General features: G+C 71.1%; 52 protein-coding genes, 1 tRNA gene and 1 pseudogene. 24 read left to right on the forward strand and 30 right to left on the reverse strand.

Going from position 1 to position 42,532, the window contains the following annotated elements; genetic code table 11:
* Positions 1 to 442: hypothetical protein (locus tag FV233_RS11685; RefSeq protein ID WP_246689964.1), on the forward strand; the 442-nt coding region annotated here is incomplete at its 5' end.
* 21 nt (positions 443 to 463) lie between these two features.
* Here FV233_RS11685 and FV233_RS11690 read toward each other — a convergent pair.
* The 6 genes from FV233_RS11690 to FV233_RS11715 form a co-directional block, all read right to left on the reverse strand.
* Positions 464 to 1,903 (reverse strand): TAXI family TRAP transporter solute-binding subunit, encoded by a 1,440-nt coding sequence (locus tag FV233_RS11690; RefSeq protein ID WP_147897574.1) that lies wholly within the window; start codon positions 1,901 to 1,903, stop codon positions 464 to 466.
* A gap of 137 nt (positions 1,904 to 2,040) precedes the next feature.
* Positions 2,041 to 2,424, reverse strand: a complete 384-nt coding sequence (locus FV233_RS11695) for a CsbD family protein (RefSeq protein WP_147897575.1) — start codon at positions 2,422 to 2,424, stop codon at positions 2,041 to 2,043.
* Between the two features lie 64 nt (positions 2,425 to 2,488).
* Positions 2,489 to 2,692: a CsbD family protein gene (locus tag FV233_RS11700; protein WP_147858018.1), complete on the reverse strand. Its 204-nt coding sequence runs from the start codon at positions 2,690 to 2,692 to the stop codon at positions 2,489 to 2,491.
* Positions 2,693 to 2,779: 87 nt separating this feature from the next.
* Entirely contained in the window at positions 2,780 to 3,703 is a 924-nt protein-coding gene (locus FV233_RS11705) for a PhnA-like protein (RefSeq protein ID WP_147897576.1), read from the reverse strand.
* 46 nt (positions 3,704 to 3,749) lie between these two features.
* Entirely contained in the window at positions 3,750 to 4,118 is a 369-nt protein-coding gene (locus FV233_RS11710; protein ID WP_147857365.1) for a CsbD family protein, read from the reverse strand.
* A gap of 71 nt (positions 4,119 to 4,189) precedes the next feature.
* Positions 4,190 to 4,348 (reverse strand): CsbD family protein, encoded by a 159-nt coding sequence (locus FV233_RS11715; RefSeq protein WP_147857364.1) that lies wholly within the window; start codon positions 4,346 to 4,348, stop codon positions 4,190 to 4,192.
* A gap of 547 nt (positions 4,349 to 4,895) precedes the next feature.
* On the opposite strand from FV233_RS11715, the gene FV233_RS11720 reads away from it, so the two are divergent.
* The 5 genes from FV233_RS11720 to FV233_RS11740 all read left to right on the forward strand — a co-directional run bounded on the left by FV233_RS11720 (position 4,896) and on the right by FV233_RS11740 (position 7,291).
* Positions 4,896 to 5,189, forward strand: coding sequence for a hypothetical protein (locus FV233_RS11720; protein WP_147857363.1), 294 nt, complete (start codon positions 4,896 to 4,898; stop codon positions 5,187 to 5,189).
* The gene (locus tag FV233_RS11725) at positions 5,186 to 5,416 is read left to right on the forward strand and encodes a hypothetical protein (RefSeq protein ID WP_147857362.1); all 231 of its coding nucleotides are present in this window, start codon (positions 5,186 to 5,188) and stop codon (positions 5,414 to 5,416) included. Before FV233_RS11720 ends, FV233_RS11725 begins: the two co-directional genes overlap by 4 nt.
* A 152-nt stretch (positions 5,417 to 5,568) precedes the next feature.
* Positions 5,569 to 6,531, forward strand: coding sequence for a transaldolase (gene tal / locus FV233_RS11730; protein WP_147856403.1), 963 nt, complete (start codon positions 5,569 to 5,571; stop codon positions 6,529 to 6,531).
* Between the two features lie 134 nt (positions 6,532 to 6,665).
* Positions 6,666 to 6,914, forward strand: coding sequence for a hypothetical protein (locus FV233_RS11735; RefSeq protein ID WP_147856404.1), 249 nt, complete (start codon positions 6,666 to 6,668; stop codon positions 6,912 to 6,914).
* A gap of 140 nt (positions 6,915 to 7,054) precedes the next feature.
* Positions 7,055 to 7,291: a hypothetical protein gene (locus FV233_RS11740; RefSeq protein WP_147856405.1), complete on the forward strand. Its 237-nt coding sequence runs from the start codon at positions 7,055 to 7,057 to the stop codon at positions 7,289 to 7,291.
* 126 nt (positions 7,292 to 7,417) lie between these two features.
* Here FV233_RS11740 and FV233_RS30250 read toward each other — a convergent pair whose 3' ends face one another.
* From FV233_RS30250 to FV233_RS11750, 4 genes are all read right to left on the reverse strand, one after another.
* Positions 7,418 to 7,558 carry a hypothetical protein gene (locus FV233_RS30250; RefSeq protein ID WP_187277845.1) on the reverse strand — a complete coding sequence of 47 codons (141 nt, stop codon included), beginning with the start codon at positions 7,556 to 7,558 and terminating at the stop codon, positions 7,418 to 7,420.
* Entirely contained in the window at positions 7,558 to 7,791 is a 234-nt protein-coding gene (locus tag FV233_RS11745; protein WP_147856408.1) for a hypothetical protein, read from the reverse strand. The genes FV233_RS30250 and FV233_RS11745 overlap by 1 nt, the downstream gene beginning before the upstream one ends.
* A 121-nt stretch (positions 7,792 to 7,912) precedes the next feature.
* Positions 7,913 to 8,071: a hypothetical protein gene (locus FV233_RS30255; protein ID WP_187278092.1), complete on the reverse strand. Its 159-nt coding sequence runs from the start codon at positions 8,069 to 8,071 to the stop codon at positions 7,913 to 7,915.
* Positions 8,072 to 8,246: 175 nt separating this feature from the next.
* The gene (locus FV233_RS11750) at positions 8,247 to 9,110 is read right to left on the reverse strand and encodes a class II aldolase/adducin family protein (RefSeq protein ID WP_147897577.1); all 864 of its coding nucleotides are present in this window, start codon (positions 9,108 to 9,110) and stop codon (positions 8,247 to 8,249) included.
* A gap of 212 nt (positions 9,111 to 9,322) precedes the next feature.
* Here FV233_RS11750 and FV233_RS11755 point away from each other — a divergent pair, with 212 nt between their 5' ends.
* Entirely contained in the window at positions 9,323 to 10,228 is a 906-nt protein-coding gene (locus FV233_RS11755; RefSeq protein ID WP_147897578.1) for a LysR substrate-binding domain-containing protein, read from the forward strand.
* Between the two features lie 207 nt (positions 10,229 to 10,435).
* Entirely contained in the window at positions 10,436 to 11,812 is a 1,377-nt protein-coding gene (locus tag FV233_RS11760) for an SAF domain-containing protein (RefSeq protein ID WP_147897579.1), read from the forward strand.
* 167 nt (positions 11,813 to 11,979) lie between these two features.
* On the opposite strand, the gene FV233_RS11765 is transcribed toward FV233_RS11760, so the two are convergent.
* From FV233_RS11765 to tsaE, 3 genes are all read right to left on the reverse strand, one after another.
* Positions 11,980 to 12,056 (reverse strand) — tRNA-Arg (locus FV233_RS11765).
* 114 nt (positions 12,057 to 12,170) lie between these two features.
* Complete coding sequence (locus tag FV233_RS11770; RefSeq protein WP_147856962.1) at positions 12,171 to 12,911, reverse strand: nucleotidyltransferase family protein; 741 nt, start codon at positions 12,909 to 12,911, stop codon at positions 12,171 to 12,173.
* A gap of 193 nt (positions 12,912 to 13,104) precedes the next feature.
* Entirely contained in the window at positions 13,105 to 14,682 is a 1,578-nt protein-coding gene (gene tsaE / locus FV233_RS11775; RefSeq protein ID WP_147897580.1) for a tRNA (adenosine(37)-N6)-threonylcarbamoyltransferase complex ATPase subunit type 1 TsaE, read from the reverse strand.
* A gap of 382 nt (positions 14,683 to 15,064) precedes the next feature.
* Between tsaE and cynS the strand changes: the two genes are divergently transcribed.
* Positions 15,065 to 15,553 (forward strand): cyanase, encoded by a 489-nt coding sequence (cynS, locus tag FV233_RS11780; RefSeq protein WP_147856983.1) that lies wholly within the window; start codon positions 15,065 to 15,067, stop codon positions 15,551 to 15,553.
* A gap of 162 nt (positions 15,554 to 15,715) precedes the next feature.
* Here the strand turns inward: cynS and FV233_RS11785 are convergent, their stop codons facing one another.
* Entirely contained in the window at positions 15,716 to 16,489 is a 774-nt protein-coding gene (locus FV233_RS11785; RefSeq protein WP_147856984.1) for a Crp/Fnr family transcriptional regulator, read from the reverse strand.
* A 143-nt stretch (positions 16,490 to 16,632) separates the two neighbouring features.
* On the opposite strand from FV233_RS11785, the gene FV233_RS30260 reads away from it, so the two are divergent.
* The 3 genes from FV233_RS30260 (at position 16,633) to FV233_RS30265 (ending at position 19,986) form a co-directional block, all read left to right on the forward strand.
* Positions 16,633 to 17,010: a hypothetical protein gene (locus tag FV233_RS30260; protein WP_187278093.1), complete on the forward strand. Its 378-nt coding sequence runs from the start codon at positions 16,633 to 16,635 to the stop codon at positions 17,008 to 17,010.
* 147 nt (positions 17,011 to 17,157) lie between these two features.
* Entirely contained in the window at positions 17,158 to 19,695 is a 2,538-nt protein-coding gene (locus FV233_RS11795) for a CheR family methyltransferase (protein ID WP_147897581.1), read from the forward strand.
* Between the two features lie 144 nt (positions 19,696 to 19,839).
* Entirely contained in the window at positions 19,840 to 19,986 is a 147-nt protein-coding gene (locus FV233_RS30265; protein WP_187277684.1) for a hypothetical protein, read from the forward strand.
* Between the two features lie 82 nt (positions 19,987 to 20,068).
* Here FV233_RS30265 and FV233_RS11800 read toward each other — a convergent pair whose 3' ends face one another.
* The 6 genes from FV233_RS11800 to FV233_RS11825 all read right to left on the reverse strand — a co-directional run bounded on the left by FV233_RS11800 (position 20,069) and on the right by FV233_RS11825 (position 27,203).
* Positions 20,069 to 23,338, reverse strand: a complete 3,270-nt coding sequence (locus FV233_RS11800; RefSeq protein ID WP_147854392.1) for an efflux RND transporter permease subunit — start codon at positions 23,336 to 23,338, stop codon at positions 20,069 to 20,071.
* A gap of 337 nt (positions 23,339 to 23,675) precedes the next feature.
* The gene (locus tag FV233_RS11805; RefSeq protein ID WP_147854393.1) at positions 23,676 to 24,110 is read right to left on the reverse strand and encodes a tellurite resistance TerB family protein; all 435 of its coding nucleotides are present in this window, start codon (positions 24,108 to 24,110) and stop codon (positions 23,676 to 23,678) included.
* A gap of 117 nt (positions 24,111 to 24,227) precedes the next feature.
* Positions 24,228 to 24,542 (reverse strand): BrnA antitoxin family protein, encoded by a 315-nt coding sequence (locus FV233_RS11810; protein WP_147897582.1) that lies wholly within the window; start codon positions 24,540 to 24,542, stop codon positions 24,228 to 24,230.
* Entirely contained in the window at positions 24,535 to 24,807 is a 273-nt protein-coding gene (locus FV233_RS11815) for a BrnT family toxin (protein WP_147897583.1), read from the reverse strand. The genes FV233_RS11810 and FV233_RS11815 overlap by 8 nt, the downstream gene beginning before the upstream one ends.
* Positions 24,808 to 24,900: 93 nt before the next feature.
* Positions 24,901 to 25,122 carry a YbdD/YjiX family protein gene (locus FV233_RS11820; protein ID WP_147897584.1) on the reverse strand — a complete coding sequence of 74 codons (222 nt, stop codon included), beginning with the start codon at positions 25,120 to 25,122 and terminating at the stop codon, positions 24,901 to 24,903.
* Between the two features lie 8 nt (positions 25,123 to 25,130).
* Positions 25,131 to 27,203, reverse strand: a complete 2,073-nt coding sequence (locus tag FV233_RS11825) for a carbon starvation CstA family protein (protein ID WP_147897585.1) — start codon at positions 27,201 to 27,203, stop codon at positions 25,131 to 25,133.
* A 284-nt stretch (positions 27,204 to 27,487) separates the two neighbouring features.
* Between FV233_RS11825 and FV233_RS11830 the strand changes: the two genes are divergently transcribed.
* Positions 27,488 to 28,354: an NAD(P)-dependent oxidoreductase gene (locus FV233_RS11830; RefSeq protein ID WP_147854398.1), complete on the forward strand. Its 867-nt coding sequence runs from the start codon at positions 27,488 to 27,490 to the stop codon at positions 28,352 to 28,354.
* 93 nt (positions 28,355 to 28,447) lie between these two features.
* On the opposite strand, the gene FV233_RS11835 is transcribed toward FV233_RS11830, so the two are convergent.
* The gene (locus FV233_RS11835) at positions 28,448 to 28,852 is read right to left on the reverse strand and encodes a PRC-barrel domain-containing protein (RefSeq protein WP_147854399.1); all 405 of its coding nucleotides are present in this window, start codon (positions 28,850 to 28,852) and stop codon (positions 28,448 to 28,450) included.
* Between the two features lie 134 nt (positions 28,853 to 28,986).
* On the opposite strand from FV233_RS11835, the gene mepA reads away from it, so the two are divergent.
* The gene (gene mepA, locus FV233_RS11840) at positions 28,987 to 29,928 is read left to right on the forward strand and encodes a penicillin-insensitive murein endopeptidase (RefSeq protein ID WP_147897586.1); all 942 of its coding nucleotides are present in this window, start codon (positions 28,987 to 28,989) and stop codon (positions 29,926 to 29,928) included.
* 27 nt (positions 29,929 to 29,955) lie between these two features.
* Here mepA and FV233_RS11845 read toward each other — a convergent pair whose 3' ends face one another.
* Positions 29,956 to 30,345 carry a hypothetical protein gene (locus FV233_RS11845; protein WP_147897587.1) on the reverse strand — a complete coding sequence of 130 codons (390 nt, stop codon included), beginning with the start codon at positions 30,343 to 30,345 and terminating at the stop codon, positions 29,956 to 29,958.
* A gap of 357 nt (positions 30,346 to 30,702) precedes the next feature.
* Between FV233_RS11845 and FV233_RS11850 the strand changes: the two genes are divergently transcribed.
* The 4 genes from FV233_RS11850 to FV233_RS30270 all read left to right on the forward strand — a co-directional run bounded on the left by FV233_RS11850 (position 30,703) and on the right by FV233_RS30270 (position 32,125).
* Positions 30,703 to 31,005, forward strand: coding sequence for a hypothetical protein (locus FV233_RS11850; protein ID WP_238262850.1), 303 nt, complete (start codon positions 30,703 to 30,705; stop codon positions 31,003 to 31,005).
* A 7-nt stretch (positions 31,006 to 31,012) separates the two neighbouring features.
* Positions 31,013 to 31,444 (forward strand): hypothetical protein, encoded by a 432-nt coding sequence (locus FV233_RS11855; RefSeq protein WP_147897588.1) that lies wholly within the window; start codon positions 31,013 to 31,015, stop codon positions 31,442 to 31,444.
* Between the two features lie 97 nt (positions 31,445 to 31,541).
* The gene (locus FV233_RS11860; RefSeq protein ID WP_147897589.1) at positions 31,542 to 31,922 is read left to right on the forward strand and encodes a hypothetical protein; all 381 of its coding nucleotides are present in this window, start codon (positions 31,542 to 31,544) and stop codon (positions 31,920 to 31,922) included.
* A 35-nt stretch (positions 31,923 to 31,957) separates the two neighbouring features.
* Entirely contained in the window at positions 31,958 to 32,125 is a 168-nt protein-coding gene (locus FV233_RS30270) for a hypothetical protein (protein ID WP_187277823.1), read from the forward strand.
* A 4-nt stretch (positions 32,126 to 32,129) separates the two neighbouring features.
* Here FV233_RS30270 and msrA read toward each other — a convergent pair whose 3' ends face one another.
* Entirely contained in the window at positions 32,130 to 32,786 is a 657-nt protein-coding gene (gene msrA / locus FV233_RS11865; RefSeq protein ID WP_147897590.1) for a peptide-methionine (S)-S-oxide reductase MsrA, read from the reverse strand.
* A 252-nt stretch (positions 32,787 to 33,038) separates the two neighbouring features.
* On the opposite strand from msrA, the pseudogene FV233_RS11870 reads away from it, so the two are divergent.
* Positions 33,039 to 33,485 (forward strand): annotated as a pseudogene (locus FV233_RS11870) (PAS domain-containing protein); the annotation flags it as partial.
* A 57-nt stretch (positions 33,486 to 33,542) separates the two neighbouring features.
* On the opposite strand, the gene FV233_RS11875 reads toward FV233_RS11870, so the two are convergent.
* On the reverse strand, positions 33,543 to 33,863 hold the full coding sequence (locus tag FV233_RS11875) for a PetM family of cytochrome b6f complex subunit 7 (RefSeq protein WP_147856128.1): 321 nt from the start codon (positions 33,861 to 33,863) through the stop codon (positions 33,543 to 33,545).
* A 206-nt stretch (positions 33,864 to 34,069) separates the two neighbouring features.
* On the opposite strand from FV233_RS11875, the gene FV233_RS11880 reads away from it, so the two are divergent.
* Together FV233_RS11880 and FV233_RS31745 are read left to right on the forward strand one after the other, a co-directional pair.
* Complete coding sequence (locus FV233_RS11880) at positions 34,070 to 34,747, forward strand: HAD family hydrolase (RefSeq protein ID WP_147856129.1); 678 nt, start codon at positions 34,070 to 34,072, stop codon at positions 34,745 to 34,747.
* Positions 34,748 to 35,277: 530 nt separating this feature from the next.
* A complete protein-coding gene (locus FV233_RS31745) occupies positions 35,278 to 35,622 on the forward strand; it encodes a hypothetical protein (RefSeq protein ID WP_187278094.1) in 345 nt (114 codons plus the stop codon).
* A gap of 21 nt (positions 35,623 to 35,643) precedes the next feature.
* Here FV233_RS31745 and FV233_RS11890 read toward each other — a convergent pair whose 3' ends face one another.
* The 3 genes from FV233_RS11890 to FV233_RS11900 all read right to left on the reverse strand — a co-directional run bounded on the left by FV233_RS11890 (position 35,644) and on the right by FV233_RS11900 (position 37,532).
* On the reverse strand, positions 35,644 to 36,366 hold the full coding sequence (locus FV233_RS11890; RefSeq protein WP_147857858.1) for an invasion associated locus b family protein: 723 nt from the start codon (positions 36,364 to 36,366) through the stop codon (positions 35,644 to 35,646).
* Positions 36,367 to 36,547: 181 nt separating this feature from the next.
* On the reverse strand, positions 36,548 to 36,838 hold the full coding sequence (locus FV233_RS11895) for a hypothetical protein (protein WP_246689965.1): 291 nt from the start codon (positions 36,836 to 36,838) through the stop codon (positions 36,548 to 36,550).
* 202 nt (positions 36,839 to 37,040) lie between these two features.
* Entirely contained in the window at positions 37,041 to 37,532 is a 492-nt protein-coding gene (locus FV233_RS11900) for an ATP-binding protein (protein ID WP_147897593.1), read from the reverse strand.
* 521 nt (positions 37,533 to 38,053) lie between these two features.
* On the opposite strand from FV233_RS11900, the gene FV233_RS30280 reads away from it, so the two are divergent.
* Together FV233_RS30280 and FV233_RS11910 are read left to right on the forward strand one after the other, a co-directional pair.
* Positions 38,054 to 38,935, forward strand: coding sequence for a hypothetical protein (locus FV233_RS30280; protein WP_187278095.1), 882 nt, complete (start codon positions 38,054 to 38,056; stop codon positions 38,933 to 38,935).
* 31 nt (positions 38,936 to 38,966) lie between these two features.
* Positions 38,967 to 39,221 (forward strand): hypothetical protein, encoded by a 255-nt coding sequence (locus FV233_RS11910; protein ID WP_147897594.1) that lies wholly within the window; start codon positions 38,967 to 38,969, stop codon positions 39,219 to 39,221.
* A 200-nt stretch (positions 39,222 to 39,421) separates the two neighbouring features.
* Here the strand turns inward: FV233_RS11910 and argH are convergent, their stop codons facing one another.
* Positions 39,422 to 40,801, reverse strand: a complete 1,380-nt coding sequence (gene argH, locus FV233_RS11915) for an argininosuccinate lyase (RefSeq protein WP_147857318.1) — start codon at positions 40,799 to 40,801, stop codon at positions 39,422 to 39,424.
* 42 nt (positions 40,802 to 40,843) lie between these two features.
* On the opposite strand from argH, the gene FV233_RS11920 reads away from it, so the two are divergent.
* Positions 40,844 to 41,485, forward strand: coding sequence for a TlpA disulfide reductase family protein (locus tag FV233_RS11920; RefSeq protein WP_147897595.1), 642 nt, complete (start codon positions 40,844 to 40,846; stop codon positions 41,483 to 41,485).
* 52 nt (positions 41,486 to 41,537) lie between these two features.
* On the opposite strand, the gene FV233_RS11925 is transcribed toward FV233_RS11920, so the two are convergent.
* Both FV233_RS11925 and FV233_RS11930 read right to left on the reverse strand, forming a co-directional pair.
* On the reverse strand, positions 41,538 to 42,101 hold the full coding sequence (locus tag FV233_RS11925; RefSeq protein ID WP_246689966.1) for a PIN domain-containing protein: 564 nt from the start codon (positions 42,099 to 42,101) through the stop codon (positions 41,538 to 41,540).
* Positions 42,102 to 42,103: 2 nt separating this feature from the next.
* Positions 42,104 to 42,532 (reverse strand): hypothetical protein (locus FV233_RS11930; RefSeq protein WP_348642237.1); only part of this gene is annotated, 429 nt, incomplete at its 5' end.

The following is a 42,532-nucleotide window of genomic DNA, read 5'->3' on the forward strand; positions in this document are numbered from 1 at the left end:
CCCCGGGCCGGCGGGCGCCCGTCCCGCCAGGGCCCCCCCCGGGGGGCCCGGGGGCGCCCGGGGGGGGGTGGGGGGGGGGGGGGGGGCCCCCGCCGAGCGGATCGCGGCCGGCGCCGGCCTGACGCTGGCCGAGGCGGCCGCGGCCCTGCGCGGGTCCCAGCCCTCGGCGCCCCGGGAGGCGCCGCACCGGCCGCCGCCCTCTCCGCGGCGGCCCTTCGCGTGGGCGCAGCCGAAGGAGCCGGTCAAGCCGATCACGGTCGAGGAGTTGCGGCGCCAGAAGGCCGAGACGGAAGCATGGAAGAAGCGGGCGGCCGCCTCGGCCGAACTCAAGCGGAAACGGGAACGGGCCGAGCAGGAGGCCTACGCCGACCTTCAGCGCGCCGAGCAGGCCGAGCGCGACCGGGAATGGGCCGCCGCGCGGGCCCGCCGGACCGCGCCCTGAAGCCCGCAATCCCCCGGGGGATCAGGACGTCCCGGGGCCCGAGGCCAAGGTCTGGCAAATGAGGGTTTGGCCTGCGAGGTCGGAGGCGTCGTCCGATTGGCGGCCGGCCGCGAGGGCGCGCTTGACCGTGGAGCGGGCCGCGTCGATCGCGATGGCGGCCGCCGACAGGGTCCTGGCCTCGGTCGGCCGCTCCAGGGCGTGCTTGGCGATGTCGCCGGCGAGGTCGTCGATCTCGCGGGCCAGAGCGGCGAGGCGCTCGGGCTCGGTACGGCCGCTCCCCTCCGTGTCCTGGACCTCCTGCCGGATCGCCAGGAGCCGGTCGGTCGCCTCCTCGATCCGCTCGCGCCGCAGGCGGGACAGGCGCTGCCCGACCCACGCGAAGGCCGATCCGATGCCGCCGCCCAGGAAGGCGACGAGGTAGATCCAGGTCTCGTAGCGCTCGATGAAACTCTGCTGCTCGCGCTCGAAATAGTCGACCGCGCCCGGATGGATCGGCAGCCGCGCGCTGGTGGCCCCGGCCGTGCTCTCGTAGGCGGGAGCCTGGACGTAGTCGGCGGCGGGCGCGACGTTCGCCATGCCGCTGCGCAACTCGAACAGATGCTGGGTCACGTCCGCCGCCACGGAGCGGGGCAGGCTGGAGCGCGCCATCAGCCGGTAGGACGCCCCGACCGTGTGGACGTCCGCCTCGGGCACCTTGGGGCTGCCCCCGAAGGTCTCGGCCGGCATGCTGACCATCTGGAGGCGCGGCATCCGGGCCACGATGGCGTCGGCATTCTCCACGTCCACGAACGCGACCTTGCGGCTGCGGCTCGCCGCCTGGACGCGCTCCACGATGCGCTGCGCCGTCGGGGCCGTGGGGGCGATCACCGAGACGACGGCGTCGACCTGCTTGCCGGTCAGGGCATTGGTGAGGTCGGCCTCGCCGACTTCCACGAGGGCGACCTGCCGAGGCGGCGGCGGTCCCGTGATGTCCCGGCCGGCCAGCGTCAGGCCGTAATGGGCCAGCATCGACCGGATCAGCGTCTCGTCGGCATCCCGGTGGGCGAGGATCGCGAGGCGCTTGCGGTCGAGATCGGGGAACTTGGTGATGCCGGACGCCTCGGGCGAGGCGATGATCATCGCCTGATCGCGCAGGATGGCGAGGGTCAGGCCGTTATCCGGCAGCGCGACGTCGGGGCGGACCACCGCCAGGTCGGCGCGGCCGTCGCGGAGCGCCTCGGCGCTGTCGCGCACGTCGTCGAAGGGCAGGATCTTGAGGCGGATCTCCTTGTGCCGCTTCGCAAGGGCGTCGGCATAGGCCTGGATCACCGCCGGCTCGGTGCCGTCGCTCGGGGCGACCGCGACCGTCAGCACCGTGGCGCGCGAGGCCCAGTAGGCCACCGCGGCGGCGAGCCCGAGCCCGATGGCGAGCGCCAGGAAGACGACCTCCGGGCGCAGGAGAAGCTTTCCGAACCGCCTCATCGGCCGCGCCCTCCCGGGGCCTCAACAGGACGGCGCCCGGCCCCTCGGGGAGGCCGGGCGATGTCAGGGGCCGAGTCTCTCCGAACGCCCAACGGGTGCGGAAGGACGCGTCCCACGTGTCCGGATCGGGCGCGCCGTCAGCGGCCGCGGCGGGTGAGCCAGCCGGCCGCGAAGGCCAGGGCTGCGAGGCCGAGCAGCGTGCTGGTGCGGTTGCCGTCGGCGTAGCGGACCGCCTGGCGGCCGTAGACTTCCCCGCGGCGGCGGGCTTCGCGGGCGAGGTGGCGGCCGTCGTCGATCAGGCCGTCGGCCCGCTCGTAGGCGGCATGCGCCAGGTCGCGGCCGTCCTCGGCGAGATCCTCGGCCCGGTCGCGGGCGCGGCCGTAGGCGTATTGCGCCCCGCCGGCCACCTGGTTCACGGCGCCGCGCACCTGGCGGGCCGGATCGCCGGTGATGCCGCCGAGGGTGGACTGGGCCCGGCCCTTGACGTGGCGGGAGGCGCCACGGATCTGGTCGCGGTTCATGCTGCTCTCCTGGTTTCGCGGTTGATCGGGGCGGGACCGGGCTGGCCGGCCCCGCCGCCCGGGCTCAGTGCTTGCCGGTGATCTTGTCGGCGAGGGTCTTGGCGCCGTCCTTGGCGTCGCCGACGGTCTTCTGCGCTTCGCCCTTGAGCTCCTGGGCCTTGCCCTCGGCCACGAGCTTGTCGTTGCCGGTCACGTTGCCGGCGGCCTGCTTGACGTTGCCGACGGCCTCGTTGGCCAGGCCCTTGATCTTGTCGGTGGTGCTGCTCATCGAACGTCTCCTTGCGGGTTGCTGCGCGGATGGCCGGCTCGTGCCGGTCGGGGGAGGTCCCCGCCGCGTGGCGGGGACCGATGGGGATCAGGCGCGGCGGGCGTCGTAGGCGCCGACCAGGGTCTCGGCCTTCGGGGCGCCGAGGCGGCCGCCGAAGAAGGCGGCCAGCGCGCCGAGGATCAGCGCCAGGGCGGCGTAGAAGGCGCCCTGCGTGGCGGCGGACTTGGCCGCGACGGCCGCGGCCTCGGCCTTCTGCTTGGCGGTGGCGACCGCCTGGTCGTACTGCTTCTCGTAGTCCTGGATCTGCTGCTTGGCCTGGTCGACCGGGATGTTCTGGGCCTTGGCCAGCGCCTCGGCGGCGCGGGCCTCGGCCTGGGCCTTCTGGCTCGGGTCGCCGGTGAACAGCGCCTTCACGGCGGCGACGGCGGCGTCACGGGCGGCCTGCGGATCCTGGCCGGCGGCCTGCTGGCGGACCGTGCTCTCGATCCCGTCGAGCGGGTTCGTGATCTTGGACAGCGACGGCGCGGCGGCCTGGGCGGCCGTCTGCACGGTGCCGCCGACGAGCGAGCCGGCCCCGCCCAGGGTGCTGGTCACGCCGCTGAACGCGCCGCCGACGAGGCCGCCCACCGCCGAGGTCAGCAGGTACAGCACCACCAGGGTGGTCACCGCCCAGGACACCAGGCCGTGCAGGCCCGCCGTCCCGGCGAGCGGCTTGCCGGACAGGCGCCCGGCGATGGCGCCGCCGATCAGCGAGGCGACGATGCCCGAGGCGACGAACCAGACGCCCGCGCCGATCGAGGCGGTCGAGGCGGCCGGGTTGTCGGCGGCCACGGGGCCGAAGGACGAGAGCCCCACGCCGGCGCCGACCAGGTTGAGGATCACCTGGGTGACCAGGGCCGTGGTGGCGCCGGCGAAGATGGCGCCCCAGGACACCTGGTTGAGCAGGACGGCGCGGCTGTCGGCCTGTGCCTGGCTGGCGAGGGGTGGGACGGTGGTCTGGATCGTGGTCACGCTGCTACTCCGGGTCGTCGGTCGTCGTGGAAGTGAGATCTGCGGGTCAGTCGCGGCTGGCGCTGACGAGGAGGCCGAGGCCGAAGCCGACCAGGCCGGCCACCAGCAGGGAGGCGAGCGGGTACTCGGCGACCTGATGGCTCACCTCGCGGGTGCCCCGGCGCAGGTAGTGCCCGCCGCGCTCGTAGGCGTCCTCGGCGTAGTCGGCGGCGTCATCGGCGTAGCTGGAGGCCTGGCCGGCCGCGTGCCGCACCGTGTCCTTGGCCTGGCCGTAGAGGTTCTCGGCCTGCCCGCTCGCTTCGCGGAACCGGCCCTCGACCGAGTCGCTCTTCGAGCCGGTGAGGTCGCCGACGGCGCCCTGCACCTTGCCGCCGAGGTCCTTGGCGGCGCCCGTGATCCTGTCGATGTCGACCATGTCGTTCTCCGGTGATGGTGGGTGTGTTTCGGGGGATGGCGCCCGGGAGGGTCGCCGGTTGGAAACCTGTGTCAGTCGGTACCCGGCTCGGCCTGTTTCGGAGGCCGGGCCGCACGCTTCTGCCGGCGGCCCTCGGCCTCGACCTGGGCATCGCCGGCGAGCTTGCCGATGGCCTCCTTGACCGAGGCCTTGAGATGCCCGGGGGACAGTATTTTCTCTCGGTCGGCCATGGGCGCCCTGCCGCGTTCGAGGAAACCCGGGACCGACCACCAGTTGCGCTCCGTAACCGCGCAATCAATGGTATAAATATACTGCTCCTGCGAAAGTATTGACTGGGATTTTCGCGACGTCCGGCTAAGCCGGTCCTACGAAATGGTGCGGCACCACGATCGGTTGCCCGGCGATGTCTGTTCCGCGATCCGTTCCGCTCCCGCTCGCTCGTCCCTGCCCTGTCGGCAGCGGGGCACAAACGGGTTGCGCACAAGCAGGTTCCCTCACCTGCGTTGTTTTTACTGGTATGCCTGCATCACTGACGCGGTTGTTATCGACCAGGGGCAATGTCCGGCGCGCCGCATTCCAATGCATCGGATCGGCTCCGAGGCCGGCCCGCCCCCGTGACACGGCGTGCCGCGGCCCTCCGCCACCGGCCGTCACCGCGGGACGGCTCGAACCGGCCGGACCACCCCGGGCGGCGCATAAAGCCACAGGGGCGGACCCATCCGGCGGGCGGCCTGTTGCTCCCCGATAGCCGCATCGGCGGCGCAACGAGGTTCAGAGATGGCAGAACAACTCTCCGGTCAGGACGGCCGGCAGGGCAAGCGCGGCAAGCCCGCGCTGTATGTCTTGATCGTCAGCGTGGCCCTCATGGCCGCGGCGCTTGCCGGGCTGATGACCTGGCAGGGCGCCAACTCCCCGCCGGATTACGCCAGCAAGAGCCAGGACGCCTCGCGCAAGCAGATCACCGGCAGCGAGAACGGCACGGGCGGCACGACCTCACCGTCCAACAGCAGCGCGGTCCCGGGCGGCAACCCCTCCTATCCGCAGCCGGCGACCCGCAGCGCCAATCCGTGACCCGTCACGACCACCGGTGCGCGGCGGAGATCTGCCGCGAGCAGGGTTGGGGCGTCGGGACCTGCCTGGTCGGCGACGCCGGCTACGGCCCGACGGTGATCCGGATCACGGCGCTGGGCGACACGGTCATGCTGGCCAAGATCGTCAGTCACGGCCGCATGGCCGTGGCCTACCACGAGGCACAGGCGTGGTCCCTGTCACTGCGCGACTGGCGGGCGGTCGGCTGATCCCGGACCGGTGTGGTACGAAGCCGGCCGGGACGGGACCGGACTCGCACCGGCGGCGTCGACGCGGCCCCCGCCGGACGATGCGCGCCACGGCCCTTCGGCCGCGAGCCCCGGCCCGGGACCGTCGGCCGTGCCAAACGACGAGGTGAACGATGACATCGCTGCTCGATCAACTCCGCACCATGACCGTGGTGGTCGCCGATACCGGCGACATCGGCGCCATCGAGACGCTCAAGCCGATCGACTGCACCACCAATCCGTCGCTGCTGCTGAAGGCCGCCGGGATGGAGGGCCTCGCCCCGATCGTTGACGAGGCGGTGGCCTGGGGCAGGAAGCAGGGCGGCGAGACCGAGGATGTCGTCCAGGCGGTGGCCGACCGGCTCGCCGTATCGGTGGGCGTCGAGCTGACCAAGCTGGTGCCGGGGCGCGTCTCCACCGAGGTCGACGCCAATCTCTCCTTCAACACCGAGCGGACGCTGGAGAAGGCCCGGGCGATCATCCGCGCCTACGACGAGCGCGGCGTCTCGCGCGACCGGGTGCTGATCAAGATCGCCTCGACCTGGGAGGGCATCCAGGCGGCCCGCGTGCTCCAGCGCGAGGGCGTCGACTGCAACCTGACCCTGCTGTTCTCCCTGGTCCAGGCCATGGCCTGCGCGGATGCCGGGGTGTTCCTGATCTCGCCCTTCGTCGGGCGGATCACCGACTGGTACGCCAAGGCCGAGGGGAAGACCTTCACGGCCGAGGAGGATCCCGGCGTCCGGTCGGTGCGGGCGATCTACGCCGCCTACAAGGCGCGCGGGATCGAGACCGTCGTGATGGGCGCCTCGTTCCGTACCATCGGCCAGATCCAGGCGCTCGCGGGCTGCGACCGGCTGACCATCTCGCCGAAGCTGCTGGAGGAGCTGGCCGCGACGGAGGGCGATCTCCCCCGCGCCCTGTCGCCCGAGTCCTACGGCACGCCGCCCGAGGCGCCCGCGACGGACGAGTTCTCGTTCCGCTGGGAGATGAACGAGAGCGCCATGGCCACGGAAAAGCTCGCCGAGGGCATCCGGCAGTTCGGCAGCGACCTGCGCGCGCTCCACACCCTCATCCGCGAACGGCTGGCGCGGGGGTGACCTGAACGCGGATCCAACGAAGCGCGGTGCGGCCCGGCCCGGAACGCGGGTCGGACCCGCGTTCCGCCGGTGGATCGTTCCGGGCGAGCGCCGAGTTTAATCCTCGCCGCATCGGTCGCGGTTAGGAGTGAGCCGTGTACAATCCCATCTTCTCGTGGATGATGCTGGCGATCGAGGCCCAGCGCGTGGTCGAGCTGCGCCTGGTGCGCCTTGCCTGGGGCGGCAGCGCGGGGATGGCCGAGGCGCAATCCATGGTGACCGAGAAGGTCGAGGCCGCCGGCGAGGCCATGACGACGCTCATGCTGGGCGGCTCGCCCGAGACGGTCATCGCCCGCTACCGCGAGCACGTCGCCTCCAACACCAAGCGCCTGACCGCCGCCTGACGGTGCGGCGACCGCCGGCGCCGGCCCATGCGGGCTGGGCGGCGGGTCCCGATCGGGGTACCTCTTCTCTCGCCGAGGCGCGATACCGCCCCCGGCGACGGCCGCCTGTCGTGCGGCCAGGACGGATCTGAACGCCTGCTATGATCGAGCCGAACCAAACCGCCTTCATCGTGAAGGTCGCCCGCCGGGACGAGGACACCCCGGACTGCCTGCTGACGGTGTTCTACGCCGTGATCGCGGACGATCCCGACAGCGGGGTCAAGATCGTGCGGGAGGCCGTGAAGGATGGGGCCGAGGTCACGCTGACCGAGGTTCGCCTTTCGCAGGCGACCGCGCAGGCCATCGACCTGCGCCCGGGCTACGCGCGCGCGCTCTGACCGGAATTCGGCTTCCACGCCCATCCGTGTTGAGGGGCGAAATCGGATGGGCGTGGAAGGCCAGCGATCGGCTGGTGCAACCGGGGTAGGGCGACAAGGTTAACGGGGCCTTACCGCCGCGCCCGCTCAGGCCTGCGGGGCGATCCAGCCGAGGACCGACGCGCAGCGTTCGGCCTGGAGGCGGGTCAACCCGGAGGCGACCGCCGCACCGTTGCGATAGACCACGAAGGTGCCGTCGTCGGTCGCGCGGATCTTGATCGAGGCCATCACGCGTCCCCGCCGACGAACGCCTGAAGCTGCGTCAACCCGCTCGCGGTGATCTGCCAGGTTGCGAGCCCGTCGCCGACCGCGACCTGCTCCAGATGGCCGACACTCGCGAGGGCCGTGAGCCGGCTGTGATCGCCGGGCCAGGATGCGTTCGGCTTTCGCTGAATGGAGATCCGAGAGTTGCCGGAGCCGGCGGCCTTATTGAGCAGGCGGCGCTCGTGATTGACCAGCATTGGCACTCCTGGGCAGTTCCAATCGGGATGCATTACTTACGTACAAGCTGGCCTATATGGCCAAGCTTGGCAACCCCATGCCCTGAAAACCCCTTGCATTGGTTCGGCTCATCGCCATGGATCAGGATGCGAGCGCCAGATCCGCCCCGGCGAAGCCCAGCCCGGCCAGGAACAGGCAGCCCCCCATCCCTTCGAGCAAGGCGCGGTAGCGCGGCGCCCACAGGGATGCGGCGGCCAGGCCCGTGCCGGCCACCACGCAGAACACGCCCAATCCCATCATGCCGGCCTCCCGGTCGAACCGCGACGCGGAGACGACCCTTCCCGAACCCGAAAGGTTGCGGGCCCCGCAGGTTGTCGACAGGCAAATCTCGTGTCGACGGCGGAAGGGCCGGCTTTGCGGCCGACCCTCGACAAGCGGCCCCGCAGCCGCGGCCGGCTTCGCACCAGCGAACGCTTCAGTCGAACATGTCGGGCTGCGTCGCGGCGATGTGGCTGTAGAGCGTCTGGAAGTGCAGCCAGCCGATATAGTCGCTGCCGACATGCTCGCGGCTGTAGCGGGCGGTCTTCTCCGACAGGAGCTGCGGCTTGATACCGGTCGCCTCGACCAGCAGCTGCTGCTTGCAGGCCCGCTCCAGGGCGATGAACCAGAACGCCGCGTCGTCGATGCTGTGGCGACTGCAGGTGAGCAGGCCATGGTTCTGGTGCAGCACCCCGCGGTTGCGGCCGATCTGCTGGGCCACCGAGAGGCCGCTCGCCTTCTCGACCGCGACCGCCCCGGCCGAGGCGCCGATCACCGCGTGGCTGTCGTAGAAGGCGGCCGCATCCTGGCTGATCATGTCCAGCGGCCGGCCGGTGGCGCACCAGGCGGTGCCGTAGGTCGTGTGCGCGTGGCACATCGCCAGCACGTCGGGATGCTCGTCGTGCACGGCGGCGTGGAGCACGAAGCCGGCGCGGTTGATCGCGTAGCGCCCCTCGACCACGTCGCCCTTGTGGTCGGCCAGGATCAGGTTCGACATCCGCACCTGCGAGAAGTGCACGCACATCGGGTTGGTCCAGTACAGCTCCGGGCGCTCGGGATCGCGGATCGTGAGGTGCCCGGCGAAGCCGTAATCGAAGCCGTGCATCGCGAAGGCCCGGCAGGCCGCCACGAGGTGCTGCTTGCGGTATTCCCGCGCCTCGGCGTGGCTGGTGAAGTCCGGCATCTCCGGAAAGATCAGGCCCGCCTGCTCGGGCTGGTAGATCGAGGTCCGCTTCCGGCCGGCGCTGTCGTCGGGCAGGTCGATGGCGACAGCGCTGTCATGGGCGTGGTCGTCGAGCATGGCATGTCCTCTCGTCGGGTGAAGCCGGAATGCGGGCCGCCCGCCACGCCTCGAGCCCGGCGGCGCGGGGCCATGCCGAACGGCGGTGTATTCCCGCCGCCCCGTCGCCTTTGGCCGTCTTCGCAAACTGATCGGCACTATCGTGCCGCTCTCCGTCGTTGACAAACGACGATTTTTCACGATTTCCGTGAATCCGGTTCACGGATGGCAGCATGCGGCGGATCCCGAGTTTTCCCGCCCTGCGGGCCTTCGAGGCCGCCGCGCGCCTCGGCAGCTTCGCCCGGGCGAGCGAGGAGCTGCACCTGACGCCCTCGGCGGTGAGCCATCAGGTCCGTGCGCTGGAGCGCACCCTCGGGCGCGCCCTGTTCCGACGCGCCAACCGCCGGGCCATCCTGACCGCCGACGGCGAGCGCCTGTGCGCGGGCCTCGCCCAGGCCTTCGACGCCATCGAGGCGCTCTGCGCCGAGCTGAGCCCGCCGCCGCCCTCGTCGCTGGCGGTGCATTGCACGCCGAGCTTCGCCGCGAAGTGGCTCGGGCCCCGGCTGCCCTCCTTCGTGGAGGCGCATCCCGGCATCGGCATCCGCCTCTCCAGCGGCGCCGAGCCGGTCGACCTCGCCCGGCACGAGGAGATCGACATCCTGATCGCCTATGGCCGCCCCCCGGCCGGGCCAGGATTGACGGTCGAGGCGCTGGGCCGGGAGGAGATCGCGGCCCTGTGCACGCCGGATCTCGCCCGGGCGCTCGGGCCGATCGAGGCCGCCACGGTCGCGCGCATCCCGCGGCTGGACTCGTCGTTCAGCCCGGTGCGCTGGCCGGACTGGTTCGCCCTGAACGGCCTGCCGACGCCGGCCTCGGCGCCCGGGGCGGCGTTCGATCGCGGCGCCCTGGTGATCTCCGCCGCGGTCCAGGGACTCGGGGTGGCGCTGGAGAGCCTGCGGTTCGCCCAGGCCGAACTCGGCGCCGCGCAGCTGGTGCGGCTCGGCGAAGGCCGTCTGAAGAGCCTGTACCGGGACCTCCACTTCATCTGCACCCGTGCCCGGGACCGGGATCTGGAGAAGATCCGGGCGTTCCGCCGATGGCTCCTGGAGCAGGAGCAGGAGGGCCGCGCCGCCGGCTAAAGCATCGGTCCGAAAGGTGGGCGCCGGCTTTCAGACCATGACGATGCGCTCGCGCCGTCCCGAAGGCGTCGCCGACGGTGATCCGCCGGGCGCCGCATGGGCAGGCACCGAGGCGCATGATAATTCCGGGCTGACGACACCGTGCCGACGCGGCGGGAACGGACCCCGAGGTTCGACCGACCGCGCGACACGCAGGGAGAGAACGCCATGTCCATGTTCGCCAAGCTGCAGCATCGCGCCAGCGAGGGGCGCCCCGTCCGCGTCGGCCTGATCGGCGCCGGCAAGTTCGGCTCCATGTACCTGTCGCAGGCGCCTCGGACGCCCGGCATCCACCTGACCGCCGTGGCCGACCTGTCGCCGGAGCGGGCGCGCCAGGCCCTGCGCCGGGTGGGCTGGGACGAGGCCCGCTTCGCGGCCCCGACCCTGGAGGAGGCCGCGCGGACCGGCGCGACCTGGGTCGGCGACGATGCCGACGCCCTGATCGCCAGCCCGTTCGTGGACATCGTGATCGACGCCACCGGCAGCCCCGCCGCCGGCATCCACCACGCCCTCAAGGCCTGCGAACAGGCCAAGCACATCGTGATGGTCAACGTCGAGGCCGACGTGCTCGCCGGGCCGCTGCTCGCCCGCCGCGCCGCCGAGGCCGGCGTGATCTACTCCATGGCCTCCGGCGACCAGCCGGCGCTCATCGCCGAACTGGTCGACTGGGCGCGCACGATCGGCCTGGAGGTGGTCTGCGCCGGCAAGGGCACGAAGTACCTGCCGGCCTACCACGCCTCCACCCCCGACACGGTCTGGGGGCATTACGGCTTCAGCGCCGAGCAGGTCGCGGGGGGCGACTTCAACGCGCAGATGTTCAACGCCTTCCTGGACGGCACCAAGTCGGCCCTGGAGATGGCCGCGGTGGCCAACGCCTGCGGGCTGACCCCGCCGCGCGACGGCCTGGCCTTCCCGGCCTGCGGGGTCGACGACCTGCCCACGCTCCTGCGTCCGGTGGCCGATGGCGGGATCCTGACCGAGCGCGGCACGGTCGAGGTGGTGTCGTCCCTGGAGCGGGACGGGCGCCCGGTGTTCCGCGACCTGCGCTGGGGCGTCTTCGCGGTGTTCGAGGCACCGAGCCGCTACGTGCAGGAATGCTTCGTGCAATACGGGCTGAAGACCGACGCCAGCGGCCGCTACGCCGCCACCTACAAGCCCTATCACCTGATCGGCCTGGAACTCGGGATCTCGGTGGCGTCCATCGCGGTGCGGGGCGAAGCCACCGGCGCCACCGGGGCCTGGCACGGCGACGTGGCGGCCACCGCCAAGCGCACCCTGAAGGCCGGCGAGCGCCTCGACGGCGAAGGCGGCTTCACGGTCTACGGCACGCTGATGCCGGCGGCCGATTCCCTGCGGCAGGACGCCCTGCCGATCGGTCTGGCGCACAACCTCGTCCTGACCAACGACATCCCGGCCGGCCGTGCGGTCCGCTGGAGCGACGTCGCCTACGACGCGAGCCACCAGGCCATCCGCATCCGGCGCGAGATGGAAGCCGTGTTCCGCACGGAACTGGGCCTGGCCGCCCCGTCACAACGGGTCGCCTGACCAACGGACAGGCCCGGCCGCTTCCGCGCGGCTGGGCGCCTCAGGCGCGTACAGGCACGGGATCGCGCGACGTTCCTGCGGGCGCGCTGTGCTCGATCCAAAGGTGGGCTGCTGGTCGTCAGCGGGACAGGGCTGTGCCCCGGCATCCGCTCAGTGATTTGTAGTAATGGCGCGCCCGAAAGGATTCGAACCTCTGACCCCCAGATTCGTAGTCTGGTGCTCTATCCAGCTGAGCTACGGGCGCCTGTCACGGCGGCGGGGGCTTGGCCCGCCGGTGTGAAGGGGCTTCTAGAGGCTCGGATCCGGCTTGGCAAGACCGTTTGGCAAGACCGATCTGCCGAATGCGGAACGGCCGGCGCTACGGGGCGCGGGCGCTCGCCCGGACGCGCTCCTCGGCGGCGCGGATCGCGTCCGGGGTGCCGACGTGGAGCCACTGGCCGTCGAGGCGCATGCCGGACAGGCGTCCGGCCGCGATCGCCCGGTCGAACAGCAGGTTGAGCGAGAAGGCGCCGTCGGGCGTGTCGGCGAAGAGGCCGGGCTGCAGGATCGCCACGCCCGCATAGATGAACGGGGCGACCTCGCGCTCGCCGCGGCGCTCCAGGCGGCCGTCCGCGTCCATGACGAAATCCCCGGCGCCGTCGTAGCCCAGGCTGGTGGCGGTGGGGGCGACCAGCAGCAGGGCGTCCATGCGCTCCGGATCCCAGGCGTCGATCAGCCGGCGGAGGTTGGGCGCCGGCCCCTCGAGCCAGAACGAATCCGAGTTCAGCACCACGAACGGCGCGTCGCCCAGCAGCGGCAGCGCCTTGCGGATGCCGCCGCCGGTCTCCAGGAGCGCGGCGCGCTCGTCCGAGACCTGGATGGCGGGTCCCTCCGTCCGGCGGGCGAGATGCCCCTCGATCAGGTCGGGCAGGTAGTGGACGTTGACGATCGCGGTCTCGATGCCGGCCTCGGCGGCGCGGTCGAGGGCGTGGTCGAGGAGCGCCTTGCCGGCCACCTCCACCAGGGGTTTCGGCACCGTGGCGGTGACCGGCCGCATGCGCTTGCCCAGGCCCGCGGCCAGCACGAACGCACGGGTGACGGCGGGGGCGGGCTCGCTCATGCGGGGATCCGGATCAGGCGTTGATGATCATGGTTTCAAAAGGTCTTCGACCTTTTGCGGGTGCAGGGCAGAGCCCTGCAGTCGGCGAAGCCCCGAGAGCCTCGGGACGCTGTCCCGAACCCTGCCAAGGGGCCCCGGGCCCTTTGGATTCCCGTTCCTTTCGCCCGTGACCCGGGACCGCTCGGCATGCGTCCTAGGACTCGGCATCGGAGCCGACCAGGCCCGGCAGGTGCGCCGCATGCCAGGCCCGCAGCTCGGCCAGCGCCGGGTGGGCGAGGTTGCGGGTGAGATAGCCCTCGATCCGCGGCAGGTGGGCGAGGTAGCCGGGCTTGCCGTCGCGCCGGTCGAGCCGGGCGAAGATCCCGAGGATCTTGGTGGCGCGCTGGGCGGCCAGCAGCGCGTACGCCGTGGCGAAGGCCCCGACATCGAAGGCCGGGTCGCGGCCCCGGCGCTCGCGGGCGTAGAGGCCCAGAAGCCGCAGCTCGAATTCGGCGCTGGTGTCGACGCGGGCATCCTGCAGCAGCGAGGCGACGTCGTAGGCCGGATGGCCCATCACGGCGTCCTGGAAGTCGATCAGCCCGACCCGCTCCAGCCCGTCGCGCTCGGGCAGCCAGATCAGGTTCGGCGAGTGGTAGTCGCGCAGGGTCCAGGTGGCGCGGTCGGGTCGCGCGTTCTGCAGGGCCGCGCGCCACAGGGCCACGAACTCGGCCCGGGCGTCGTCCGAGAGCGCGGCGTTCCGGATCGCCGGGACGTACCATTCGGGCATCAGCTCCGCCTCGAACAGCAGAGCCGCCTCGTCGTAGACGGGCAGGACGTGCTCGATGCCGTCCGCCACCGGCAGCACCGCCGGCAGCGGCGTGGCGTGGAGCTTGGCGAGCAGGCGCACCGCCTCGGCGTAGCGCTCGGGCCGCGGCGCCCCGGCCTCGACCACCGGCTCGCTGCCGAGATCCTCGAGGATCAGCAGGCCCTCGGCCAGGTCCTCGCCGTAGATCTTCGGCGCCGAGAAGCCCAGGGCCCGCAGGCCGCGGTCGAGGGCCACGAAGGCGTGGACGCTCTCGGCCAGGTGCACGATCGCGCTGTAGGGTTTGCCGTCGCGCACCGCCGGGCCGTCGGGACGGGGCGGGGCGATCATCAGCACGGCGCTGGTGCCGTCGGGCTTGGTCAGGCGCTCGTAGGCGCGGGACGAGGCGTCGCCCTGCATCAGGGTGCGCTCGGCCAGGTCCCAGCCGCTGCGGTCGAGGAGCCGGCGCACCGCCCGGGCCCGGTCGAGCCGGGCACGCATGCCGCCGCTGCCGTCGATCCGGGCGAGGCGGGCCTCGGGGCCGAACTCGGCCCGGAGCGACAGGTCGACGGTGAGCACCGGGCCGTCGCGGGGGGGCATCCGGTCGGGCCACTCCACCAGCGTGATGGCGTCCTCGGCCATCTCCTCGAAGCCGAGCTCCACCAGTTCGTCGGGGTCGCGCAGGCGGTAGAGGTCGGCGTGGACGATCGCCCGGCCGTCGCGGGCCGTGTAGGGCTGGATCAGCGTGAAGGTCGGGCTCGGCACCTCCAGGCGCGGGTCGCCGGCCAGTTCGCGGATCACCGCCCGGGCCAGGGTGGTCTTGCCGCCGCCCAGGCCGCCCGAGAGCGCCACGACGTCGCCGGGGCACAGGAACTCGGACAGGAACAGGCCGAGATCCTCCGTGGCCGTCTCCTCCGGCAGCACGAATTCCCAGGGGGCCGGCGGCGCCGATGCGCCCGCCGTCTGTCCGTCCCGATCGTCCCCGTCCAAAGCCCGCCTCCGAGACCCAAGGGCGCATGGTCCGAAAACAGGCCGCGGATGCAAGCGTTTCCGCCTCCCGCGGCGCGCTTCCGGCCGGGCCGGTGCATCGAAACCACGCTTGCCCAATGCCCCGATGCGTCGCGTCCCGGCGATCCGGCGCGGCGCGCCGGGCGGTATCCGCGAAGAATTGGCTGGCGCATGTCTTGCTATTGCGCGGGTTCCGCGCGTTTAGGCCCAGCCGAGGCCGCGGACCGCGTCCCGCATCAGGCCCCGACCGAATCCCCCCCTCATCGGTTCCGGGCCGGGTACGCACCCCGCCCGGGGTGGGGTGAGGCCGCCCTCCACCGGCGGCCTCACCCGGACCAGCCAAACGCATGAACACGGAGCCGACATGAAGCGCGCCGACCTGACCGAGAAGCTCCTCGACATCAAACGCGAGAAGGGCTGGAGCTGGGCCCATATCCACGAGGCGATCGGCGGCCTCTCGCCGTTCCTGATCACGGCGGCCTGCATGGGCCAGATGAAGCTGCCCAAGGCCCAGGCCAAGCGGGCGGCCGAGCTGTTCGGCCTGACGGTCGCCGAGGAGCGGATGCTCAACGAGGCGCCCTACCGGGGCTCGATCCCGGCGATGCCGCCCACCGACCCGCTGATCTACCGCTTCTACGAGTTGGTGATGGTCTACGGCACGACCTTCAAGGAGCTGATCCAGGAGGAGTTCGGCGACGGCATCATGTCGGCGATCGACTTCAACATGGAGATGGCCCGGGAGGCGAACAACAAGGGCGACCGGGTGAAGCTGACGATGTCGGGCAAGTTCCTGCCGTACAAGTATTACGGCAACGACGACGACACGCCGGAATACGGGTTCAAGGAGGGCTGAGCGGAGGCCCTCCCCGATCCCCGCATTCCAGAGCCGTTCCCGATCACGGCGCGACCGGGAACGGCTCTCGGTCCTCGATTCGACGCCCACGCTTGCGCCGAACCGGTATCCAGGTCGGCGGCGAGCGCTCCAGGGCGACGGAGCGCGGAGAGCGCTCGTCGGTCAGGCCCCGTACCGCGCCGCGGCGGCCGGGTGCTGTCCCACGGCGTCGAAGCGGGCGCCGACATGGTCGAGGTGCAGGTAGTTCGGGTTGAACAGCGCGGCCTTCTCCAGGGTCGGCAGGTCCGGGATGGTCAGGCGGCGGCCCTTCAGCTCGACCAGCCTCTGCCGGCGCAGCATCTGCAGCACCCGGTTGACGTGCACCGGCGTCATGCCGATCAGGTCGGCGAGGTCGGTCTGCGTCAGGGGCATGTCGCAGGTGGTGCCCTGGGTCAGCCCGATGCCGCGCAGGCGGTAGAACACCTCGCAGAACACGTGGGCCAGCCGCTCACCCGCGCTGCGGCGGCCGAGGTTCAGCATCCACTCGCGCTGCACCGCCGCGCTCACCAGCCCTTCCCACCACAGCGCCCGCGTCACGCGGGGATGGTCGGCCATCAACGTCTCGAAGGTCGCGGGCTGGATCTCGACCAGGGTCACGGCACCGAGCGCGCCGATCGAATGATCCATCTCGGACAAGACGAAGACGGTGTGGTCGCACAGGTCGCCGGGCAGGAACAGGGCCACCACCTGGCGGCGCCCGTCGGGCAATTGCTTGTAGCGGTAGGCCCAGCCGGCCAGGACAAGGCGCACGACCTTCGGGTCGTCGCCCTCGGACACGATGTCGGTTCCCGGCCGGTAGCAACGCAGCGGCTCGGCGACCAGGTTCTGCAGCGCCGCCCGGTCGTCGTCCGACAGGTGCGTGAACTGCTCGAGCTTTGCGATGAGAGGGTTGGGCATCGGCAGCCTCCGCATCACAGGTTAACCCGCGCCCATGGACGCGGTTCAAACCTGTCTTAACGCATGTAGTACCGAATTGTATCGGCCGGCGTTATGAGCGAGAAGGTCCGCCCGAACGGCGCAGCCGCATTCGTGAGGCGCCCGTGCCCCTGTTCTACTTTCATGTGCGTACGCCCGCCGGCCTCGACCCCGACGAAGACGGGCTGACGATGCCGAATATCGAGACCGCCTATCTCGAAGCTTGCGCGTCGATTCCCGACATGGCGATCGACCTCATCCGCGAGGGCCTGAGCCCGATGCCGTACGCGTTCGTGATCACGAACGAGGCCGGCGAGATCCTGATGGAGATCCCCTTCGCCGAGCGGCTGCGCGACCCGCGGCGGCAGATCCGGCCGAACCAGACCACCCGGGCGCGCCGGCTGTCGCAGGAGGTCGCGGACGCGATCGGCGCGGCGCGGGCGACCGCGCAGCGGGCCCGCGAGATCCTGGCCCGCGCGGCCCGCGCGCGGGGGCCATCGTGAGGCGGGACATCGTGAGCGCGGCTTGACCCGGTGACGGACGCGCGCCACGACATCTCTCCGTGAGACCCCGTTCCCGCCGCCCCGGACCATGCCGACGCCGTCCGCCGCGCCGACGGGCTCCACTCACCGGCCCCGTGGATCCTGCCGATGGCTGACGACCCCGCGCCCTTCCCCATCGTCGGCATCGGCGCCTCCGCGGGGGGCATCGAGGCCCTCGATACCCTGTTCGCCGGCCTCGGCCTCGACGGCGGCCTCGCCTACGTCGTCGTCACCCATGTCAGCGCGGACCGCGAGAGCCTGCTGCACGAGGTGCTGGGCCGCCTGACGCCGATGCCGGTGATGGTGGCGGCGCATGGGATGCAGGTCGAGCCCGGGCATATCTACGTGCTGCCCGCCCGCGCCATCCTGGGGCTCCAGGACGGGTGCCTGACGATCCGCGACCAGGATCCGGCCCGACGCGAGCGCAACCCGATCGACCTGTTCTTCAGCGACCTCGCCAAGGCGTGCGGCGAGTACGCGATCGGCATCGTCCTGTCGGGCGGGGGCACCGACGGCACGCTCGGCATCAAGGCGATCAAGGAGCACGGCGGCCTGACCTTCGCCCAGGTCGCCGACGGCACCGCCCCGCGCCACCCCGACATGCCGGCCAGCGCCATCGCCACCGGCCTGATCGACTTCGCGCTCCCGCCCGACGAGATCGCGGCCAAGCTCACCGAGTACGCGCGCAGCTTCGGGGCGATCGAGGATCTGCAGGGGGCCGCCGCCAAGGCGGCGACCGCCGAGATCTACGGGCTGCTGCGCGACCAGATCGGCCACGATTTCTCCGGCTACAAGCCCAGGACCTTCATCCGGCGGGTGCAGCGGCGCATGCAGATCGCCCGGCTGACGCGAGTCGAGGATTACGTCGCGCGCCTGCGCCAGGACGGCGGCGAGGTCACGGCCCTGTTCCGCGACCTGCTGATCAACGTCACCAACTTCTTCCGCGATGCCGGCGCGTTCGATGCGCTCAAGGAGCAGGTGCTGCCGCGCCTGTTCGAGGGCCGCGGGGCCGGCGACACCATCCGGGCCTGGGTGCCCGGCTGCGCCACCGGCGAGGAGGTCTATTCCCTCGCCATGCTGATGCGCGAGTTCATGGACGGCCTGCGCTCCGTGCCCCGGGTGCAGATCTTCGCCACCGACATCGACGACCTGGCCCTGGGCGTAGCCCGGTCCGGCCGCTACCCGGAGGCGCTGCTCGACACCGTCTCGCCCGAGCGGCGCAAGCGCTTCTTCACGGCCGACGGCGGCTCCTACGTGGTCACCAAGGAGGTGCGCGAGCTGTGCGTGTTCTCGCCCCACAGCGTGATCCGCGACCCGCCGTTCTCCCGGATCGACCTGGTCTCGTGCCGCAACCTGCTGATCTATTTCGGCCAGGCCGTGCAGGCGCAGGTCATCCCGATCTTCCACTACGCCCTGCGCCCGCGCGGCTACCTGTTCCTGGGCACGGCGGAGAACATCAGCCAGTTCACCGACCTGTTCGCGACGGTCGAGCGGAAACACCGCATCTTCCAGGCGCGGGAGATCGACGGGTACGCCGTGCGACTGCCGCTGACCGTCACCGGCACGCAGCCGGCCCCGTTCGGCCGCTCCGCCGCGTTCAGTCGCGGCCTCCGGTCGGCCTCGCCGATACACGACGCCGGGCCGCCCCTGCGCCAGCTGGTGGAGAGCCACGTCATCGAGCGCTTCGCGGCGCCGCACGTGGTGGTCGATCGGGACGGCGACATCGTCCACTACTCGTCGCGCACCGGCAAGTACCTGGAGGCGCCGGTCGGCCTGCCGAGCCGTCAGTTGCTGACGCTGGCGCGGCGGGGCCTGCGCCTGGACCTGCGCTCGGCCCTGCGCGAGGCGATCGAGACGCGCCGGCCGGCCCGGCGCGAGAACCTCGCGATCGAGGGCGAGGAGGGGCGCGTCCAGCTGGCCTCCATCACGGTCGAGCCGCTGATGCAGGGCGACGGCGCCGAGCCGCTGCTCCTCGTGCTGTTCCACGACCAGGGCCCGTCGCTCAGCCGGGCGGCGATCGCGGTGCGTGACGCGAAGCTGCACCCGGACACGGATGCGCTGCAACTGGAGCGGGAGCTGCGCGACACCCGCGAGCGGCTGCAGACCATGATCGAGGAATACGAGACCGCGCTGGAGGAGCTGAAATCGTCCAACGAGGAGCTGATCTCGGTCAACGAGGAGCTGCAATCGACCAACGAGGAGCTGGAAGCGTCCAAGGAGGAGCTGCAGTCGCTCAACGAGGAGCTGCAGACGGTCAACAGCGAGCTGAGCGGCAAGATCGACGACCTCGACCGGGCGAACGGCGACCTGCGCAACCTGTTCAACGCCAGCGGCCTGGCGACCGTGTTCCTCGACCGCAACCTCGTGATCCGGACGTTCACGCCGGCGGTGGCGCGGTTCGTCCCGATCCAGGAGGGCGACCGCGGCCGGCCGCTCACCGACTTCGCCCTGCGACCGGCCTATCCGGACCTCGCCGAGGACCTGCGGAGCGTGCTGGCCGTCGGGCAGGACATCGAGCGCCGGATCGAGCCCTTCGGCGAGGCGCCGAGCCAGCACCACCTCGTGCGGATCGTGCCCTACCGGGTCCAGACAGGCGAGATCGAGGGCGTGGTGGTCACCTTCGTGGCGGTCCCGGCGGCCGGGTGAGAGGGGCGGCGGCAGGATCCGTCGCGCGCCGGACCGGGCCGGGTTAACCAGGACGAAAGTCGCATGCGCCCGTCCCCCGATAGGGGAAACGGAACGGGCCGCTCTTACGTAGGTCTTCCGGTGCGATTCCTTCCGAGCCCGGACATGGCCGACGAAGACCTCAAGAAGCTCGACGAGACGATCGCCGCGCTGAACGCCCTCATCGCGAAGACCGGTTCGCCGCAGCTGCGCGCCCTCATGGAGCAGCTGATGCGCAGGCTCGCCAAGGAGTTTCCCGACCGGCGCGGGTGAGGGACGATGCGGCGAGGCTCGGGATCGCAGGACCGGGATCGCAGGCCCGAAACGCGACCGAGGCGGCGGATGGAGAAGCCCCTCAGGCCGCCTGCGCGCCCTCCGCCCCCAGATAATCCTGCACCGGCTGCGCGGGGCCGCTGCGCAGCAGCACGTAGAGGAACGGCACCAGCAGCAGGGTCGCCGGGGTCGCGAAGGCGATGCCGCCCATCACGGCGCGGGCGAGCGCGGCGTTCTGCTCGCCGCCCTCGCCGGTGCCGAGCGCCATCGGGATCAGGCCGAAGAACATCGCCGAGGCGGTCATCAGCACCGGCCGCAGCCGGGTCTCGCCGGCCGTGATCGCCGCCTCCAGGGCGCTGCACCCGGTGGCCTCCCGGTGCTCCTTGGCGAAGGTCACGAGCAGGATCGAGTTCGCCGAGGCGATGCCCACCGACATGATCGCCCCGAAGATCGACGGGATCGAGAAGGTCGTGCCGGTGATGAACAGCGCGAAGGTGATGCCGCAGAACGCCATCGGCAGGGCCGCGATCACCACGAACGGGTCGCCCCAGCTCTGGTAGTTCACCGCCATCAGCAGGTAGACGGCGATCAGCGCGATCCCGAGCCCGATCTCCAGGCGCAAGAACGCGCTGCGCATGTTCTCGATCTGGCCGCGCACCGTGATCTTGTCGGGCGCCTGAAGGGTCTTCTGCTCCTCTTGGACGATCGCGTCGATGTCGCGGGCGACCGAGCCGAGGTCGCGGTCCTGGACCGAGGCGAAGACGTCGAAGGTCGGCTGGATGTTGACGTGGTTGATCACCGTCTGGGTCGGCACCCGGCGCAGCTCGGCGAGGCTCGACAGCAGGGTCAGCACGCCGGGGCCGGTGCCCGCAGTCGCGGCGGCGCGCACGAACATCGGCGTGTTGCGCAGGTCGGCCAGCGAGGCGTTGCGGTATTCCGGCGTCTGCACCCAGAGCTGGTAGGGGATCCCGGTCTTGGGGTCGGGCCAGAAGTTCGGCGTCACCTGGTAGCTGCCCGACAGCGAGATGTTCATGTTCTGCGCCACCTGCTGCTCGGTGAGCCCGAGTTCGGAGGCCAGGCGCCGGTCGACGTCCACGTAGAATTGCGGCTCGTTGACGATCTGCTGCAGGTGGACGTCGACCAGGCCCTTGGTGTGCTTGAGCCGCTGGACGATGCGCTGGGCGACCTCCAGGTCCTTCTCCTTGTTCCGGCCGGAGACCTGCACGTCGATCGGCGTGATGACGCCGAAATTCAGGATCTGGGTGATCATGTCGGCGGGCTGGAAATAGGCGATCAGGTCGGGGAAGCGCTGCATCAGCACCGCGCGCAGGCGCTTCATGTAGCCGGCGACCGAGCCGTGGCCCTCCTTGAGGCTGATCAGCATCTGGCCGTCGTTGTAGGAGACGAACGAGCCGTCCGAGAACGCGAAGTTGTAGTTGGTCGAGGGCAGGCCGATGTTGTCGAGGATCTGCTCGATCTCGCCCGGCGGGATCACCTCCCGGACCGTGTCCTCGACCTCGGCGAAGACCTGCTGGGTGGTCTCGATGCGCATGCCCGTGCGGGTGCGCAGGTGCAGGGTCATCTGGCTCGCCTCGATCTGCGGGAAGTAATCCTGCCCGACGAAGACGAACAGCACGCCGGTCGTGCCCAGGATCAGGCCCACGACGCTTAAGGTAGCGAGCCGGCGGCCGAGCACCGCGTGCAGCAGCCCGATATAGCCCCGGTGGAACCGGCTGAAGCCGCGCTCGAACGCCCCGTGGGCCCGCCCGGCGAGGCGGAACACGGGTCCCGAGACGAGGCCGAACGCCCGGGCGATCCGGCCCCGGCGGGGCGGGTCCCGCCCGTCCCGGTCCTTGGCGTGCTTCTGCGCGTATTCCGGTGCCACGATCACGTCGATCAGCAGCGGCACCAGGGTGCGCGACAGCAGGTAGGAGGTCAGCATCGCGAACACGACCGCGAGCGCCTGCGGGGTGAAAAGGTATTTCGGCGTGTCGGCGAGCGCGAACACCGCCGTGAAGGCCGCGCAGATCGACAGGGTCGAGATCAGCGCCGGCTTGGCGATGCCGGCGGCGCCGTGGACCACGCTCTCGCGGAACTCCTCGCCCTCCTCGAACAGCCGGTAGGTGTTCTCGATCGCCACCGTGGCGTCGTCCACCAGGATGCCGACCGCGAGCGCGAGGCCGCCCAGCGTCATCACGTTGATGGTCTCGCCCAGAGCCGCCAGCACGGCGAGCGAGGTCATCACGCAGAGCGGGATCGAGATCAGCACGATCAGGGTCGAGCGCCACGAGCCGAGGAACAGCAGGATCGCCAGCCCCGTGAGCGCCGCCGCGATGGCGGCCTCGTGCAGCACGCCCTCGATGGCGTTCGAGACGAACACCGACTGGTCGAACAGCGGCTTGATCGTCAGCCCCTCGGGGGCGGCGGCCCGGATCGTCGGCATCGCCGCCTTGACGTTGTTGACGACGTTCAGCGTCGAGGCGGTGCCGTTCTTGATCACCTGCATCAGCACGGCCTGGCCGCCATCGGCCCGGACCACGTTGATCTGCGGCGGCCCGCCGTCGCGGACATAGGCGACGTCGCGCATCAGCACCGGCTGGCCGGCCACCACCTTGATCGGCGCGAGGTTGAGGGTCTCGATCGAGGGCGGCGTGGCGTTGAGCTGGATCGGGTATTGCTGCTCGCCGATCTTGGCGAGGCCGGACGGCACCGTCAGGTTCTGGGCCGTCATGGCGTTGGTGACGTCGAGCGGCGTCAGGCCGAGCGCCTGGAGGGCGTTGAGGTCGAGATCGACCATGATCTGCCGGGGCGCCCCGCCGAACGGCGCCGGGAGGGTCGAGCCCGGCACCTGCGCCAGGGTCTGCCGGATCCGGTACTGGGCGTAGTCGTAGACCTGGTTGAGGCTGTCCTTGGCCGAGGTCAGGGCCAGCTGGATCACCGGCACCGAGGAGGCCGAGTAGCGCACGATGATCGGCGGCTGGGTGCCGGCCGGCATCGCGGCCCGGATCGAGTTGGTGGAGGACACCACCTGGGCGATGGCCAGGTCGATGCTGACCGCGGGATCGAAGTAGATCCGCTGCACCGCCGTGCCCTGAAGCGTGGTCGACTCCATCCGGCGGATGTTGTTGACGTTGTTGGAGATGCCGTACTCGGCGTAGGTCGTGATGCGCTGTTCCATCTCCGGCGTGGACAGGCCGGTGTAGGTCCAGACCACGACGACGACCGGGATGTCGACGACCGGCAGCACGTCCTTGGGCGTGACGATCAGCGCGCCGACGCCGCCGAGCATCATCAGCACGGCGAGCACGTAGGTCGTGATCCGGAACTTGAGCGCGTAGAGGACGAGTCCCATGCGGTCTCCGCCGGCCGGCGCAGGGCCGACCCCTTCGCGTCGCCTGTTGGCGTACCAAATACCCGATTGGTTTCGCTACCATGTCCGGGCAGGCAAAGGACGGGCCGCGACGCCGCAGGGCGGGCCTATCGGCTACGACGGTCACACCTCTCACTTTGGTACCGTGCCGGTCCCGGCAGATTCTGGTCCGGAAGGGCAGGTACGCGCTCCCTCCCCCCTCTGCGGGGGGAGGGAGCGCCGCGGTGTTTCCAGCGTATCCTGTGGGCCCCGATGTGTGAATCCGCTAGGCAAGCGGGGCGAGGGATTCTCGTCCGCACGCCTGCTCGGATCGCCCCCCTCAGCGCAGCAGCGCCGTCTTGTCCACGTGGAGCGCGGCGCCGATCTCGTCGAGCGCCTTGTGCTCGACTTCGCTGATGCCGCCGAAATCGGCCACGTCGGCGCCGATCAGGAAGACGTCCTGGCGCTGGTCGATCGGCCGTTCCGCGATGGCGCCCACCAGGCGCAGGTTCTCCAGGCGGCCGGCCCGGGTCTTGGCCCGGGCGATGGCCTCGTAGAGCTCCTGCTCGACCCGCAGCGTGTCGTAGGACTTCTCGAGGATCGGGTTGGCGCGGATGCCGGCGATCGCCGACTCGATCTCCTCCTCGGCGACGTCGCCGTCGGCCACGATGACGTTGGCCGCGGCCGAGACCGCGGCCTGGAGGAAGACGGCATCGCCCGCATACGACATGATCGTGCGGCCGAACCGAAGGATGGCGTCCTGGAAAATGCTCATGCCGACCTCCCGTGCGGTCGGAGATGGCGGATATTGTGGCGGCCGAGTCAAGATCCGGCCGCGCTTGCACCGGGGACTGACCTCGCGCGCGCGCATTATGGTTTCGCGGGCGGGTCCTTACGCGGTCCCGAGATCGCGGGCCGCCACCCGCAGCGCGTCGTTCATCCGGGTCTGCCAGCCGGGCCCGGTCGCCTTGAACGCCTCGACGATCGCCGAATCCAAGCGCAGGCTCACGAGTTGCTTGGTCGGCGCCTTCTGGGGGCCGCGGGACCGGCGCAGCGTCGCCGCCAACTCGGGGAACGCTTCGGCGAAGGGACGCGCCTGGCGTGCCTGGGCATCGGTGACCTCGGGATTGTCCGCGTCGGCCGCGATCCCGGCCTGGATGCGTGCCTCCTCGGCATCCGTGATCGGCGGGAGATCGAGCTTAGGCATCCTCGTAGATCCTCCGTTCCCTACGGCTCGCCGGGCGCAGGCTGATGAGGGACAGCGCCTCGGAGCCGAGTGGCGCGATCACGGCTGCCACGAGGCGGTCGTCCAGAAGGCCGATCGCCACGAAGCGCGGGCGGCCATCAGATGCCGGATGCGAGGGCACGACCACGGAATCCTCGAACCGGAGCCGATCGCGAGCGTCCGCAAAGTCCAGCCCGTGCTTGGCGAGGTTGCTCGCCCGCTTCGGCTCGTCCCAGACCACGCGCATGTGCGTATCTACGACCTGAACCGATGTCGGTCAATCAGATCGTAGATACGATTTACTCAGAGCCGCCCAGCATCGACGGGAGGACCGCCCCCGTCAGCAGCAGCGGAACCCGGAGGTGTTGCCCACGCCGAAGCGGGCATTCTCCCGGTTGCGGAAGAACTCCAGCTCGGTCATCGGCGCCTGGTCGGGATGGGTGCGGCGGATATGCGCGGCGTAGGCCGCGTAATCCCCCTGCCCGACCATCAGCCGGGCGCCGTCGCAGACGCATTTGGACAGCTCCTGGAGACGGCGGCGCAGGCTCTGCTGTGGTTCCATGGCGGTCCCTACTCGGCCGGTGCGAGGTGCGGCTCGGTCTCGAGGGCGGTCCAGCGGTCGGCCCGCCAGGCCTTCAGGCAGGCGGCGATGCCGAAGCCCGCGATGGCGACCACGAGGCCGATGAACAAGGCCGCCAGCACGGCGTCGATCCGGTCGTTGAGGATGATCTGCGCCATCTGGTCGGCGTTCTTGGCCGGCGCCAGGAGCTTGCCCTCGGCGGCGGCCGTCGCGTAGCGCTCGGCATGGGCCAGGAACCCGATCTTCGGGTCGGCGGAGAACAGCTTCTGCCAGCCGGCCGTGAGGGTGCACAGGCACAGCCACGCGGTCGGGATGATGGTCACGAACGCGTAGCGCTCGCGCTTCATCTTGAAGATCACCACCGTGCAGAGCGTCAGCGCCACCGCGGCCAGCATCTGGTTGGAGATGCCGAACAGCGGCCACAGGGTGTTGATGCCGCCGAGCGGGTCGGTCACGCCCTGGTACAGGAAGTAGCCCCAGGCGCCGACCGCGATGGCGGTGGCCGCGATGCTCGGCCCCCAGGACGTGGTGTTCCGGAACGACGGCACCGCCAGCCCGACGAGATCCTGCACCATGAACCGGCAGGCGCGGGTGCCCGCATCCACGGCCGTGAGGATGAACAGGGCCTCGAACAGGATCGCGAAATGGTACCAGAACGCCATCATCGCCTTGCCGCCGATGGCCGAGGAGATGATGTGGGCCATGCCGACCGCGAGCGTCGGGGCGCCGCCGGCGCGCGAGATGATCGTGTGCTCGCCGACATCCGCGGCGGTCTGGGTGATCACCTCGGGGGTGGTCGCGAAGCCGAGCTTGGTCACGGCCGCGGCGGCTGTCTCGGGCGTGGTGCCGACGAGCGCCGCGGGCGAGTTCATGGTGAAGTAGACGCCCGGGTCGATCACGCAGGCGGAGACCAGCGCCATGATCGCCACGAACGATTCCATCAGCATGCCGCCGTAGCCGATGAAGCGGGCATCCGCCTCGCTGGCGATGAGCTTGGGCGTGGTGCCCGACGAGATCAGGGCGTGGAAGCCGGAGACCGCGCCGCACGCGATGGTGATGAACAGGAACGGGAACAGGCTGCCCGCCCAGACCGGGCCGGTCCCGTCCACGAACTTCGTCACCGCCGGCATCTGCACGTGCGGCGCGACGACCGCGATGCCGAGCGCCAGCCCGACGATCGTGCCGATCTTGAGGAAGGTCGAGAGGTAGTCCCGCGGCGCCAGCAGCAGCCAGACCGGCAGGATCGAAGCCACGAAGCCGTAGCCGATCAGCATCCAGCACAGCTGCGGGCCCGTGAAGGTGAAGGCCGGGGCCCAGACCGGGCTGGCCGCCACCGAGCCGCCACCCAGGATCGCCAGCATCAGCAGGACGAAGCCGAGGATTGAGACCTCGCCGATCCGGCCCGGGCGGATGTAGCGCGCGTAGACGCCCATCAGCATGGCGATCGGGATCGTCGACATCACCGTGAAGGTGCCCCACGGGCTCTCGGCGAGCGCCTTGACCACGATCAGCGCCAGCACGGCCAGCAGGATGACCATGATCAGGAAGGTGCCGAACAGCGCGATGATGCCCGGCACGGTGCCGAGCTCGGCCCGGATCAGCTCGCCGAGCGACCGGCCGTCCCGGCGCATCGACACGAACAGGACCATGAAGTCCTGCACCGCCCCCGCCAGCACCACGCCGGCCAGGATCCACAGCATGCCGGGCAGGTAGCCCATCTGGGCGGCGAGCACCGGGCCGACCAGTGGGCCCGCGCCCGCGATCGCCGCGAAATGGTGGCCGAACAGGACGCTGCGGTTGGTGGGGACGTAGTCGAGCCCGTCATTGTGCCGGACCGCGGGCGTGAGGCGCTTCGGATCGAGGCGCATCACCTTCTCGGAGATGAATTTCGAGTAGTAGCGGTAGGCGATCAGGTAGACGCAGACCGCCGCGACCACGATCCAGAGGGCGTTGATCGTCTCGCTGCGCTGGGTGGCCACGATTGCCAGCGCCGCGGCGCCGAGCGCTCCCACGAGGGCCCAGGGCCCGTGGTCGCGAACCTGCCTGCCGATCGCCGTACCCATCCGTCCCGCTCCCTGACCGACCGCCTCGCGCTCGGGGCCGCGGGGGCCGCCGGCTGGGACTCGCGGGTCCCGGGCTACAGGGGCGGTTTATCCTATTCGTCCGCCGTTGACGCAAGCGATCCGAGCTGTGATGCAGCTTTGGCGGCGGCACGACGCCCAATCTGTCACATCGGGACTTCGGCACGGCCAGCGCCTTCACGGGCCGGCGGCCGAATCCCGTCCCCGCCTGCCGCGAGCGAAGGAAGGGCGCCGGCGCGATCCGGCCCCGCGAGGAGCGGACAACAATGGCGAAGGTCGCATTCCTGGGTCTCGGCGTGATGGGCGGCCCGATGGCCGGACACCTCGCCAAGAAGGGCCACGACGTCACCGTCTACAACCGGACCACCCCCAAGGCCGAGGCCTGGGTGAAGGCCCATGGCGGCGCCTCCGCGGCGACGCCCCGGGAGGCCGTCGCGGGCGCCGAGATCGTGTTCGCCTGCGTGGGCAACGACGACGACCTGCGCAGCGTCGTGCTGGGCGACGACGGCGCGCTCGCCGGCATGGCGTCCGGTGCGGTGTTCGTCGATCACACCACCGCGTCGGCCGAGGTCGCCCGGGAACTCGCCGAGGTCGCCCAGGCCAAGGGGCTCGGCTTCATCGACGCGCCGGTCTCCGGCGGCCAGGCCGGCGCCGAGAACGGCGTGCTCACCGTGATGTGCGGCGGCGAGCCGGCGACCTATGCCAAGGTCGAGGCGGCGATCGGGTCCTTCGCCCGCGCCTGCCGGCTGATGGGCCCGGTGGGCTCCGGCCAGCTCACCAAGATGGTCAACCAGATCTGCATCGCCGGCCTGGTCCAGGGCCTGTCCGAGGGCGTCCACTTCGCCAAGCGCGCCGGCCTCGACGTGGAGGCGGTGCTCGACGTGATCTCCAAGGGCGCCGCCGGCTCCTGGCAGATGGAGAACCGCGGCAAGACCATGAACCAGGGCCAGTTCGAGTTCGGCTTCGCGGTCGACTGGATGCGCAAGGATCTCGGCATCCTGCTGGACGAGGCCCGCCGCAACGGCGCCAGGCTCCCGGTCTCGGCGCTCGTCGACCAGTTCTACGCCGAGGTGCAGTCCATGGGCGGCAACCGCTGGGACACGTCGAGCCTGGTGGCGCGCCTGGAGCGCTGAGGCTCGCCCACCGCGACACGATCCGGCGGCCCCGCACGGCGCAGGATCGTGTCGCGGATCCCCGGCCTGGGCGGGGCTCGGGGTCGGCGCGCGTCAGATCCCCCAATACGGTGCGGCGTCGTAATACCGGTGGATCTGCTCCTCCCAGGCGCCGTCCTCGGCCGGGTCGGTGCCCTCCGGGGTGCGGGCGGGGGCGGCGCGCAGCTGCTCCTCGGTGAGGTCGAGCACGTAGGCGTCCTGCTCGGGCGCGAAGCGCAGCACCGTCCAGGGCAGCGTGTAGAAATCCTCGCCGAGGCCCAGGAAGCCGCCGAAGCTCATCACCGCGTAGGCGACCCGGCCGGAGACCTTGTCGAGCATCAGCCGCTCGATCCGGCCGACCTTGCTGCCGTCCGGCCGGCGCACGTCGGTGCCGATGACCCGATCGCTGGCGATCAGGCTGCGGGGATGCCGCGGCGCGGGGTGGGGCTGCCGCTCCGCGAGGTGGGAATGGTCCGCCATGGTCGCCTCCGGGATCGCGCTGCGCGTTTCGGTCGTTGCCTGGAAGAACGCGTTGCCTGAAAAACGCCCGGCCCGTGCGCGACGTTCCGGTCCGGGCCTGCGCCCGCCCCCTCCGACGGACGAACAGCTCCCGCATGCAGAACCCGTTCACCGCCCCAGGTTTCGGCCTGAAGCCCGGCCTCGCGCTCGCCGCCCTGGCCCTGTCCGTCGCGGCCGGGCACGCCCAGGACCGCGGCAGCGTCAACCCGAGGCCGCTGCCGCCGCTCGAGCATCCGGACGCGCCCACGACCCCGGCCAAGGCCCTGTTCGGCCGCGTCACCCGGGCCTCCGGCGGGCCGGCCCACATCTACGGGTTCTACGCCAAGGGCTGCTTCGCCGGCGGCGAGGCGCTGGCGATGGACGGGCCGAACTGGCAGGTGATGCGCCCGTCCCGCAACCGGATGTGGGGCACGCCGGTCCTGATCGATTTCGTCGAGCGCCTGTCGCAGAAGGCCGCCCGGGTCGGCTGGCCGGGGCTGCTCGTCGGCGACATGGCCCAGCCCCGCGGCGGCCCGATGATCACCGGCCACGCCTCGCACCAGATCGGCATCGACGCCGACATCTGGCTGACCCCGATGCCCGACCACCGCATGAGCCGGGCGGAGCGCGAGGAGACCTCGGCCACCGACATGGTCCGCCGGGACCGCCTCGACATCGACCCGGAGGTCTGGACCCCGACGCACCTGCAGCTGATCAAGCTCACCGCCGAGCAGCCGGAGGTGGAGCGCATCTTCGTCAACGCGGCGATCAAGAAGGCCCTGTGCCGGGACGCCGCGGGCAGCCGGTGGATGTCCAAGGTGCGCCCGATGTACGGGCACAACTACCACTACCATATCCGGCTTTCCTGCCCGGCCGGCCAGGACGATTGCCAGCCCCAGGGGGCGCCCCCGGCCGGGGATGGCTGCGACGACCTGAGCTACTGGTTCTCGGACGCGGTGCTGCATCCCAAGCCGCCCAAGGTGCCGCCGAAGGCCAAGCCCGCCATGACCATGGCGGCCCTGCCGTCCGCCTGCCGGGCGGTGCTGAAGGCGCCGTAGCCTCGCCGGGACCGGGATTGCGGCGGCTCAGTCCAGGCACTGGGCGAAGTAGAGCTGCCGGATCCGCTCCATGGCCTGATACGCCTCCCCCGGCCTGAAGGTCATGAGCTCCGGCCCGTCGGGGACGCGGCCGAAGAACGACCGGGGGAGATCGGCCACGAAGCCGCGCTCGCCCGTGTACAGCCCGTCCCGGTTCTTCACGTTGACCGAGCCGCAGACGATCGACTCGCCGCTGCGGCGCAGCACGGTGACCTTCGCGTCCGGGCTGTTCAGGTGCCGCCCGATCAGGTCGAGGACCGCGCGGGTGTCCGCCGGCCCCAGGGCGGCGCCGGAGCCGTCGTCCACCGTCTGGGCGCGGGCTCCCGACGCGACGGCGGCCATCGCCAGGCAGAGCAGAGCGGATACGGGTCGGATCATGCGGTGCTGCCTGCGCTCCTCGCGCGTCGTCTCTTTCCGAACGCCGGCGGCCCGCATTCGGGACGAGGCTCCAGACGCGCCACGCTACGGGGTGCAACGCCGGCGGGAAAGCGCGCGATCCGGATTTCGAAGCCACTCCGGACCGATTGCAGCACTATCCATGACGTCATCGCCCGCCGACAGAGCCGGACAGGATGTTTCGGAAGGCTATAACGGCGCCGGTCAATAATAATATGCGGCTCCTATGAAGTCGGATTCTTATTTTTTCCTGTCGGCTCACGGCACACTTGTTTCCCGGCACGAACCCGTATGGAACGGGCGGCGTGCCTGTGCGGGCGCGGACGAGGAGATCGCAGCGTGACCCGATGGCTGACGGCCGTGATGATCTCCACCACGCTGATGAGCGCGCCGGCGTGGGCGCGCCTCGGGGTGGACGACAAGGCGTCGCTCTGGCCGCGCGCCTCCATGGCCGACAAGGTCGATTTCACCGACCGGATGGGCAAGGCGATGCGCACGCTCTCGCCCGATCTCGACAGCCGCTACTTCATGCACTGCCTGGAGGAGACGGCGAATATCGGCGACACCAAGGACCTGACGCTGAACGACATGGTGCGCACCTGCCTGTCGCTGCACGCCCGGGACGCGAAGGATCCGGAGTGAGCGCCCGGTGCCGGGCGTGATCCGCCGGGGCGGCAGGCGGACCGCCGGCGCGGCGCTCGGCCTCACCCTGCTCGCGGCCGCGGCGACCGGCGGCCGGGCCCAGGGCCTGCCCGACCGCCCCGGCGCGGCGATCGGCCCGGACGACGCGCAGGCCGTGCGCGCCCTGATCGAACGGGACCTGGGCCGCGACCTGCGCAGCGCCGACGCGCGGCTGGCCGGCCTCCGGCTGGGCCGCGCCGGGGGGATCTGCGGTACGGTCGAGGTCAGGAACCGGATGGGGACCTACACGGGCCCGCGCCCCTTCGTGGCCGATCTCGGTGCCGGGTTCGCCGGGCGGCTGCCGGAGGGCGCGGAACTGCGCAATCCCGGGAGCGCGGCCGACTTCACGAGGCTGGAGCGCGCGCGGGCGATGTTCGTGGAGAACTGTATCGACCGGTGATATCCAGGCCCGATCCCCGATCCGAGCCGGACGCGCCCGCCGGATCGGCTGTCGGGATCGCCACACGGCACCGGCGTCCCTGATGGAGTGTTCCCGCATGCGAATCCGCAGCCTGTTGCCGACGACGCTCGTGTTGGCCGTCCTCGCGGCGCCGGCCCTCGGCCAAGCGCCGGCGGAGCCGCCGGCCCAGGCGCCGGCGGAGCCGCCGGCCAACGCCCTGAAGGCCGCCAAGCTGGCCGGGCTGGCCGGGTTCGTGAACGTCCATTGCCCGGCGCTGCGGACCGACGGCGACCGCTTCAAGAGCGTGGTCCAGGCCATGGGCGTCGATCCGGCGGACCTCGAGCGCGACACCCTGCTGCTGCAGGCCCGCGCCTACCTGGCCGTCTACGAGAAGGACGTGCCGGCCAGCTGTGCCCGCGCGGACGAGATGTTCGGGCGCACCGGCAAGGTCGTCCCGGGGGTGTTCGTCCCGCGCTGATCGCCCAACCCGGCGCGACGTGCTAGGGCCACCGGATGCCCCGCTGGCTTTTCCTCATCCTCGTCACCGCCCTCGCCCTCTCGGTCGTGGGCGGTGTGCTCATCGTGCTGCGCAGCCCGCGGAGCACCCCCCAGCCCGAAGCGGGCGCCGTCACCGCGCCGGCGGTGCCGGCACCGGCTGCGCGGCCGGGCGGCAGCCCGTAACGGCTCAGGCGGCGATCCCGGTCCCCACCGGGCAGCTCACGCCGGTGCCGCCGAGCCCGCAATAGCCCGCCGGGTTCTTGGCGAGGTATTGCTGGTGGTAGCCTTCGGCGAAGTAGAAGTGCTGCAGCGGCACGATCTCGGTGGTGATGTCGGGGAAGTCGCGCGCCTGCAGGGCCTCGGCGTAGGTCGCCCGCACGGCCTTGGCGGTCGCCTCCTGCTCGGGGCCGACGGTGTAGATGCCCGAGCGGTACTGCGTGCCGGCATCGTTCCCCTGGCGCATGCCCTGGGTCGGGTTGTGGCTCTCGAAGAAGGTCCGCAACAGGGCGTCGAGGGGCAGGATAGCGGGATCGAAGGCCACCAGCACGACCTCGTTGTGGCCGGTCTGGCCGGTGCAGACCTCCTCGTAGGTCGGGTTCGGGGTGTAACCCCCGGCATAGCCGACCGCCGTGACGAACACGCCCTTCGGCAGCTGCCAGAACCGGCGCTCGGCCCCCCAGAAGCAGCCGAGCCCGAGCACGATCGTCTCGATCCCCGGGGGATAGGGGCCCTTGAGCGGGTTGCCGTTGACGAAATGGGTCTCGGTGGTCGGGACGGGATTCGGGCGGCCCGGCAGGGCCTCGGCGGGGCTCGGCATCTCGGGGCGCTTGCGGAACAGGAACATCGTCTCTCGCCTTCCGGGTCTCAGGGTGTGATCCGAATATGGGGTCGACCCGGGCTCCAAAGAAGCGGCCGGGAAAGCGGCCAAGAAGCTGGGCATGACAGGTTTGGCCGTCTGCAAGAGCCGTACAGCGCGCTGGAAACCCGTGCGTCCGTGGCTAATCCCGACTGGAGGACTGGACCGGGCCTGCGATTTCCGGCTTGTAGGCGCGAGGGAGCCGCCCCCACAGGTCGCGGCGTGAGGGGCTGAAGCCGGATGGAGACGGGCTGGACCGCCACGAGCCACGTGCTGGACAATCTCAGGACGGAATCGAACCGGGGCGACCCGTTCGCCGCGGCCGTGCGGGCGACCCGGATGCCGATGATCGTCACCGATCCGCGGCAACACGACAACCCGATCGTGTTCGCGAACGACGCCTTCCTGACGCTCACCGGCTATTCGCGGCTGGAGGTGACCGGGCGCAACTGCCGCTTCCTGCAGGGGCCGGAGACCGACCCGGCCGCGATCGAGCGCCTGCGTGCCGCGATCCGGCAGGAGGACGACATCAAGATCGACCTCCTGAACTACCGCAAGGACGGCTCGGTCTTCCAGAACGCGCTGTATGTCGGGCCGGTGCGGGATGCGGCCGGGACGGTCGTCTACTATTTCGCGTCCCAGGTCGACGTGAGCGAGCACTACGCGCTCACCGCCGAGATCGCGCGGCTGACGGAGGAGCTCGCCGCGGCGCGGGCCCGGCTCGCGGGGCGGTAGGACCGCCGATCAGGGCTTCGTCAGGAACCCGATCGGCTCCCGGCCCGGCTGGCCGAGCCAGAGCAGCACCGCACCGAGCCCCAGCCCGATCAGCGAGGCCGGGGCCAGGGTGAGCGGCAGGCCCAGAAGGTGCCAGAGCCAGGGCGCCGCCCCCTCGATGCTGCCCTGCAGGGTGCCGGCCTTGTCCTTGAACAGGGTCCCGATCACGTCCGAGAGCGGCGTGACCCGCAGGCCGTTGTTGGCGATCGAGCGGGCGCCGTCATAGACCAGCGCGACGAAGCCGCCGGCCATCAGCAGGAAGCCCAGGACGCGGGCCAGGAAGCGGAACATCGCGGGGTCTTCTGAGCCATGCCTGGCGCCGGGAGAGGCGCCCGCCCCGGGAGTATGGGGCCGGGCCGCCGGGTGCAAGCGGCGGCATGCAGAGCGCGGCCTGCGGGCGGTTGCCGGCCTGAGGGGGCCATGCCACAGGGTCCATGCCACAGGGTCGCCCGGCGGGGGCTTGCCGTGAGGATGTGCCGCCGGAGGACCGGTCGAGCTTGGAAGCGCGCGTGAACACACTCGGCCTGGTGATCTTCGATTGCGACGGCGTCCTCGTGGACAGCGAGCCCCTGAGCCTCGCCTGCCTCACCGCCGGCCTGAACCGGATCGGGGTCGCGATCACCTTCGAGACGGTGCGGGCGCGCTTCACCGGCACCTCCATGGTGTCGATCATGGACCACGTCGCGCGCGATTACGGCGTCACCGCCCCTCCGGGCTTCGTGGAGGCGGTCAAGGCCGAGACGCTGGTGCTGTTCGATGCCGAGCTGCGGGCGATGCGGGGCGTCGCCGAGGCGGTCGCGGCCCTGGGCCTGCCGACCTGCGTCGCGTCGAGCAGCGATCCGGTGCGGCTGCGCCATTCCCTGAGCCTGACCGGGCTCCTGCCGCTGTTCGGCGAGCGCGTCTTCTCCTCGGCGCAGGTCGCCCGGGGCAAGCCCTTCCCGGACCTGTTCCTGTTCGCCGCCGCGCGCATGGGGGCGGCGCCGGAATCCTGCCTGGTGATCGAGGACAGCGTGCCCGGGGTCACGGCGGCCCGGAGCGCCGGGATGCGGGTCGCCGGCTTCACCGGCGGCGGCCATTGGGGCCACGACCCCGCGGGGGCCGACCTGATGACGGCCGGCGCCGGCCGGGTCTTCTCGGATTTCTCCGACCTCGCCGCGGTGATCGCCGCCGCCTGAACGATCGCGTCTCCCGGAGGCCCGAACCGGACCGGCTTCCTGCCAGGCCGGCCCCGAAAATCGGAACCCCATTCCGTTGACGGGCCGGCGGCCCGCGCCCATCTTGATCGGCGCCGACCCGGACGTTTCGCGACCTCCGGCGGCCGCGGTGATTTGAGAAGCGTAGCTTGCGCCGCGTCATCAAACGCTAAAGCACTGCGACGGCGCCCGCGCCGCGCGGTCCTTCAGTCTGGAGGACAGTCGATGTCGATCCGAACCGTCTCCCTTCGACGCCCGCTCCGTTCCGTATCCGGCGCCCCGGCCCATCGCTGGCGCTGTCGATGCCGAGTGGGTCTCACGGCGAAACCCGGGATGCGCCCGCGAGCCTGAGCCGGCCGAGCGCCCGCCCCGCGGCAGCGCATCCGTCACATCCGGGGCGTAGAGACCCGCCCGATCGCGTCGATCGGCGAGTCCCGCGCGCCTTCGACGATCCGTACCATCACCCGCATTCCGGCACGGCCCTGGCGCCGGCCATCGCAGGATTCCGTCCCATGCCCAGCCTCGACGTCGCGTTCACGCCGACAGACCGTCCCGACCCCATCCCCAGCACGCTTGAACCCGAAAGCACCTTTGCGCCCGAAGACGTCGCCCGCGCGGAGCGGGCCGAGCCGCCGCGGGTGATCGAGATCGGCGAGATCACCGCCGGCATCGCCGTGCCCGAGGGGCGCGGCGTGCGGTTCTTCTCGTCGGCGCGGGATTTCGACGGGCTCGACGGCGCGGTGTTCCGCAACGCGGAGCAGGCGGCCCGTGCCGCCCGCGAGCGGGTCGCGGCCCGCACCCGCTCGGCCGCCCGCGGCGGTCAGACGGCTGCGGAGATCCGGCGCCGCCGGGCGTGACGGCGCGCGCCGACCGGGCCCTTACCGCGCGCACTCGTCCCGGGTGCGCTTCATCGCTTCCGCGAACCCGGCGAGCGCGTATTCGTCGCTCGTCGGGTTGCCGCGCAGCGACGTGGTCTTGATCACCAGCTTCGGGTTGCGCGCGCTCATCTCGGAGACCACCCGGGCCTCTTCGGCGGGGTTCTGCAGCCAGGCGTTCCCGTCCTTCACGACGAGGCCGTAGCGGCCGGCGCCGAGGTTGAGGCTCGGGTCCGTCGGCGCCGCGGCGGAGCCCGGCTTGACCTGGGAGGCCGCGGGCTTCGACGGGAAGCCCAGCATCACCGCGACCTCGTTCTGGACGTTCTCACCCTTGCGCACGCTCACGAACAGGTAGGCGGTGTCGCGCTTCAGGGTCTTGGGCGAGCGGGTCTGCGGCTGCGCGATGGCGTAGCAGAGCTTGGCGCGGCCATCGCCGTTCACGAACACGTTCCAGTCGCCGAAGATCGCCACCGGGGTGGCCTGCTGCATCCCGGGCGGGGTCGCGGCCTTCTTCTCGGCCCGCGGGGTCCGCTCCCGGCGCGAGCGACGCCCGCGCTTGGCGGGGGCGGCATCCGTGAAGCCGTCCGGCTGCGCCTCCTGGGCCTGGGCGACCGTCGCGGACAACAGGCCGACACTCCCGACGACGGCGCCGGCGAGGCCGGTGACGAGACCGGAGGCGAGCAGGGCGAGGGCTCCGACCGGGAGCAGGCGGGGGACGCGGACCATCTTCACTTCCTGACGACGGGCGGCCCCATGCGCGGGGCCGGACCGGGGATCGGGAATAGTGAAGCTCGCGTAAGAAGTCGGCAAGATGGCGGCCAAGGTCTTCATCGCGGCCGGGATCTCCGGGCACCGCGATTCGCGGCCGCCCGAAGCGATGGCGGACCGGCGCGCGTGGCGGACCGGCTCAGACCGCCCGCACCTCGGCGGCCAGCGTCGCGATCACCGCCGCGGGCACCGACACGGTGTCGGCCGGCTCCGCCTGTGCGGCGGCGGGCGTCACGGCGTTCGGCTGAGCCGGCGCCGGGCGCTTGCGGGGCGGATCGTTGTAGGGGGTGTTGTAGCCCTTGCGGACGGCCGACCAGTAGGTCTCCCGGGTCAGGCCCGAACCCGTCAGGGCGGCATCGATCATGGCGGTGGCCCGTGCCGCGAGGTCTGGCACCTCGTCCGGCTTCAGCCAACTCTCGACAGGCATCATGCGATCTCCGATCCACACGGCCGAGCTTCTAACGGACCAGACTTAGCCAGACGGTGAACGCGCGGGCCGGGGGAAGGTTGCGATGCACAAATTTCCGCCGGGCCTGTGGGTTGGTGTGCGTAGCCGAGCCCGATGGAGTCCACGGACGCAAGTCCCGAAGCCGCCGACGGCGCACCGTATGGGCAGAAGCCGAAGCTGGCCCCTATGCTCGATGGACGATCAGGTCGAAGCCCTCGTCCGGGGTCGGCGCCACGAAGTACCGCGTGAACAGCGCGAACTGCGCGTCCGTCACCGTGAAGTCGTGCGTGCCGGCCGCATTCCGCGCGCGCAGGCGCGCCCTGCACACGTCATCGGCCACATCGAGATAGTGGAGCCGGTGGGCGACCCCGGCTTCCTCGAACAGGGTGCGCATCCAGTCCCGGCTGGCGCGGGTGTTGGCGGGGAAATCCAGCACCACCGAGAGCCCGGCCCGGAGCAGGTCCACCACATGCGGGCCCATCACGCTGCGCAGGCGGGTCGAATGGCGGACATAGTCGGCCGGGGTGGTCTGCTCATCGGGATACAGCCGGGCGAGCCAGCGATCCTCGGCCACCACGATGGTGCCGGGCGCCGCGCCGAGGCCGGCGGTGAGCGTCGATTTCCCGGCGGCGATCTTGCCGCAGACGAGATGCAGCGTCGTTTGTTGGGCAGGCATCACGGTCGACCTTGGGCACGGCGCAGCAGGCGCCAGAGTGTTCACGGGCGGGCAGACCCGGCCTGACGGATCAGGCCGGGCCGTTAATTCGGCTGCGGATCGCAGCGGCCACGTGGTTAGTCGACAAGGTCATGGGTGGCGTCTGACAGGTCCCGGCGGGCGAGACCAGGGGGTGCCGGGAATGTCCATCGGGATTTGAAGACGATCGCAGAGCCGGTTTCGGCGGCAGCTGCGGGTTGACGCCGGCGATTGTGACCAGCCGGAGACTGCGTCAGCTTCCCGTATCTTGAGCCCAAGCGTTTCGGTTTTGCCATTATGCCACGATGACGGACAATAAGCCCTCCCTCTGTATTTTATGATACCCATAAAGACCAAAATACATTGTCTTGCAAAAACCGATCTGAATTTAATCTGAAAAACCCAGCGCTGCGTTTGCAAAAATCCCAACCGATGCGCAACTAATAGGGGCCGGCATGACGTGAGTCGGTCGGCGCACGACAGTTCCGCACGGCAGGATGGCCATGGTTGGATCTGTGAACAGGGTGGCGGCGCCCGAAGGGGCACAGCGGCCGGGGACGCACAGGCCGGAGAATCCGGGCCTCGTCGGGAATCCCGGTGAGGCAACGCCGGCGACCGGTCCCGGGCCGGAGCCGGAGGCGGGGTCGCCGCTGGCCGCAGCGGAGCGGCTGGGCTACGCCAAGCTGTCCCAGATCAGCGGCGTCCTGCTGTCCTTGGCGTCGGCCCGGACCAGCGGACGGGACCTCGCCGCCTCCGCGCTTCAGGCGGCCGGCCAGAAGCTCCGGCGGCTCAAGGCGGAAGCCCTGGCGGCCGCGGCCTCCGGGGACACGAAGGCGGCGGCCCGCATCGCCGAAGCGTTGACCAAGGTAGCCCGGGAGATCGCCGATGCCGCCCGGGACTACGCCGCCGCCGGCGGGGACACGGCCCTCACCCAGGCGACGCTCGCCGAGGCTGCGGCGGCGATCGATGTCGGCGCGGCGCCCGAGCGGGGCGCCGGAGGCTCCGATAGGCCGCCGGTCCCGGCGAGCGGGTTCGCGGACGCGTTGAACACCGCGATGGATCGGAACGCCGCGGCGGCGGACGACCCGGGCGCGGCATCCCCGCATCCGGCCGCCGCCGACGCGTCCGATCCGCCCCGATCCCTGCCGGAGGACGCGCCTTATCCCGGTGCGCTGCTCCGGCACGAGGCGGACGATCGGATCGATGACGGCACCGTCCAGGCCGACGCGCACGCGATGCTGGACGAGGCCCTGGCGCTGAAGCGGGCGATGCGGCGGGTCATGGCCCGCACATCGGCCGAGCCGGCGCGGATCGATCCCGTGACCCAGACCGATAGCGCCGCCCCGGGCGCCCGCCCGAGCGGCATCTGGCCTCGCGTCTTCTGACGCACTCACCGAAACCGCAGGATCTCTCGCCATGGACACGATCAGCGCGACGACAGCCCGGCCCGCCGAGCAGCACACCGCCCAGGCGCACCGCGCGGAGCAAGCCAGCGCGACCGACAGGATCGACAAGCAGGCGGCCGAGAACAAGGTCCGGGATGCCAAGCTGGAGCGCGACGAGCAGGCCAGGACGGCGATCGACAGCCGGCCGTCGCAGGCGCACCTGAAATTTCAGGCCTCGCTGCATGCGGACCGGAGCGCGGCCGAACTCAAGACCTCATCGTCCTGAGGCCCCCTGGGGATCCGGCCGAGCCGGCGGGACACCGGCCCGGAGCGCTCGCCGCCGAAGTGGATACCGGTTCGGCGTAAGCGAGCGTGTTGCATCACGGACTTGAAGCCATTCCCGGTTGCAACGCGATCGAGAACGCCTCGAGGACACGGCTCGGCGGCGGAGCCCTGATCTCCGCCCCAGCTGCGGCGGGTGCGCCGTCAGCCGAGCCGTTCGATCCAGCCCTGCGCCTGCGTCCGGACGTTGTCCGGCGCGGTGCCGCCGTAGCTGGTACGGCTGGCCACCGAGTTCTCGACCCCGAGCACGGCGTAGACCGCGTCGGTGATGCGCGGCTCGGCCTCCTGCATCTCGGGCAGCGACAGCTCTTCCAGCCCGACGCCCTTGGCCGAGGCGGCGCCGACCAGGCGGCCGGTGACGTGGTGGGCCTGGCGGAACGGCAGGCCGAGCTCGCGCACCAGCCAGTCGGCGAGGTCGGTGGCGGTGGCGTAGCCGGAGCCGGCAGCCTGGCTAAGCACCCCGGCGTTGGGCTCCAGGTCCTTCACCATGCCGGTCATGGCGGCCAGGCACAGGGAGAGCGCCTGGAGGGCGTCGAACGTGCCCTCCTTGTCCTCCTGCATGTCCTTCGAATAGGCGAGCGGCAGCCCCTTCATCACCACCAGCAGGCCGGTGAGCGCGCCGATGATCCGGCCGGATTTGGCCCGCACCAGCTCGGCCGCGTCGGGGTTGCGCTTCTGCGGCATGATCGACGAGCCGGTGGTGTAGCCGTCCGACAGCTTGACGAAGTTGAACTGCGCCGAGGTCCAGACCACCAACTCCTCGGCGAAGCGCGAGAGATGCACGGCGCAGATCGAGGCGGCGGCCAGCGATTCCAGGGCGAAGTCGCGGTCGGCCACCGAATCCAGGGAGTTGGCGGTCGGCCGGTCGAATCCCAGCGCGGACGCGGTGGCGTGCCGGTCGATCGGGAAGGACGTGCCGGCGAGCGCCGCGGCGCCGAGCGGGCACTCGTTGAGCCGGGCGCGGGCGTCGCGGAACCGGCCGCGGTCCCGGGCCAGCATCTCGACATAGGCGAGGCAATGGTGGCCGAAGGTCACCGGCTGGGCCGACTGGAGATGGGTGAAGCCCGGCATCACCGTGCCGGCATGTTTCAGCGCCGTCTCGGCGAGCGCGCGCTGCAGGTCGGCGGCCTGCTGGTCGAGGGAATCGAGGGTGTCGCGCACCCACAGCTTCATGTCGGTGGCGACCTGGTCGTTGCGCGAGCGCGCGGTGTGCAGGCGCCCGGCGGCCGGGCCGACGATCTCGGTGAGCCGGCTCTCCACCGACATGTGGATGTCCTCGAGCTCGCGCTTGAACACGAACCGGCCCGCCTCGATCTCGTCGCGGACGGACTTGAGCCCGGCCTCGATCGCGGCCACATCGTCTGCCGGGAGGATGCCGGCCGCGCCGAGCATCGCCACATGCGCCAGCGAGCCGCGGATATCCTGGGGCGCGAGGCGCTTGTCGAATCCGATGGAGGCGTTGATCTCCTCCATGATCTCCGCCGGGCCGCTGGCAAAGCGGCCGCCCCACATCCGGTTGCTCATGTCGATCCTTCCGCGCCCTGAACGTCCCGAGGGCCGAGCCTGATGCCCGGCCGCACATCCATCCTGGCCGGCGCGGGCCTCGCTGCGCTCGCCGTCCTTGGCACCGCCCTATACGGGAGCGGTCTCCTGCCCGGCAACATGGCCGGGGCGCCCCAGCCCTGCGCGGGGGCGGCGCAAGCGGTCGCCCGGGTCGACGCGTCCGCCAAGGGCGAGGTCGCCGGCATGCAGGCCGTGACGCAGGCGCGGCCCGCGCCCGAGATCCGGTTCAAGGGGCCGGACGGCGCCGAGACCGCGCTGTCCGACCTCAAGGGCCGGCTGCTGCTGGTCAACCTCTGGGCGACCTGGTGCGCCCCCTGCAAGGCCGAGATGCCGGCGCTCGACCGCCTCCAGGCGGAACTCGGCGGCCCCGATTTCACGGTCGTGGCGATCAACGTCGACACCCGCAACCTCGACAAGCCGCCGGAATGGTTGAAGCAGGCCGGCATCCACGCCCTCGCCATCTACGCCGACCCGGGCGGGCGCGTGCTGCCCGCGATCCAGCGCGACACGCAATCCCCGGGCCTGCCGACCACGATGCTGATCGACCCGCAGGGCTGCACCATCGGGGTGATGAAGGGCCCCGCCGCCTGGTCGAGCCCGGACGGGCTGGGATTGATCCGCGCGGTTCTGGGGCGGACTTCCTGAAGCATCGTTCCGAAAGGTGGCCGCCAGCTTTCGGAACGATGCGCTCGAGGGTTCAGGTGCGCTCGTAAGTGAGGAACCGCCCCTCCGGCGCCAGTTGCTGGATGAGATCGAAATCCTCGCGATTGGCCGTCAGAACGGGAAGGCCAGCCCGCGCGGCGGTCAGGAAGATGACCGCATCGGCGAGGCAGGCCGTGCGCTGATGCCTCTGGTAGCCCTGGAGGCGTGCGAGGGTGCCGGCGACAAGTCCGGCATCCGCGAAGGTCTGTGCGTCGGGCGCCAGCAGGCGCGTCTCCGGTATGCGACTGAAGAGTTCGGCATAGTGATCGCGCAGTGCCGCCCAGTTCGGTCCGTGCGGATCGGCGGCGGCCACCCCGACCGACAGTTCGGCGAGGGCGACGGCACAGTGAAACAGCAGCGCCCGCTCGATGAGCCGGTGCAGCTCCTCGGGCAGCCTGCCGGCAGCGGTATGGATATAGACGCTCGTGTCCAGGACGAGGGCCACAGGCGTCGCCGCGTCGAAGGTCGTCCAATCCGGGCGTTCGCTCTGCGGACGCGGAACGAGGCGAACGCTTCGCTTGTCCGGCTTGCGCCGCCGAAGCGCGCCACGCAGGTCCACGCTCAATGCGAGCCGGTGTCGAGATCGTGGTCTGCCCCGAGCCGTCCCGCCGTGCGGCCGAGAAAATCCGCGACGGGATCGGATTGAGCCAGGAGCGCCAGGGCGACCATGCCGAGTTCGGTTGTCGACGTGATCCCGGCCTCCCGCTTGGCGGCATCCACCAGGGCGGTCGGCACGCGGAAGCTCACGTGCTCGGACGTCTCTCCATCGAGCAGCCCGGCTTGCCGCGCTTCCTCCAGCACGGTGGCATGGATGCGGGCGGCCGAACGCGGCGCCCGCTTCCGCTGTACGGATGTGGTTTTCGGTACAGCCATTCCCTGCACCTCTCCCTCTCGAACGGCGGCAGGATAGCGCAAGGACCGATACACGGACAGATGGCGGCACGCGCCTTCCCGCCTCTTGCCGCCGTTCGAGAGGGAGAGGTGCAGGGA

The sequence above is a fragment of the Methylobacterium sp. WL7 genome, assembly GCF_008040085.1.
In the GTDB taxonomy this organism is placed as follows: Bacteria; Pseudomonadota; Alphaproteobacteria; order Rhizobiales; family Beijerinckiaceae; genus Methylobacterium; species Methylobacterium mesophilicum.

Coding starts and splice junctions, on each gene's coding strand:
- FV233_RS11690 (WP_147897574.1), bottom strand. CDS start 1,903: ATGAGGCGGTTCGGAAAGCTTCTCCTGCGCCCGGAGGTCGTCTTCCTG.
- FV233_RS11695 (WP_147897575.1), bottom strand. CDS start 2,424: ATGAACCGCGACCAGATCCGTGGCGCCTCCCGCCACGTCAAGGGCCGG.
- FV233_RS11700 (WP_147858018.1), bottom strand. CDS start 2,692: ATGAGCAGCACCACCGACAAGATCAAGGGCCTGGCCAACGAGGCCGTC.
- FV233_RS11710 (WP_147857365.1), bottom strand. CDS start 4,118: ATGGTCGACATCGACAGGATCACGGGCGCCGCCAAGGACCTCGGCGGC.
- FV233_RS11715 (WP_147857364.1), bottom strand. CDS start 4,348: ATGGCCGACCGAGAGAAAATACTGTCCCCCGGGCATCTCAAGGCCTCG.
- FV233_RS11720 (WP_147857363.1), top strand. CDS start 4,896: ATGGCAGAACAACTCTCCGGTCAGGACGGCCGGCAGGGCAAGCGCGGC.
- tal (WP_147856403.1), top strand. CDS start 5,569: ATGACATCGCTGCTCGATCAACTCCGCACCATGACCGTGGTGGTCGCC.
- FV233_RS11740 (WP_147856405.1), top strand. CDS start 7,055: ATGATCGAGCCGAACCAAACCGCCTTCATCGTGAAGGTCGCCCGCCGG.
- FV233_RS30250 (WP_187277845.1), bottom strand. CDS start 7,558: ATGGCCTCGATCAAGATCCGCGCGACCGACGACGGCACCTTCGTGGTC.
- FV233_RS11745 (WP_147856408.1), bottom strand. CDS start 7,791: ATGCTGGTCAATCACGAGCGCCGCCTGCTCAATAAGGCCGCCGGCTCC.
- FV233_RS30255 (WP_187278092.1), bottom strand. CDS start 8,071: ATGATGGGATTGGGCGTGTTCTGCGTGGTGGCCGGCACGGGCCTGGCC.
- FV233_RS11750 (WP_147897577.1), bottom strand. CDS start 9,110: ATGCTCGACGACCACGCCCATGACAGCGCTGTCGCCATCGACCTGCCC.
- FV233_RS11755 (WP_147897578.1), top strand. CDS start 9,323: ATGCGGCGGATCCCGAGTTTTCCCGCCCTGCGGGCCTTCGAGGCCGCC.
- FV233_RS11760 (WP_147897579.1), top strand. CDS start 10,436: ATGTCCATGTTCGCCAAGCTGCAGCATCGCGCCAGCGAGGGGCGCCCC.
- FV233_RS11770 (WP_147856962.1), bottom strand. CDS start 12,911: ATGAGCGAGCCCGCCCCCGCCGTCACCCGTGCGTTCGTGCTGGCCGCG.
- cynS (WP_147856983.1), top strand. CDS start 15,065: ATGAAGCGCGCCGACCTGACCGAGAAGCTCCTCGACATCAAACGCGAG.
- FV233_RS11785 (WP_147856984.1), bottom strand. CDS start 16,489: ATGCCCAACCCTCTCATCGCAAAGCTCGAGCAGTTCACGCACCTGTCG.
- FV233_RS11795 (WP_147897581.1), top strand. CDS start 17,158: ATGGCTGACGACCCCGCGCCCTTCCCCATCGTCGGCATCGGCGCCTCC.
- FV233_RS30265 (WP_187277684.1), top strand. CDS start 19,840: ATGGCCGACGAAGACCTCAAGAAGCTCGACGAGACGATCGCCGCGCTG.
- FV233_RS11800 (WP_147854392.1), bottom strand. CDS start 23,338: ATGGGACTCGTCCTCTACGCGCTCAAGTTCCGGATCACGACCTACGTG.
- FV233_RS11805 (WP_147854393.1), bottom strand. CDS start 24,110: ATGAGCATTTTCCAGGACGCCATCCTTCGGTTCGGCCGCACGATCATG.
- FV233_RS11810 (WP_147897582.1), bottom strand. CDS start 24,542: ATGCCTAAGCTCGATCTCCCGCCGATCACGGATGCCGAGGAGGCACGC.
- FV233_RS11815 (WP_147897583.1), bottom strand. CDS start 24,807: ATGCGCGTGGTCTGGGACGAGCCGAAGCGGGCGAGCAACCTCGCCAAG.
- FV233_RS11820 (WP_147897584.1), bottom strand. CDS start 25,122: ATGGAACCACAGCAGAGCCTGCGCCGCCGTCTCCAGGAGCTGTCCAAA.
- FV233_RS11825 (WP_147897585.1), bottom strand. CDS start 27,203: ATGGGTACGGCGATCGGCAGGCAGGTTCGCGACCACGGGCCCTGGGCC.
- FV233_RS11830 (WP_147854398.1), top strand. CDS start 27,488: ATGGCGAAGGTCGCATTCCTGGGTCTCGGCGTGATGGGCGGCCCGATG.
- FV233_RS11835 (WP_147854399.1), bottom strand. CDS start 28,852: ATGGCGGACCATTCCCACCTCGCGGAGCGGCAGCCCCACCCCGCGCCG.
- mepA (WP_147897586.1), top strand. CDS start 28,987: ATGCAGAACCCGTTCACCGCCCCAGGTTTCGGCCTGAAGCCCGGCCTC.
- FV233_RS11845 (WP_147897587.1), bottom strand. CDS start 30,345: ATGATCCGACCCGTATCCGCTCTGCTCTGCCTGGCGATGGCCGCCGTC.
- FV233_RS11860 (WP_147897589.1), top strand. CDS start 31,542: ATGCGAATCCGCAGCCTGTTGCCGACGACGCTCGTGTTGGCCGTCCTC.
- FV233_RS30270 (WP_187277823.1), top strand. CDS start 31,958: ATGCCCCGCTGGCTTTTCCTCATCCTCGTCACCGCCCTCGCCCTCTCG.
- msrA (WP_147897590.1), bottom strand. CDS start 32,786: ATGTTCCTGTTCCGCAAGCGCCCCGAGATGCCGAGCCCCGCCGAGGCC.
- FV233_RS11875 (WP_147856128.1), bottom strand. CDS start 33,863: ATGTTCCGCTTCCTGGCCCGCGTCCTGGGCTTCCTGCTGATGGCCGGC.
- FV233_RS31745 (WP_187278094.1), top strand. CDS start 35,278: ATGCCCAGCCTCGACGTCGCGTTCACGCCGACAGACCGTCCCGACCCC.
- FV233_RS11890 (WP_147857858.1), bottom strand. CDS start 36,366: ATGGTCCGCGTCCCCCGCCTGCTCCCGGTCGGAGCCCTCGCCCTGCTC.
- FV233_RS11895 (WP_246689965.1), bottom strand. CDS start 36,838: ATGATGCCTGTCGAGAGTTGGCTGAAGCCGGACGAGGTGCCAGACCTC.
- FV233_RS11900 (WP_147897593.1), bottom strand. CDS start 37,532: ATGCCTGCCCAACAAACGACGCTGCATCTCGTCTGCGGCAAGATCGCC.
- FV233_RS30280 (WP_187278095.1), top strand. CDS start 38,054: ATGGTTGGATCTGTGAACAGGGTGGCGGCGCCCGAAGGGGCACAGCGG.
- FV233_RS11910 (WP_147897594.1), top strand. CDS start 38,967: ATGGACACGATCAGCGCGACGACAGCCCGGCCCGCCGAGCAGCACACC.
- argH (WP_147857318.1), bottom strand. CDS start 40,801: ATGAGCAACCGGATGTGGGGCGGCCGCTTTGCCAGCGGCCCGGCGGAG.
- FV233_RS11920 (WP_147897595.1), top strand. CDS start 40,844: ATGCCCGGCCGCACATCCATCCTGGCCGGCGCGGGCCTCGCTGCGCTC.